The sequence below is a fragment of the Nocardia sp. NPDC051570 genome, from assembly GCF_044454005.1.
Lineage (GTDB): Bacteria > Actinomycetota > Actinomycetes > Mycobacteriales > Mycobacteriaceae > Nocardia.
Window position 1 is genome coordinate 1 of record NZ_JBITDI010000006.1, and the last position, 55,644, is coordinate 55,644.

64 protein-coding genes and 2 tRNA genes (1 of these 66 only partly in view) are annotated in these 55,644 nt (G+C 66.5%); 42 read left to right on the top strand and 24 right to left on the bottom strand.

Going from position 1 to position 55,644, the window contains the following annotated elements:
- Positions 1 to 99: 99 nt before the first annotated feature.
- From ACIA76_RS16185 to ACIA76_RS16205, 5 genes are read left to right on the top strand one after another with little or no spacing between them, the layout of a single operon-like run.
- Positions 100 to 1,146 (top strand): phosphoadenosine phosphosulfate reductase family protein, encoded by a 1,047-nt coding sequence (locus tag ACIA76_RS16185; RefSeq protein WP_397152594.1) that lies wholly within the window; start codon positions 100 to 102, stop codon positions 1,144 to 1,146.
- Positions 1,143 to 1,697, top strand: a complete 555-nt coding sequence (locus ACIA76_RS16190; RefSeq protein ID WP_397152595.1) for a ParB N-terminal domain-containing protein — start codon at positions 1,143 to 1,145, stop codon at positions 1,695 to 1,697. The genes ACIA76_RS16185 and ACIA76_RS16190 overlap by 4 nt, the downstream gene beginning before the upstream one ends.
- On the top strand, positions 1,694 to 2,263 hold the full coding sequence (locus ACIA76_RS16195; RefSeq protein WP_397152596.1) for a hypothetical protein: 570 nt from the start codon (positions 1,694 to 1,696) through the stop codon (positions 2,261 to 2,263). Before ACIA76_RS16190 ends, ACIA76_RS16195 begins: the two co-directional genes overlap by 4 nt.
- A gap of 7 nt (positions 2,264 to 2,270) precedes the next feature.
- Positions 2,271 to 2,723, top strand: coding sequence for a hypothetical protein (locus tag ACIA76_RS16200; protein ID WP_397152597.1), 453 nt, complete (start codon positions 2,271 to 2,273; stop codon positions 2,721 to 2,723).
- 3 nt (positions 2,724 to 2,726) lie between these two features.
- The gene (locus ACIA76_RS16205) at positions 2,727 to 3,467 is read left to right on the top strand and encodes a hypothetical protein (protein ID WP_397152598.1); all 741 of its coding nucleotides are present in this window, start codon (positions 2,727 to 2,729) and stop codon (positions 3,465 to 3,467) included.
- Positions 3,468 to 3,515: 48 nt separating this feature from the next.
- Here the strand turns inward: ACIA76_RS16205 and ACIA76_RS16210 are convergent, their stop codons facing one another.
- Positions 3,516 to 3,863, bottom strand: coding sequence for a hypothetical protein (locus ACIA76_RS16210; RefSeq protein WP_397152599.1), 348 nt, complete (start codon positions 3,861 to 3,863; stop codon positions 3,516 to 3,518).
- 203 nt (positions 3,864 to 4,066) lie between these two features.
- On the opposite strand from ACIA76_RS16210, the gene ACIA76_RS16215 reads away from it, so the two are divergent.
- Entirely contained in the window at positions 4,067 to 4,339 is a 273-nt protein-coding gene (locus ACIA76_RS16215) for a hypothetical protein (RefSeq protein ID WP_397152600.1), read from the top strand.
- Between the two features lie 216 nt (positions 4,340 to 4,555).
- Here the strand turns inward: ACIA76_RS16215 and ACIA76_RS16220 are convergent, their stop codons facing one another.
- Positions 4,556 to 4,678 carry a hypothetical protein gene (locus ACIA76_RS16220; RefSeq protein WP_397152601.1) on the bottom strand — a complete coding sequence of 41 codons (123 nt, stop codon included), beginning with the start codon at positions 4,676 to 4,678 and terminating at the stop codon, positions 4,556 to 4,558.
- A gap of 1 nt (position 4,679) precedes the next feature.
- Here ACIA76_RS16220 and ACIA76_RS16225 point away from each other — a divergent pair, with 1 nt between their 5' ends.
- The 17 genes from ACIA76_RS16225 (at position 4,680) to ACIA76_RS16305 (ending at position 21,356) form a co-directional block, all read left to right on the top strand.
- Positions 4,680 to 5,123 carry a helix-turn-helix domain-containing protein gene (locus ACIA76_RS16225; RefSeq protein ID WP_397152602.1) on the top strand — a complete coding sequence of 148 codons (444 nt, stop codon included), beginning with the start codon at positions 4,680 to 4,682 and terminating at the stop codon, positions 5,121 to 5,123.
- Positions 5,120 to 6,427, top strand: coding sequence for a PBSX family phage terminase large subunit (locus tag ACIA76_RS16230; RefSeq protein WP_397152603.1), 1,308 nt, complete (start codon positions 5,120 to 5,122; stop codon positions 6,425 to 6,427). The genes ACIA76_RS16225 and ACIA76_RS16230 overlap by 4 nt, the downstream gene beginning before the upstream one ends.
- Positions 6,428 to 6,489: 62 nt before the next feature.
- The gene (locus tag ACIA76_RS16235; RefSeq protein WP_397152604.1) at positions 6,490 to 8,106 is read left to right on the top strand and encodes a phage portal protein; all 1,617 of its coding nucleotides are present in this window, start codon (positions 6,490 to 6,492) and stop codon (positions 8,104 to 8,106) included.
- An 18-nt stretch (positions 8,107 to 8,124) separates the two neighbouring features.
- On the top strand, positions 8,125 to 9,915 hold the full coding sequence (locus tag ACIA76_RS16240; RefSeq protein WP_397152605.1) for a phage minor capsid protein: 1,791 nt from the start codon (positions 8,125 to 8,127) through the stop codon (positions 9,913 to 9,915).
- Positions 9,912 to 10,085 (top strand): hypothetical protein, encoded by a 174-nt coding sequence (locus ACIA76_RS16245; RefSeq protein ID WP_397152606.1) that lies wholly within the window; start codon positions 9,912 to 9,914, stop codon positions 10,083 to 10,085. The genes ACIA76_RS16240 and ACIA76_RS16245 overlap by 4 nt, the downstream gene beginning before the upstream one ends.
- 105 nt (positions 10,086 to 10,190) lie before the next feature.
- Entirely contained in the window at positions 10,191 to 10,910 is a 720-nt protein-coding gene (locus tag ACIA76_RS16250; RefSeq protein WP_397152607.1) for a hypothetical protein, read from the top strand.
- A 27-nt stretch (positions 10,911 to 10,937) separates the two neighbouring features.
- Positions 10,938 to 11,828: a phage capsid protein gene (locus ACIA76_RS16255; RefSeq protein WP_397152608.1), complete on the top strand. Its 891-nt coding sequence runs from the start codon at positions 10,938 to 10,940 to the stop codon at positions 11,826 to 11,828.
- Between the two features lie 85 nt (positions 11,829 to 11,913).
- The gene (locus ACIA76_RS16260) at positions 11,914 to 12,342 is read left to right on the top strand and encodes a hypothetical protein (protein WP_397152609.1); all 429 of its coding nucleotides are present in this window, start codon (positions 11,914 to 11,916) and stop codon (positions 12,340 to 12,342) included.
- Positions 12,339 to 12,665, top strand: coding sequence for a hypothetical protein (locus ACIA76_RS16265; RefSeq protein ID WP_397152610.1), 327 nt, complete (start codon positions 12,339 to 12,341; stop codon positions 12,663 to 12,665). The genes ACIA76_RS16260 and ACIA76_RS16265 overlap by 4 nt, the downstream gene beginning before the upstream one ends.
- A 14-nt stretch (positions 12,666 to 12,679) precedes the next feature.
- Positions 12,680 to 13,021: a hypothetical protein gene (locus tag ACIA76_RS16270; RefSeq protein ID WP_397152611.1), complete on the top strand. Its 342-nt coding sequence runs from the start codon at positions 12,680 to 12,682 to the stop codon at positions 13,019 to 13,021.
- Positions 13,018 to 13,458, top strand: a complete 441-nt coding sequence (locus ACIA76_RS16275; protein WP_397152612.1) for a minor capsid protein — start codon at positions 13,018 to 13,020, stop codon at positions 13,456 to 13,458. The genes ACIA76_RS16270 and ACIA76_RS16275 overlap by 4 nt, the downstream gene beginning before the upstream one ends.
- Positions 13,455 to 14,228: a phage tail tube protein gene (locus tag ACIA76_RS16280; RefSeq protein ID WP_397152613.1), complete on the top strand. Its 774-nt coding sequence runs from the start codon at positions 13,455 to 13,457 to the stop codon at positions 14,226 to 14,228. Before ACIA76_RS16275 ends, ACIA76_RS16280 begins: the two co-directional genes overlap by 4 nt.
- A gap of 20 nt (positions 14,229 to 14,248) precedes the next feature.
- Entirely contained in the window at positions 14,249 to 14,899 is a 651-nt protein-coding gene (locus tag ACIA76_RS16285; protein ID WP_397152614.1) for a hypothetical protein, read from the top strand.
- 11 nt (positions 14,900 to 14,910) lie between these two features.
- Positions 14,911 to 15,294, top strand: a complete 384-nt coding sequence (locus ACIA76_RS16290) for a hypothetical protein (protein WP_397152615.1) — start codon at positions 14,911 to 14,913, stop codon at positions 15,292 to 15,294.
- A gap of 18 nt (positions 15,295 to 15,312) precedes the next feature.
- Positions 15,313 to 18,927, top strand: coding sequence for a phage tail tape measure protein (locus ACIA76_RS16295; RefSeq protein WP_397152616.1), 3,615 nt, complete (start codon positions 15,313 to 15,315; stop codon positions 18,925 to 18,927).
- A gap of 33 nt (positions 18,928 to 18,960) precedes the next feature.
- Entirely contained in the window at positions 18,961 to 19,791 is an 831-nt protein-coding gene (locus ACIA76_RS16300; protein WP_397152617.1) for a hypothetical protein, read from the top strand.
- A 149-nt stretch (positions 19,792 to 19,940) separates the two neighbouring features.
- Positions 19,941 to 21,356, top strand: a complete 1,416-nt coding sequence (locus ACIA76_RS16305; RefSeq protein ID WP_397152618.1) for a hypothetical protein — start codon at positions 19,941 to 19,943, stop codon at positions 21,354 to 21,356.
- Between the two features lie 21 nt (positions 21,357 to 21,377).
- Here ACIA76_RS16305 and ACIA76_RS16310 read toward each other — a convergent pair whose 3' ends face one another.
- Positions 21,378 to 21,968 carry a hypothetical protein gene (locus ACIA76_RS16310; protein WP_397152619.1) on the bottom strand — a complete coding sequence of 197 codons (591 nt, stop codon included), beginning with the start codon at positions 21,966 to 21,968 and terminating at the stop codon, positions 21,378 to 21,380.
- 138 nt (positions 21,969 to 22,106) lie between these two features.
- Here ACIA76_RS16310 and ACIA76_RS16315 point away from each other — a divergent pair, with 138 nt between their 5' ends.
- The 7 genes from ACIA76_RS16315 (at position 22,107) to ACIA76_RS16345 (ending at position 27,755) form a co-directional block, all read left to right on the top strand.
- Positions 22,107 to 22,910 carry an N-acetylmuramoyl-L-alanine amidase gene (locus ACIA76_RS16315; protein WP_397152620.1) on the top strand — a complete coding sequence of 268 codons (804 nt, stop codon included), beginning with the start codon at positions 22,107 to 22,109 and terminating at the stop codon, positions 22,908 to 22,910.
- Positions 22,911 to 22,937: 27 nt separating this feature from the next.
- On the top strand, positions 22,938 to 23,201 hold the full coding sequence (locus ACIA76_RS16320) for a hypothetical protein (protein ID WP_397152621.1): 264 nt from the start codon (positions 22,938 to 22,940) through the stop codon (positions 23,199 to 23,201).
- 79 nt (positions 23,202 to 23,280) lie between these two features.
- On the top strand, positions 23,281 to 23,685 hold the full coding sequence (locus ACIA76_RS16325; RefSeq protein ID WP_397152622.1) for a hypothetical protein: 405 nt from the start codon (positions 23,281 to 23,283) through the stop codon (positions 23,683 to 23,685).
- On the top strand, positions 23,682 to 25,133 hold the full coding sequence (locus ACIA76_RS16330; protein WP_397152623.1) for a hypothetical protein: 1,452 nt from the start codon (positions 23,682 to 23,684) through the stop codon (positions 25,131 to 25,133). Before ACIA76_RS16325 ends, ACIA76_RS16330 begins: the two co-directional genes overlap by 4 nt.
- 28 nt (positions 25,134 to 25,161) lie before the next feature.
- A complete protein-coding gene (locus tag ACIA76_RS16335) occupies positions 25,162 to 25,548 on the top strand; it encodes a hypothetical protein (protein ID WP_397152624.1) in 387 nt (128 codons plus the stop codon).
- Positions 25,549 to 25,598: 50 nt separating this feature from the next.
- Positions 25,599 to 26,999, top strand: coding sequence for a hypothetical protein (locus ACIA76_RS16340; RefSeq protein WP_397152625.1), 1,401 nt, complete (start codon positions 25,599 to 25,601; stop codon positions 26,997 to 26,999).
- Between the two features lie 3 nt (positions 27,000 to 27,002).
- Complete coding sequence (locus ACIA76_RS16345; RefSeq protein WP_397152626.1) at positions 27,003 to 27,755, top strand: hypothetical protein; 753 nt, start codon at positions 27,003 to 27,005, stop codon at positions 27,753 to 27,755.
- Positions 27,756 to 27,822: 67 nt separating this feature from the next.
- Here the strand turns inward: ACIA76_RS16345 and ACIA76_RS16350 are convergent, their stop codons facing one another.
- From ACIA76_RS16350 to ACIA76_RS16375, 6 genes are all read right to left on the bottom strand, one after another.
- Entirely contained in the window at positions 27,823 to 28,626 is an 804-nt protein-coding gene (locus ACIA76_RS16350) for a helix-turn-helix domain-containing protein (RefSeq protein WP_397152627.1), read from the bottom strand.
- Positions 28,627 to 28,665: 39 nt separating this feature from the next.
- On the bottom strand, positions 28,666 to 28,881 hold the full coding sequence (locus ACIA76_RS16355; RefSeq protein WP_397152628.1) for a helix-turn-helix transcriptional regulator: 216 nt from the start codon (positions 28,879 to 28,881) through the stop codon (positions 28,666 to 28,668).
- Between the two features lie 62 nt (positions 28,882 to 28,943).
- Positions 28,944 to 30,596, bottom strand: a complete 1,653-nt coding sequence (locus ACIA76_RS16360; protein ID WP_397152629.1) for a UvrD-helicase domain-containing protein — start codon at positions 30,594 to 30,596, stop codon at positions 28,944 to 28,946.
- A gap of 91 nt (positions 30,597 to 30,687) precedes the next feature.
- The gene (locus tag ACIA76_RS16365) at positions 30,688 to 31,404 is read right to left on the bottom strand and encodes a DUF2786 domain-containing protein (RefSeq protein WP_397152630.1); all 717 of its coding nucleotides are present in this window, start codon (positions 31,402 to 31,404) and stop codon (positions 30,688 to 30,690) included.
- 143 nt (positions 31,405 to 31,547) lie between these two features.
- A complete protein-coding gene (locus ACIA76_RS16370) occupies positions 31,548 to 31,862 on the bottom strand; it encodes a hypothetical protein (protein ID WP_397152631.1) in 315 nt (104 codons plus the stop codon).
- Positions 31,863 to 31,969: 107 nt separating this feature from the next.
- Entirely contained in the window at positions 31,970 to 32,143 is a 174-nt protein-coding gene (locus ACIA76_RS16375; RefSeq protein ID WP_397152632.1) for a hypothetical protein, read from the bottom strand.
- 243 nt (positions 32,144 to 32,386) lie between these two features.
- Here ACIA76_RS16375 and ACIA76_RS16380 point away from each other — a divergent pair, with 243 nt between their 5' ends.
- Positions 32,387 to 32,668 carry a type II toxin-antitoxin system RelE/ParE family toxin gene (locus tag ACIA76_RS16380; protein ID WP_397152633.1) on the top strand — a complete coding sequence of 94 codons (282 nt, stop codon included), beginning with the start codon at positions 32,387 to 32,389 and terminating at the stop codon, positions 32,666 to 32,668.
- Positions 32,669 to 32,732: 64 nt separating this feature from the next.
- Positions 32,733 to 33,065: a type II toxin-antitoxin system Phd/YefM family antitoxin gene (locus ACIA76_RS16385; RefSeq protein ID WP_397152634.1), complete on the top strand. Its 333-nt coding sequence runs from the start codon at positions 32,733 to 32,735 to the stop codon at positions 33,063 to 33,065.
- Positions 33,066 to 33,330: 265 nt separating this feature from the next.
- Here ACIA76_RS16385 and ACIA76_RS16390 read toward each other — a convergent pair.
- Together ACIA76_RS16390 and ACIA76_RS16395 are read right to left on the bottom strand one after the other, a co-directional pair.
- A tRNA-Pro gene (locus ACIA76_RS16390) sits at positions 33,331 to 33,407 on the bottom strand.
- Positions 33,408 to 33,429: 22 nt separating this feature from the next.
- Positions 33,430 to 33,500, bottom strand: a tRNA-Gly gene (locus tag ACIA76_RS16395).
- Positions 33,501 to 33,906: 406 nt separating this feature from the next.
- Between ACIA76_RS16395 and ACIA76_RS16400 the strand changes: the two genes are divergently transcribed.
- Entirely contained in the window at positions 33,907 to 34,908 is a 1,002-nt protein-coding gene (locus ACIA76_RS16400) for a diguanylate cyclase domain-containing protein (protein ID WP_397152635.1), read from the top strand.
- A gap of 22 nt (positions 34,909 to 34,930) precedes the next feature.
- Positions 34,931 to 35,761, top strand: coding sequence for a DUF1542 domain-containing protein (locus tag ACIA76_RS16405; RefSeq protein ID WP_397152636.1), 831 nt, complete (start codon positions 34,931 to 34,933; stop codon positions 35,759 to 35,761).
- A 4-nt stretch (positions 35,762 to 35,765) separates the two neighbouring features.
- Here ACIA76_RS16405 and ACIA76_RS16410 read toward each other — a convergent pair whose 3' ends face one another.
- Positions 35,766 to 36,581, bottom strand: a complete 816-nt coding sequence (locus tag ACIA76_RS16410; RefSeq protein WP_397153055.1) for an Fpg/Nei family DNA glycosylase — start codon at positions 36,579 to 36,581, stop codon at positions 35,766 to 35,768.
- Between the two features lie 108 nt (positions 36,582 to 36,689).
- Positions 36,690 to 37,163 (bottom strand): ribose-5-phosphate isomerase, encoded by a 474-nt coding sequence (locus ACIA76_RS16415; protein WP_397152637.1) that lies wholly within the window; start codon positions 37,161 to 37,163, stop codon positions 36,690 to 36,692.
- Positions 37,164 to 37,240: 77 nt separating this feature from the next.
- Here ACIA76_RS16415 and ACIA76_RS16420 point away from each other — a divergent pair, with 77 nt between their 5' ends.
- The gene (locus tag ACIA76_RS16420) at positions 37,241 to 38,287 is read left to right on the top strand and encodes a M48 family metallopeptidase (protein WP_397152638.1); all 1,047 of its coding nucleotides are present in this window, start codon (positions 37,241 to 37,243) and stop codon (positions 38,285 to 38,287) included.
- 50 nt (positions 38,288 to 38,337) lie between these two features.
- Here ACIA76_RS16420 and ACIA76_RS16425 read toward each other — a convergent pair whose 3' ends face one another.
- On the bottom strand, positions 38,338 to 38,988 hold the full coding sequence (locus tag ACIA76_RS16425; protein ID WP_397152639.1) for a DsbA family protein: 651 nt from the start codon (positions 38,986 to 38,988) through the stop codon (positions 38,338 to 38,340).
- A gap of 151 nt (positions 38,989 to 39,139) precedes the next feature.
- Between ACIA76_RS16425 and ACIA76_RS16430 the strand changes: the two genes are divergently transcribed.
- A complete protein-coding gene (locus ACIA76_RS16430) occupies positions 39,140 to 40,360 on the top strand; it encodes an NAD(P)/FAD-dependent oxidoreductase (protein ID WP_397152640.1) in 1,221 nt (406 codons plus the stop codon).
- Here ACIA76_RS16430 and ACIA76_RS16435 read toward each other — a convergent pair.
- Entirely contained in the window at positions 40,346 to 41,191 is an 846-nt protein-coding gene (locus tag ACIA76_RS16435; RefSeq protein ID WP_397152641.1) for a phosphoribosylaminoimidazolesuccinocarboxamide synthase, read from the bottom strand. The two genes, ACIA76_RS16430 and ACIA76_RS16435, sit on opposite strands and share 15 nt — an antisense overlap.
- Positions 41,192 to 41,334: 143 nt before the next feature.
- Between ACIA76_RS16435 and pepN the strand changes: the two genes are divergently transcribed.
- The 3 genes from pepN (at position 41,335) to ACIA76_RS16450 (ending at position 45,226) form a co-directional block, all read left to right on the top strand.
- The gene (pepN, locus tag ACIA76_RS16440; RefSeq protein WP_397152642.1) at positions 41,335 to 43,899 is read left to right on the top strand and encodes an aminopeptidase N; all 2,565 of its coding nucleotides are present in this window, start codon (positions 41,335 to 41,337) and stop codon (positions 43,897 to 43,899) included.
- A gap of 137 nt (positions 43,900 to 44,036) precedes the next feature.
- Entirely contained in the window at positions 44,037 to 44,639 is a 603-nt protein-coding gene (locus ACIA76_RS16445; protein ID WP_397152643.1) for a ClpP family protease, read from the top strand.
- Positions 44,636 to 45,226: a ClpP family protease gene (locus tag ACIA76_RS16450; protein WP_397152644.1), complete on the top strand. Its 591-nt coding sequence runs from the start codon at positions 44,636 to 44,638 to the stop codon at positions 45,224 to 45,226. Before ACIA76_RS16445 ends, ACIA76_RS16450 begins: the two co-directional genes overlap by 4 nt.
- 1 nt (position 45,227) lies before the next feature.
- On the opposite strand, the gene ACIA76_RS16455 is transcribed toward ACIA76_RS16450, so the two are convergent.
- From ACIA76_RS16455 to ACIA76_RS16475, 5 genes are all read right to left on the bottom strand, one after another.
- Positions 45,228 to 45,593 (bottom strand): helix-turn-helix domain-containing protein, encoded by a 366-nt coding sequence (locus tag ACIA76_RS16455; RefSeq protein ID WP_397152645.1) that lies wholly within the window; start codon positions 45,591 to 45,593, stop codon positions 45,228 to 45,230.
- Positions 45,594 to 45,739: 146 nt separating this feature from the next.
- On the bottom strand, positions 45,740 to 46,210 hold the full coding sequence (locus tag ACIA76_RS16460) for a DUF5130 domain-containing protein (protein WP_397152646.1): 471 nt from the start codon (positions 46,208 to 46,210) through the stop codon (positions 45,740 to 45,742).
- A complete protein-coding gene (locus tag ACIA76_RS16465; RefSeq protein ID WP_397152647.1) occupies positions 46,197 to 46,472 on the bottom strand; it encodes a hypothetical protein in 276 nt (91 codons plus the stop codon). The genes ACIA76_RS16460 and ACIA76_RS16465 overlap by 14 nt, the downstream gene beginning before the upstream one ends.
- A gap of 74 nt (positions 46,473 to 46,546) precedes the next feature.
- Positions 46,547 to 48,139: a glycoside hydrolase family 13 protein gene (locus ACIA76_RS16470; protein WP_397152648.1), complete on the bottom strand. Its 1,593-nt coding sequence runs from the start codon at positions 48,137 to 48,139 to the stop codon at positions 46,547 to 46,549.
- A gap of 133 nt (positions 48,140 to 48,272) precedes the next feature.
- Positions 48,273 to 48,677, bottom strand: a complete 405-nt coding sequence (locus ACIA76_RS16475; RefSeq protein ID WP_397152649.1) for a globin — start codon at positions 48,675 to 48,677, stop codon at positions 48,273 to 48,275.
- 543 nt (positions 48,678 to 49,220) lie between these two features.
- On the opposite strand from ACIA76_RS16475, the gene ACIA76_RS16480 reads away from it, so the two are divergent.
- On the top strand, positions 49,221 to 49,913 hold the full coding sequence (locus tag ACIA76_RS16480; protein ID WP_397152650.1) for an HNH endonuclease: 693 nt from the start codon (positions 49,221 to 49,223) through the stop codon (positions 49,911 to 49,913).
- 188 nt (positions 49,914 to 50,101) lie between these two features.
- On the opposite strand, the gene ACIA76_RS16485 is transcribed toward ACIA76_RS16480, so the two are convergent.
- Positions 50,102 to 50,674, bottom strand: coding sequence for a helix-turn-helix domain-containing protein (locus ACIA76_RS16485; RefSeq protein ID WP_397152651.1), 573 nt, complete (start codon positions 50,672 to 50,674; stop codon positions 50,102 to 50,104).
- 114 nt (positions 50,675 to 50,788) lie between these two features.
- On the opposite strand from ACIA76_RS16485, the gene ACIA76_RS16490 reads away from it, so the two are divergent.
- Both ACIA76_RS16490 and ACIA76_RS16495 read left to right on the top strand, forming a co-directional pair.
- Positions 50,789 to 51,649, top strand: a complete 861-nt coding sequence (locus ACIA76_RS16490; protein WP_397152652.1) for an AzlC family ABC transporter permease — start codon at positions 50,789 to 50,791, stop codon at positions 51,647 to 51,649.
- A 43-nt stretch (positions 51,650 to 51,692) separates the two neighbouring features.
- Entirely contained in the window at positions 51,693 to 52,007 is a 315-nt protein-coding gene (locus tag ACIA76_RS16495) for an AzlD domain-containing protein (RefSeq protein ID WP_397152653.1), read from the top strand.
- A gap of 50 nt (positions 52,008 to 52,057) precedes the next feature.
- On the opposite strand, the gene ACIA76_RS16500 is transcribed toward ACIA76_RS16495, so the two are convergent.
- The 3 genes from ACIA76_RS16500 to ACIA76_RS16510 form a co-directional block, all read right to left on the bottom strand.
- Positions 52,058 to 52,744, bottom strand: a complete 687-nt coding sequence (locus tag ACIA76_RS16500) for a hypothetical protein (RefSeq protein WP_397152654.1) — start codon at positions 52,742 to 52,744, stop codon at positions 52,058 to 52,060.
- Between the two features lie 16 nt (positions 52,745 to 52,760).
- A complete protein-coding gene (locus ACIA76_RS16505) occupies positions 52,761 to 53,213 on the bottom strand; it encodes an acyl-CoA thioesterase (RefSeq protein WP_397153056.1) in 453 nt (150 codons plus the stop codon).
- 156 nt (positions 53,214 to 53,369) lie between these two features.
- Positions 53,370 to 55,644, bottom strand: the 3' end of a protein-coding gene (locus ACIA76_RS16510) for an NAD-glutamate dehydrogenase (RefSeq protein ID WP_397152655.1). 2,624 nt of this gene lie beyond the right edge of the window; the window shows 2,275 of its 4,899 coding nt (coding positions 2,625–4,899); its start codon lies off the right edge, out of view; it ends in the stop codon at positions 53,370 to 53,372.

Genomic DNA, 55,644 nt, shown 5'->3' on the forward strand with positions numbered 1-55,644 from the left:
CAGAGACACCGTCGCCGAGCGGCTGACCGAATACCTCGAAGCCACCGCCCAGGAGAGGGCCGCCTGATGGCGCGCGTCCGAGGCTTCATAGACACTGACGTGTACGAGGAGGCGAAGAAGCGGATGCACCGCGTCTACGACCTGTTCGACACGGTCATGGTCGCGTTCTCTGGCGGCAAGGACTCCCTTGCCGCTCTGCACCTGGTGCGCGAGGTCGCGCTGGAGCGTAGCGACACCCGGCCGATCACGGTCGTGTTCCGCGACGAGGAGCTGATCCCCGATCAGGTCATCGAGTTCGTCAACAAGTACCGGCAGCTCGACTGGATCGACCTACGCTGGTACTGCGTGCCGCTGGAGTCGACGAAGTACATCCTCGGCCAGTCCACCCGCTACATCCAGTGGGACCCGGCCCGCGAGCACATGCGGCCCGTGCCGGAGTGGGCGCTCACGCCCGAGAAGCTGAGCCTGCCCGCTGATTTGGTGCTGGACCAGTACACCGCCGACACCGTCGTCTCGCGCGGCGAAAAGGGCAAAGTCGCGATCGTGACCGGGGTGCGAGCCGCGGAGTCCATCATGCGATTCAACGCGCTCAAGGCGAAGCTGCACGACAACTACATCAACGCCACCAAAGACCCCCGCGTCATGACCATAAAGCCACTATTCGACTGGCAAGAGAACGACATCTTCCGGTACTTCTACGACAAAGCCATCCTGTACTGCCCGATCTACGACGCGCAGGTGCTTTCCGGTACACCGCTTCGGGTTTCGACTCCGCTGCACGCCGAGTCGGCGAAGACGTTCGGCCGCCTTCGCGCCTACGCACCCACCTTCTACGAGCAGGTGATCTCGCTCGTGCCGGAAATGGCTGTGCAGGAACGCTATTACACCGAGCTGGACCGGGGCGCGCTCACGCAGCGGTATGGGCAATCGCTCGACGGTGTGCAGGCGTATGTGAAGGAGACCATCACTGACGAGGCACAGCAGAAGAAAGCGCTCCAGGTACTCCGGCGGATCCGGATCACGGCCGCTCGCAACCCTGCCGCCTACCCGCCCGACCACGTCCTCAAGCAATTCATGGCCGGTGCCTACAAACGCACCATCACCCCCCTGACCAAGGCCGACCAGAAGAGAAGGGCCTCCAAGTGAGCAACACCGAAGGTCTTCCGCGCCTGGCGCCGACCCCGGCGGGCGCGAACCCGATCGACCACATTCAGTGGATCCCGGCTGACACCCTAGACCCGAACACCTACAACCCGAATCGCGTACACAAGGCTGAGCTGCGGTTGCTGGAGCGGTCGCTGCTGTCGACCGGCTGGATTCAGCCGCTCATGGTGAACCCGGACCGCATCATCATCGACGGCTTTCACCGTTGGCGGCTGTCTCAGGACTCCAAGTTGGTGCGGCAGCGGTGGAGGGGCCGCGTCCCGGTCGCCGTGCTCGATGTCGATAAGCCGACGGCCATGCTGATGACGATCCGCATTAACCGTGCGAAGGGCTCGCATGCCGCTGTCGAGATGTCGGCCATCGTGCGCGAGCTGCTCGACACCCATCACATGGATCCCGACCAGATCGCGGCCGAGATCGGTGGCACTCGAACGGAAGTCGACCTGCTGGCCCAGGATGGCGTGTTCACAGCAAGGAAGATCAATGAGTGGGCGTACTCGCCGGCTTGGTACCCGAAGGAGTCTGCCGCGTGAGCCGCTTCGACAGTGCCGAGCACCTGTACGACTGGCAACGGTCTGGCCGATTCCCGCGCATTCATGACGACATCTACAACCTGATCCGCTCCGAGGTGTCCCCCGCGGACGGTCCGGTGCTAGATCTCGGCTCCTCCACCGGCCTGCTGGCGCGGCGCCTGCACCGAGCCCAATTCGTGGTTCACGCCGTCGAAGCCGACGCCACCGCGATCGACGCCGGACGCACCGCGGGCACCTATGGGCCGAACATGCCGGTGCGGCATTGGATGCTTACGCCCGGTCAGATGCCGGAGTTCGGCGAATTCTTGCGCGAGAACGGCGTGACAGTCGTTGTGGCGCGGCGAGTGTTGCCAGAGTTGGACAATGCAGGAGTGACGCCCGAACTATTGGGTGCGACGCTGGCGAAAGCTGGTGTGCGACATACGTTTCTGGAAGGACGTGCCCCTCGGCAGGGTTCGAGACACAGGCTAAGCTCAGTTAACGACGAGATTGCTGGATTCGATGAGCGTTGGCAGGCAACGACTTTCGATGGAAAGCATCGCGTTTACCTGACATTGAAGGAGTAGCTCTGCCATGGGGATGTCCACGTACAACGGTTTCGACGGCGAATACCGGCAACGGGTCCAGGACGAACTCCACGCGATGTGGACATCCGGCCTGTGGGAACCTCCGTCGGAATGCGCCGTATGCGCGCAGAGCGACGGTGCGGTCCACGGCCACCTCGAGGACTATTCGCGGCCGGAAACATATGTACCGCTGTGCATCACCTGCCATCTCATTCTGCATATGCGGTTTCGTCAACCGGACCTGTGGGATGAGTACACCGCCTGGGTTCGCGCCGGGCACCGACCCGACCCCCAGACGCAACGCGGCGGCTTCTACGCCATCAAGAAGCGATACCTCGCCGGGCAATCCGAGCATTGGCCCGGCCGGAAGGTGAATCCGGTCCGCCGAGCAACATACCTGGATGCCCTCGCACCCGTGAGGTTCGTCCACCCGAATGCGCCAGCCGACCAACTGCTTTGAGAGGTGATCCCGCTGCCCGCCGTATCCGATGCCTTGTTGTCCGCCTTCGCGCGAGACCTGCGGCGCATTCCGGAGCTGTTCGACCAGCTGGACGTAACGATCACTAAAACCGATGTCACGATCCCTCGCCGCGAGGGATCGGCAGGCAGTGGGCATGACCGCCCACTGATCCTCAACGACCGCGCCAGTGAACAGCGCCGTGCGCTGTTACGTGCCCTCCGCTACGCCGCTACCCCGGTGCCGTACGCGCCACGCGCTCTAACACCGCGAAATGCTGCACTGGCCATCCTCGAGCAGCTCCCACACATCAACCGCGGAACAGGAGCGGAGTTCTGGGTCCGCTCGGTCATGCGCGAGATCACGAAGGCATGGGGAGCCGTGGACGCTCCTGCCGGCCTTCGGTTCTCGGGTTACTGCTTCGATTGCGGGGCTCCTGTCTCCGCGCCTGAGCACCTGCGTACGGTGCCGTGCCGGGTGTGTGGGCGGGAGCATGAGGCGGCCGAGTATCGCGCCTGGATGTGGCAGGAAGCGCAACAGGTTTCGGGCACAGCAGCCGAGGTGGCGCGGCTTTTACCGCATTTCGACAGTGCGCCGATCAAGGAGTCGACGATCTCGAAGTGGCACCAGAGCGGCAAGTTGGCGGGCCACACCGAAGCGGGTGTCACGGTGTTCCGTCTCGGTGACGTCTTGGCGCTACATCGCGCTCGAGGCGTGCGGTCGCGGCCAGTGCCGCTCTCGGCCTGATGACAGAATGCCCTGGACCTGAATCAGTCCGGGGCATTCTGGTTTCGGTCACCTATTGCGTATCCCGTCGATCCAGCGAGCCCAGCGTTGCCGCGATTTGGTTGCGACCGTGTGGTTCTCGGCGTGCGGTTCCGCTGGCTTCGGATCGAGCGTTTCTTCATTCTCGGTTAGGCAGTCGTTGCACGTGTGGTGCATGTCGCCGCAGTCGTCGTCGAGGGCGTGGTCCTCAATCCAGTAGTCGGCGGCGTTGGACCGGCCAGCCGCGCGCAGGAGTTCGGCCAGGGCCTCGACCTCGGTGCACTGCAAGGTTGTCGCGACCGCACGCGAAACGTCGCCCTTGGCAAACATTTCAGCGAATTCGTCTGCGACGTAATTCAGTCTGATATTTGATCGCATTGTTGGTCCCTTTCTCTTCGGGGTGGCGGCCCCTGCTGCTTAACTATCTGCCATAGTACATTAGATTGATGCACTACCCAAGCAGGGTGAACAGGTTGGTGATGTATGACTCGATCGCTTTTTCGGTTTAGCGGAAATCCGTGTATTCACTTAATGTGTAATCGCTCCGACGGCCGCCACCGTCCAACCGAAAGGAACCACAGATGCCCAACCTAAATCCCCGCCTACCCAGCCTTCCCAGCCTGTTCATTCCACGACCGACCAGCATCGCCGAATGGCACCAGCGGCTTGACGAGCGGTACACAGCGGCCCTGGAAGTAGCCGACAACACTGCCGCCATGGCGGAACACTTGGCCAGCCTCGGCGATTACGCTGCCGCGCAATCTCTCTTCGACGAGGCCACCACCTACTTCGAAGAAGCCAAGACCATCGCATCGATGCGCCTGCCCCGGACCGACACAACCGACAGCCCGTGACTCCAATTCCGCAGTATCGCAGCATCGCCGATAAACTCAAGCCGTCGGCGTCGTGCATCCACACCACGCACGCCGGATAGATCCGAGGGCAGCAGCAGGCGAGATAACGCCGCGCGCCCTCAGCAGACGCCCACGCTCCCAGCGCCCCTCGCTGGTCGCAGCGTGGGCGTCTCGCTTCCTCGCCCCTCCCCCGGCAGGCCGCCCCCGCACACATTCTCAACGCTGATTGGCGGATGAGGTCCGGCCGCCGCGGGGACGGGCGAGGGCGGCCAGCTCACTCGGCGCGGCCCCCGATCCGGCCGCCAGGGTGCGCCCGGCGTACGGCAAGGAGGCACCCAAGGTGCCAGGCAAGAGCAAGACCAGCCCCGTATCCATCGACAAACGCAAACGCATGGCGCAAGCGCTTCAGTTGCGCGAGACCGGAGCGAACTATCGGCAGATCGCGAAGGCCCTCGACATCTCGACGTCGACCGCGCACGCGTACGTCGATGAGGCGATGAAGGAACTGACCCGCGAGCCCGCGGAGTCGCTACTCCAGCTCGAACTATCTCGCCTGGACGCGATGCTGCTCGGCATCTGGCGACAGGCATCTCGCGGCGACTTACAGGCGATCGACCGTGCGCTGAAAATCATGGAGCGCCGCACGAAGTACACCGGTCTCGACCAGCTGGCCGTACTGAAGATGGCGCAGGACGGCAAGGACATGCCCGCCGTGGACGCGTGGCTGGACGCGATGCTCGGCAGCGGCGCCAGCGACCTCGACAACCTAGGTGAGGCGGCGTGACCGCGATCCGGCCGCTCGTCGGCAAACAGCGTCTCGCCGTGGCGAACTCGACCGCTCGCCTGAATGTGTACGAGGGAAGCGTCCGCTCATCGAAAACGATCTGCTCGCTGATCGACTGGATCCGCTACTGCCGCAAGGGGCCGCCCGGCACGCTGCTCATGACCGGCCGCACCGAGCGCACGATCATCAACAACCTGGTCCTGCCGATTCAGGACATGCTCGGACCGGGCCGTGTCTCGATCAACCGAGGCAACGGCACCGTCAACATCTGCGGTCGTACAGTGATTCTCGTCGGCGCGAACAACGAGGCCGCCCGCACGAAGATCCAGGGCCTCACCTTGGCCGGGGCGTACGTCGACGAAGCGCCGACCTTGCCCGAGAGCTACTGGAACATGTTGTTCTCCCGGCTCTCCGTACCGGGTGCGCAGATGTTTGCGACCGGCAACCCGGAGTCGCCCCGCCATTGGTTCAAGACGCAATGGCTCGACCGGGCGAAGTTCTGGATTCAGGACAACGGCAGCATCCTGGACCGCCGCGCCGACTACGCGCGGCTCCAGGCCGGCGATCCGGACCGGCCCTTGGACTTGCATCGGTTCACGTTCATCTTGGACGACAACCCGAACCTTGACCCCGACTTCGTCGCCTCGCTGAAGTCCAGCTACACCGGCGTTTGGTACCTGCGATTCGTGTTGGGCAAGTGGGTTGTTGCCGACGGCGCGATCTACTCCGCGTTCGATGAGGCGAAGCACCGTGTTCCGCACAAGGAGCTTCCGCCGATGTCGCGGGTGCTGGCGATGGGCATCGACTACGGCACGACGAACCCGACCGCCGGAATCCTGCTCGGGCTCGGCGTGGACGGTCGGCTCTATGCCATTGACGAATGGGTACCGCCGCGCGGCACCGACGCGGAACTGTCTGCGGCACTGTCGGAATGGCTGCGCGACACCAAGCATGACCCCGAATGGGTGTTCGTCGACCCGGCCGCCGCGAGCTTCAAACTCCAGCTGTACCGCGACGACACCGCCCGCGTCGCCGACGCCACCAACGAAGTGCTCGACGGCATCCGCACCGTCGCCGCCCTGTTCTCCACCGGACAGCTGCTCATCTCCGATCGCTGCGAACGGCTGCTGACCGAAATCCACGGCTACGTCTGGGATTCCAAGCAATCGGAGAAGGGCTTCGACAAGCCGGTCAAGCTCGACGACCACTTCTGCGACGCGCTGCGCTACTCGGTCGCGTCCTCGCAATTCGCCTGGTTCTCACAACTACGGACCCCGATCCCCGCAGCCAAGGAGGCAGCGTAGACATGCCGTTGCCTAACGCCAACACACCGTGGCCGCCCCGCCACCTCGCACCCGCATTCCAGATGTTCGCCACCTGTCAGGTGTGGTGGGAAGGCGACGCCGAGAAGCTGTCCGCCAGCCACGGCGAGCCCGCCCGCACAGGGTTGAGCAGCACGCTGCGCAATCGGATCAAGCGCCTGTTCTGGGGCACCAAACCCGATGTGTCGAACCAGATCCGGCAAATCCATATCCCTGTCGCCGCCGACATCGTGCAGACCGCCGCGTCGCTGCTGCTGCCCGACCCGGTTGCGTTCCGTATCGCCGCCGACGACGAGGACGCCAACGACGAGGCCCGCGAACGGGTCGACAAGATCCTCAACTCGCCGCAGATGCATTCGGCGATGCTCCAGGGAGCCGAGGCCGGCTCGGCACTCGGTGGCGTCTACGCGCGCATCGTCTGGAACGCGGCGGTCAAGGATCACGCCTGGCTCGACTTCGTCGACGCCGATCAGGCTGTGCCGGAGTTCATTTACGGCGAGCTATCCGCAGTGACCTTCTGGGAGGTCGTCGACCAGAACGAAGCCGAAGACCGCGTGCTGCGCCACCTGGAACGGCACGAGCCCGGCTACATCGAGTACTACTCCGACGGCACACAGTCGCAGGTCTACGGCCGCATCTATCACGGCCTCTACGAAGGCACGGCCGTGACACTCGGCCGCCAGATCGACTTGACCGAACACCCTGAGACCAAGGGCATTCCGGTCAACGAAGAGGGCTACGTCGACACCGGCAGCGCGAACCTGACCGCCTTCTATTTCCCGAATGCACTGCCCAACCCCATGTTTCGTGGGAAGGGCACACTTCAGCACTTCGGCCGCTCCGATATCGGAGACCCCGCCGTCATCGGCCTCATGGACCAGATCGACGAAACCTATTCGTCGCTGGCGCGGGACGTGCGCCTGGCCAAGGCCCGGCTCATGGTCTCCGAGCACCTGCTAGAGGTGAAGGGGCCGGGCAAGGGCTCGACGTTCAACGTCGAGCAGGAGGTGTACGAGAAGGTCGGCGGCGTCCCCAACGGCAACCCCGTGATCGAGGCGCACCAGTTCGCGATCCGAGTCGACGACCACCTCCGCACCGGCGAAGGGTTCCTGCGCGCGATCCTGCGTCGAGTCGGGTTCTCCCCGTACACGTTCGGTCTCGCTGACGATTCCGCTGCGGCGATGACAGCGACCGAGGTCGACGCGAAGAAGGACGCCAGCACCGCGACGTTCAAGGCGCGCTCTGGAATCTGGAAGTCCGTCCTCGCGCGGGCCGCCCGCACGCTGATCGAGGTGGACGCCGCTGTGTTCGAGACCGACGCGGTCCTGAGCCAGGAACTCGAAGTGCACTGGCCGCCCGCCGCCCGCGAATCGGTCCAGTCCAAGGGACAAACCCTCCAGTCGATCGAATCCGCGAAGGCGGCCTCGACCGAGTGGAAGGTCCGCTACCTGAATCCGGAATACGACGATGTCCAGGTAGCCGACGAGGTGGCTCGCATCCTCGACGAAGGCGCGGTCGCTGACCCGCTGATGCTGGGCGCGGACCAGCCATTCCCTGAGCCTGACCCCGACACCGAGGACCAGGCCGACGAGCCCGCCGACGAGGCAGAACCAGCAGACGACACCGGAGACGACGGCGACGGGTTGCCGTTCGCTGCATAACGGAAGGCAGGTGTGCTCATGGCATTCGAGCCCGCCGCCGTCGCAGGACTGCAAGACGGAGTCGCCCAGATCTACGCCGATGCCGAAGTGCAGCTGCTCGCCCGCGTCGCCAAGGCGATCGAGAAGGGCATCGACACCCCGCAGTGGGTGAGCGTGCAGCTCGGCGAGATGGCCCGCCTGTCGAAGGAGGCACGCGGGTTCCTGCTGTCCCTCGATCCGCTTGTCGCACAGCAGATCGAGGCCACGCTACTCGCCGCGCACGCAACCGGAGTCGCTGCCGCCGACAGCGACATTCCGGGGCCGCCGTCCAGCGCCCCCGCCCCGGTCATCTCCCAAGAAGCGGTCGCCGCCCTCGCAGCGGAAGCCACCGCGGCTGTCGTGTCGACGCATTCACAGATCCTGCGATCGACAGTGGACAGCTACCGGCAGGTCGTCGCGGATGTGGCGGGCCGCGTCGTGACCGGCGTCGGCACACGCCGTGAAGCGACCCAAGCCGCCCTCGACCAGTTCGCCGCGCGCGGGATCAGCAGCTTCCGTGACAAGGCCGGACGGAACTGGCGCATCGACACCTACGCCGAAATGGCCGTCCGCACAGCAGCTCTGCGCGCTCTGAAACAGGGCCATACGGACCGGTTGTTGGAGCGCGGATACGACCTGGTCGTCATCTCCTCGCATCCCCGCCCTGCCCCGCAGTGCAAGCGGTTCGAGGGCCGCATCGTCTCGCTGACCGGCCGCACCCCGAATGGCAAGGTCGAAGCCACGTCCCCGCTCACTGGCACCCCTGTCACAGAAACAGTGGTTGCGTCCATGCGGGAAGCGGAGAGCGCCGGCCTGCATCACCCGAACTGCAAACACACTCACACCCTGTGGGTTCCGGGCGCACCTCGCCCGAAGGTCGAACCGTACGACGAGCAGGGATACGCCGACGAGCAGCAGCTTCGCCGCATGGAACGGCAAGTGCGCGAGGCGAAACGGCAGCAAGCCGCCGCCATCACCCCGGACGCGAAGAAGGCCGCCACGGCGAAAGTCCGTGCACGCCAGGCCGCGATCCGCGACCACGTCGACCGGACCGGCGTCACTCGCCGCCCGAACCGCGAGCGGCTGCGCGACGGCGACGCCAGCAACGCGAACACGCTGACCACGCTGACCCGCAACCCGAACCCGCCCGGACTCCCGGCCAAGCCGCCGGTGACCCAGGCGCAGGCGAAGCTGACGCGCCGCAAACGCGAGCTCGAGCAACTGGACGACAAGGAACTCGCCGACCTCGCCGAGAAGGCCGTCAACGACCTCGACATGGATCTCCTCGACCGCATCGAGGCCGAGGACCAGCACCGCAGCAAGCTCGCCGCCAAACGGGCCGAACGGTGGGCCAGATATGAGCGCAAGTACGACGAGCTCATGGCCGACGGCTGGGACCACGAATCCGCCGTCGAGAAGGCTTACGGCATCTCGGTGAAAGCCCAACGCTCCCAAGCGGCTATCTCGATGCTGCGCGGGCAAGGGTACGAGGGGAAGTCGTTCAACGACCTGGCCCGCCACGCGTTCAAGGACAACGCCTACACGCACTGGCTCTCGGCCGAGGAAGCCACGAACGGCTACATGCTGTCCAAGGCCGGACAGGCCGCCGGGGTCGACCCACGCTCGCTGTGGTTCGGAAACGCCACGACCGCCGAGAAGTACGCTTCCGAGGAACTGCGCGCCTACTGGGACCAGCACAGCCGCCCGACACTCGACGAGTTCAAAGCCGACCTGCTCGACCCGCAAGAAGCCGACCGGATACGAAGCGCGAGAGGGGATTTCCTGCGATGAGCGGACGCGACCTCCACCGCGCCTATCAGGAAGGCCAGGCCGCCGCCGGACAGGCTGACGCCGTCAACCCATACACCCCGGCCCCGGCCGGAAGCCCGCGAGAACTACTCGCCCGAATGTGGCTGCGCGGCAGGCTGAAACACGCACTCGACGTGCCTGCCGCCGACTAACAGCCACCACCTCATACCGACGCCCCGCCCTCGCTGGCGGGGCGTCTTTCGTGCACCCGCCCGGAGCGGACGCACCAATCACCCAGCACCCCAGGAGGGTTCGCCATGTCCACTGCCCAGCCAGCCACCGACGTGACCACCGCACCCGAGGGCGACGACGTCGACACCGACACCGACGCCCCAGAAGCGCCGCAGGGCGACGAACAGGGCGCAGGCAAGGTCGATGCCCCGGAGGGCGATGAAGGCACGGCCGATGAGCCGACGGGCAGCAAGGCCGACGATCCGCGGCTGCGATCCGCGCGGAACGATGCCGCGAAGTACCGCACTCGCGCCAGCAAGGCCGAAACCGATCTCGACGCCTTCAAAGAGCAGGTCGGCAAGCTGTTCGGTTTCGTCTCCGACGACGACGCCAACGACCCGAAGAAGCTGACTGCCCAGCTTGAGGCAACGGTCAAGGACGCCAACGAAGCTCGCGTCGAGCTGGCCGTCTACCGCGCTGCCGGTAAGGACCTCGACGCCGAAGCGCTGCTCGATTCCCGCACATTCGCTTCGGTCGTGTCCAAGCTCGACCACGCCGCCGATGACTTCGCCGCCCAGGTGGCCGCCGAGATCACCAAGGTCGTCGAGAAGAACCCGACGAAGTTCCGTCTCGCCGCCGTCGCCGAGCCGCCCAAGCCGCCCAAGCGGTCCGGCTCCGACACCGGCAATGGCAAGGGCGAGAACTCCGGTCAGCTCACCTACGCGCAGTACCAGGCCCTTTCCCCGGCCGACCGCGTGAAGGCGGTCAAGGAAGGCCGAGCCAACCAGATTCTCGGCCGCAAGTAACCCGCACCCTCTTCAAGGAGTGGCCACATGGCTATCAACTTCATTCCCGAGTTCTGGTCCGATCAGGTCCTCGTCCCGTTCGAGGCTGACCTGGTCTTCGGTCAGCCCAAGGTGGCGAACCGCAAGTACGAGGGCACTATTCGCCAGAAGGGCGACACCGTCCACGTCTCGTCCATCGGCGACCCGACGGTCAAGAAGTACGACAAGAACACCAACCTCGACGTCGAGGATCTGTCGGACGCAGAGACCGCGATGATCATCGACCAGGGCGACTACTTCGCGTTCCGCGTCAACGACGTCGACGAGCTGCAGTCGGCTGTGAACTTCGAAGATCCGGCCACTGCCCGCGCCGGTTACAAGCTTCAGAACCAGGTCGACCTGTTCCTGTACAAGCAGCTCACCGCTGGTGTGCTGGCGGGCAACCAGCTGGGCCGCATCACTGTGACCGAAGGCGAGCCGGAGAAGGCGACCGCCGGTCAGCTCAGCGTGTACCGCGTCGCGGTGAAGCTGCGCGAGAAGCTCGACCGCGCCTCGGTCACCAAGAATGGCCGCTACCTGGCGATCCCGCCGGAGCTGCTGTCTCCGCTGCTGCTCGATGAGCGTTTCATCAGTGCCGACAAGCTGGGCAGCGTCGGCCCGCTGCTCAACGGCACCGTCGGCCGTATGGCCGGTTTCGACATCCTGGAGTCGAACAACATCAACAAGGTCGGTGGCGCGGGCGCGGCCAAGGACGACTACGTGATCGTCGCGGGTGTCTCCGAGGCCCTGTCGTTCGCCAACCAGCTGTCCAACGTCGAGACGATCCGCGACCCGAACCGGTTCGCCGACATCGTGCGTGGCGTGAACATCTACGGCGGCAAGGTCTTCCGCCCCGAGGGCCTTGCCTCCGCGTCGGTTCTCGTCGCTCCGCCGGCCTGATCCACCGTCATTGAGTAGCGCGCCCCCAGCCTGCGGATAACGGGCTGGGAGCGCGCTTTCACCTTATCCACGAAGGGGTTTCGACGTGCTGACATACGCCACGCTCAACCAGCTCGCCGAGCATGTCAGCGCGGCGCAGCTGGACCAGCTCGCCGACGGCGACGCCGCCCGCTATATCCAGGAAGCCACACAGATTGTGCGGGCTGCCACGAAGAACGACATGTACGACGCGACCCCGGCCGGTATCCCCACAGATCCCGTGCTGGCCGACGCTCTCACCGTCGCGACGTGCGTGCAGGTGCGCGAGTGGATCCGCAACGCCATCAACCCGCTCGCAGGTGCGGCCGGACTCGCCCCGACGGTCGCTTCCGCGTCCACAAACGGATCGTCGGTCAGCTATACCAACGCCGACCAGGCCGCCGCCCGCGCACGGCTGCTCACCGAGCTGGCCGACGCCGCCCGCACCGAGCTGCGCAATGCCGGGCTCGCTTCCTCAAAGGTGGCCCGGCGATGAATGACCCGCTCGCGATGTTCTGGCGCCACTGGGTTCTGGTGCGCCGCTACGTCGGCAACGGCGCGGCCGGACCGGAGTACGAAACGCCGACCGGCGAGCGCTGCAACGTCGCCTCCAAGCGGCAGGTTGTGCGCGATGGCAGCGGAGACGAGGTCACCTCGTCGACCTCGGTTGTGTTCCCTCCGACGGCCGCCCCGATACCGCCCGGCTCAGAGGTGACACTGCCCGCTGAATTCGGCGGAGGCACTGCGGATGTCGTGTCCGTCTCCGTGTCCCACGCTGGCCCGCCATTCCCGGACACCCAAGTCGTCTACCTCGAATAGAAGGAGGCCGCGCGATGGCGCTGTCGATGCGATGGGACGGCGAGCAGGTCTCGGCCGCCGCCCGCGAGGGTCTGGAAAAGGGACTGTTCGAGGCGGCGGAAGTGCTGCTCGCGCAAGCGAATGCGCTCGTGCCGATCGAAGAGGGCACCCTCCAGAACTCCGGCACCGCCGAGGTGCGCGACGGTAAGGCCCGCGTCGGATTCAACACGCCGTACGCGCTGCGCCAGCACGAGGACCTGACCCTTCATCACGCGAACGGCCGCACCGCGAAGTACCTGGAGAAGCCGCTCAACCAGTTCGGTACGGAGCTGGAAGCCATTGCAGGAGCGGCTATTACGAGACGGCTCGGATCATGAGTGCCGACACCGGCCAGTTCGTCGACGCGCTGGCCCGCTACCTCCACAGCGCAGGTATGGCCCGCTACCAGTCGGTCGGCGCATATCCCGACGGCGATACCCCGGCAGTGTTCTTCAACCTGCTGCCCGCGAAACCAGAAGCGGCACTGGCGGTCACCGTCTATGACGAGCTGTTCGACCGCGACGACCACAACCCGGACCTGTACGTACAGCTGCGCTGGCGCACCGCAGGCAAGGACCCGCGCGCCGTCGACTCCGCCGCAGACGCCGCCAGCCGCATCCTGCACGACCAAACACATCTGACCTTTCCCGGCGGAGTGCGAGTGCTGCTGTGCCTCAGGAAGGTTCGCGGCATCACCACCCCGGATTCCAACGGCCGCTATGAGCGCGCCGACTCCTACGTTTTCACCCTCAACCCAGGAGGCACGACACCGTGACCACTCTCCAGGCCCCCAACTCGGCCGGTATGGCGACCGCGCTCGCCCGCGACTACGCCGTCCAGGTAGACATCAACTACGGCACCGCCCAGTCCGGCACCCCCGAGTGGGTGTTCGTCATGGGCCTGAACAAGGTCTCGCCGTCCAACGACATCACCCTCCAGGACGACGGCGATATCCACTCCAACGGCCGCAAGTCGCAGATCGCGACCGCCATCGGCGAGAACCTGGAAATCGCCGGCCTGCGTAAGGGCAATCTCGCGGCGGGCTTCGTCGCTGACCCCGGTCAGGAGAAGCTGCGCAGCCACGGCGAGGACATCGGTGCCGCGAACACCGCACACGTCCGCTACTGGCGCACCGACGGCATCGACGAGGCCAAGGAAGGCTACTTCGCCGCGTCCTGGGTGTCGGCTGCCGACGACAAGGAGGGCCTGTACGGCTTCACGTGCACCCTGACCGGCAAGGGTCAGCACAAGAAGATCGCGAAGCCGACCGCCCCGACCGCGAAGACCATCACCCTGCCGAGCGGTTCGACCGGCGGCACCTTCACCGTCACCGTGGACGGCCAGAGCACTCCCGGCATCGCCTACAACGCGACCGCGGCTGCGGTGAAGACCGCACTGGAAGCTCTGTCGACCGTCGGCGCTGGCAAGGCCGAAGTGACCGGCAGTGCGGGCGGCCCCTACACCGTGAACCTGCCCGGCACCGTCTCGACCGTGACCGCATCGGGCACCAGCCTGACCCCGTCGGGCATCGTCACCGTCGCCTGACCCCCGGAAAGGCACGCATCGTGCAGGAATTCGACGAGTTCCTAGACCCGGACCTGTATCTGCCGGTGCGCGGCCATCAGGTGCGCATTGCATCCCCTTCCGCCTGGGACGGGCTGCGACTGCGCAGGCTCCTCGCCGATCTCGACGCGCTCACCCCCGAGGTGGAGCGCGTCGAGGTTCGGCGGCTGCTGGGCGCAGCATGGGACCAGCTCGACCGGCTAGGCGCGGACTCAACCATCATCGCCCTGGCCGGGCGTACGGCCCTGCTGCATTTCGGCAAGAGCCCCGACGCGGCGGCGGCGTTCTGGAACGGCGAGATCGACCCCGACGGCGACGGTGAACCTGGTGTCGCCGTGGACACTTCAGCACCCGGCTATCTCGGACCGGACGACCCGGGCGGCGGCCCCGTCGACCCGGCGAGCGGACTGCGCGCCTGGTTCAACCCGCCGGAGATGGCCCCGGTCAACGCCATCTCTCCCACCCTTTCGTGGCGAGAAGTGCTTGCGTGCTGGCGCGATATCGAACTCGACATGCACTCCGCATACGGAGTGGACGTCAATTCTGGTGTGCTGCATGACCGCCCGTGGCGCTGGCTCGAGGTGCGCATCCGCGACCTCGCCAGCTCGCCCGGCACGCGGCTACACCGCGCAATCCTTCCCCCAACCGTGTGAGGACTACACCTATGGCCGCGCTGCGCGACCTATCCGAGTTCTACGATCCGGACCTCTCGCTGCCCATCGGCGGCGTCATCTACAAGGTCAAGAGCCCCGGCATCACAGAAGCCGACCGGCTCCGACTGCTCATCATCGACGAAACCCTCTCCGCAGCAGACGAATACGACGAAATCATCAAGATTCTCGGCCCCGCCCGCGAACAGATGGCACGCAACGGCGTCGCGGACACCATGGCGATGCACGCGGGCCGCACCGCGCTACTGCACTTCGGCGGAAGCCCCAGCATGGGCCGCGCCAACTGGCAGTTCGCCCAGCTCGCCGACTTCGTCGACATCCAGGCACTTCTCGACTCCAAGGCCGACGACGAGGCGGAAGCCAGTCACGCCGACTAACTTTGAACGGAGCCGAACATGCCAACACGTGTCGGCGAAATCTACGCCGAACTCACCCTTGACGACACCCGCTTCCAACGCCGAATGGCCAGTGCTGAACTGAGCTTCACTGGCCTGCGCGGCGCTGCCGAACGGGCCGCCGGTCAGATCGACAACAGCTTCCGCAACACCGGCTCCAGCATCGAACGAGGCGGACTCGGCGCACGCAACGCCGCCCGCGATATCGGACGAGTCGGAGACGCCGCACAAGGCGCAGCGCGCGACGTCGACCGCATCGAACGGTCAGCAGGGCAGGCCGCCAGCGCAACTCGGCGAATCGACCTGCCCGCCGGCCTGGCGCAATCGGCGACGCGCGCCTCAGAAGCGCTCGGCCGACTTGGAGAACGCGCCACAGGCGCGGCCTCGACCGGCTCGTCCTTCGGGGACTCGTTCGTCGGTGGCTTCGCAGGAAAACTCCAGGGCCTCGGCGGCAAGGGCGGACCTATCGCGATGGCGCTGGTCGGCGTCGCCGGTATCGGCCTCGCGGCGGGTGCCGTGCTGGCTGGCGCGATTAGCGACGGAATGCAGATGGAGAAGGATCGCGACTTCATCCAAGCCCGCCTCGGCGTCAACGAGCAGACGATGCGTGTCATCGGAACCGCTGCGGGCGAGGCGTTCTCGAACGGCTGGGGCGAATCGGTCACGGCCAACATGGAGACCATCCAGGAGGCCATGCAAGGCGGGCTGCTCAACGGCGAGGAATCCGCCACCGAGATGCAACCGTTGGTGGAGAAGCTGACCGCCGTCAACGAACTCATCGGCGGCGACATGGAAGCCAGCGTCAAGGCTGTCCGTGGCCTCATCCGCAACGGTCTGGTCGCCGATACCGGCGAAGCGTTCGACCTGATCATCAAGGGCTACCAGCGCGGCGCTGACGCGGGCCACGACATGCTCGACACTATCGGCGAGTACTCCAACGGCTGGAAGAACACTGGATTCACCGGCCAATTCGCTATGGGCCTGATCTCGCAGGCCATGGAGAACGGTGTCGACGTCGCGGACCGCGCGGGCGACGCGATTCGCGAGTTCGGCCGACGAATGACCGAGGAGCCGGACAAGATCAAAGAGGCAATCACCAGCCTCGAACTGCCCGCTGAGGACCTGTTCGACCAGCTCAAGGAGGGCGGCAAGACCGGCGAGGCCGCCTTCGACCAGATCTTCGACGCGATCCGCCAGGTGAAAGACCCCCTGGAACGCAACCAGATCACGATGGCCCTGCTCGGCGACACCGCAGGCGATTTCATCGACTCGTTCGGCCAGTGGGACCCCTCCAAGGCGGTCGCCATGCTGGGCGATGTCGCTGGCGCCGCTGACAACGCGATGACGACGATGGGCGACAATGCGGCCTCCCGTTTCCAGGCGGCCAAGAACTCGATCACCATGTCTGCCGATGACATCAAGCTCGCCCTCGGCGAAGCGTTCGGCCCCACGCTCCAGCAGGTCGCCGACTGGGTCTCGACCCACAAGCCCGAGATCATCTCGTTTTTCACCAACCTCGCTGACGCCGGACTCGCCTGTCTCGACGGACTGATCACCTTCGCGTCGGGCGCACTGCGCGCGTTCGCGTCGATGCAAGAGGGGATCGGCAACGCCCTCGGTGGCGCGCTGAAGGGCCTCGGCGGCTTCTCGGAGAAGCTGGGCGGCATCATCAAGCACATCCCCGGTATGAAGGATGCGGGAAAGGCGATCGAGAGTGCTGGGTCTGCGACCCAGCTGTACGGCGAATTCGTCGACGGCGCAGCCGACAAGGCCCGCGCACTGGCTGACACGCTCGACAGCGCCAAGCCGAAGATCGACGGCATCCGGGACTCGGTTCGCAACGCTGGTGAACAGGCCGCCGGAGCGGCTGAGATGACGCGCCTGTTCGGCGGCACCGTCGAAGCGATTCCAGATGACAAGGAACTGGTCGTCAAGGCGCTTACCGACGAGGCCAAGGCGCGGCTGGAAGAGTTCGGTTTCAAGGTCGAGCACCTGCCCACCGGGGAATCGAAGATCACCGCGAATACCCAAGAGGCGCAAAAGACTCTGGACGCGTTCGTGGCCCAGAACAACGGCAAGAAGATCACCACCTACACGACGAACGAGATCCAGGACGTTCGAGTGCAGGCGACACGGGCAGCTGGTCTGGACCCGAATCAGGGTCTCGTACAAGGCCCTGTGGTCATGCCCGACGGCACGGCGCACGCGGGCGGCAGTGTCGACCTGGACCGGTACGCGGACGGCAAGCTGCCCGATACCGCTGAAATCAAGCCAGCCACAGGGCGTTTGGTGCAGTGGGCAGAGCCGGAGACCGGCGGCGAGGCGTTCATTCCACTCGCACAGTCGAAGCGCACTCGCTCGGTGTCGATCCTGTCCGACGTGGCCAATCGATTCGGTTACGACCTCTTTCGGTTCGCGGACGGCGGTATCACCGGCCAGGTCGGCAAGGCCGGTCTGGATGAGGCCACTGCGTTCGCCAAGCGAATGGCCGGAGTGCGTTACCAGATGGGCGGTTTCGGCCCGGACGGTTTCGACTGCTCGGGATTCGTATCCGCGGTGGTCAATGAGGCCATAGGCCTGGACGCATACAGCTCGCGGATGGCCACAGCGACCGAAGGGTCATGGCTGACCGGCCTCGGCGCGCAGCTGGGGCGCGGTGAGCTGGGCACCCTGCGGATTGGCTGGGTCAACGGTGGCCCCGGTGGCGGACATACCGCCGGAACCTTCCCCGACGGAACGAATTTCGAGTCCAACGGGTCTGACGGAGTGGTCATCGGCGGCAAGACCGGCGCGGACGACCCGATGTTCACCGACCACGCATTCTTCGTGCTGGGCGGCGACGCGGGAATGAGTAAGGGCCGCCCGTCAACGCTGGAAGGCAAGAACGGCAGCAAGTCCGATCCGTCCGCCAGCTCAAGCGACAGCGTGATCGGCGGCAGTGACGGCACCCGCGTCTACGTCACGAACTGGCCGGATTCGTTGGGCGGCAGGACAACCGAGCGGACACCTCTGGCCAGCTTCTCGGCACGGTTTTTCGCCGACGGTTCAGAGAATCACGTCGCGCAGATCGCCAAGGGCGGCGACATGCGGGTGTGGGCCGAGCCCGAAACCGGTGGCGAGGCATACATCCCTCTCTCTGCCGCTAAGCGCGCCCGCTCCACTGACATCCTGCGCAAGGTCGCCGACCGATTCGGATTCTCCCTCAGCCCGTACGCCAACGGCGGTTTCGGTGGTGTGGGCAGCTCCGGAGACGGCGGTGTGCACACCGGCTCGTGGAGCGTCATCACTCAAGGCGGCCAGGGCGATATCCCGTTGTCGACCCCCGGCAAGTCCGGCGGGCTCAATGGCAGCGCCCAGGACGCCTACCGGGCGATCAGCCTCCTGGTAGGCGGCGCGCTCGCGCTGCGGTCCGGCTGGGACGAAGACGGCAAGTTCGTCGGCTTCGACACCAGCAACACCGCCATCCCGGGACTGGACGGCCAGCTGGAGGAGCTGGGCTCGAAGCTCGACGAGATCGTCGCAGCGGCCCAAAAGCCCAACCCCGTAGAGGTTTCGGTCGACATCGACTCCGGGGCACGCACCGCGAACATCAACATCACCAAGCTGGGGCTCTAGGGCTCCGGTTTCTTCGTTAGACGGGAAGCTGCAATGGCAGTTCGCTACGAGCTGCGCGGCGTCGAGTATCCCGGACAGCCCCGAACCATCTGGCGTTTCGGCGACCCCGAATGCCCGCTCCGCCTCGCCCAGGCTCCCCTGGGCGTTGGCGGAGCGCCGATGGCTCATGTCCGGCAGGCCAACGCCCGCCAAGCCGGTGCCACCTACCGAGGCACCAACCGAGAAATCAACCCGATCAGCATCACCGTCCGCGTCGGCCCCGTGAAGCCAGGCGAAGAAGCGTTCGACCTGTGGAACGCCTGGCGCGAAAGCCTCGGCGACGGAACCAATCTCGCCGAATGGCACGTCATCTCCCCCGGCGGCGGCAACCGCTGGCAATACGTGCGGCTGGAGACGGCAATGTCCGACCCACCGTACGAGCTGCTGGACACAGTCGGCTGGTGCACCGAAGACGCAGTCCTGGTCTCCGACGAATCCTGGTGGAACGCAAGGCCGGTCAATCCGCCGGCCTTCGCTCCCAACCAGTTCGCAGGTCTGACCATCCGCAATGACGGCGACGTGGCTACGTGGCCGTTTTGGCGACTCACCGGCCCAGGCGCGTTCTCGATCGGCGTCGGCACCGAAAAGGTGCTACTGCCCAAGCTCCAGCCCAACGAAGTCTGGACGGTCGAGACCAATCCAGAGTTCCCGCACATCAAGGACTGGACCGACAAGGACGTGTGGAGCAAGGCAGGCAACGTCGCCTGGTACCAGAGCGTGCCCCCGAAAACGACTGTGCCGCTGAACATCGAGGGCATCGCCACCACGACCGATAGCCGCGTCGAAGTGTGGCTACCGCAGAAGTACAAGCGGGCCGCCACATGAGCACCCCGACGTATGCCCCTCCCAATCCGCGATGGCGACCGAATACCAAGACCCCGCCCGCGTTCGACATCACCGTCTTCAATCAGGACTACACCCAGTCCCGCCCGCTCGGCCCGTATATCAAGGCCCGGTTCGGCTGGTTCTGGAATGTGCCCGGCACCGCCACGATTCAGGTACGTGCCGATCACCCGCTCGCCGCCCGGCTTATGCAGTGCAAGCGCGACGTCGTGCCGATCCGCACCTACTACAACGGGATCGCTTGGGACGGCCGCGTCATGTCCGCGACCATCGCGGGCAAGCCCGGCGAAGAGATCCTCACAGCCACATGCGTTTCCAACCTGTACTGGCTGCTCACGATCCTCGCGTGGGTAAACCCGCTGTTCCCGCCGGAGGTCCAGATCGGTCTGACCGGCAAGCAGGACATCATGTTCGGCCCGGCCGACTTCGTGTTCAAGTACTTCCTCGCGAAGAATGTCATCCGGCTACAGAAGCCGGTCTACATGAAGTTGCCGATCCGCTACGAGATTCCCGAGCTGCCGCAGCTGAAGGACCTCAAATCGCTCGATGACATCCTCAAGGCCATCGACGACATGACCGCCGAACTGGTCATCATCTCGGCCCGGTTCACCCAGCTCGACGAGCTGTACAAGACCACAGTCGATTCCGCGGACCTCGGCCTGTCGTGCAGCCTGTGGACCCCGAAGGATGGCCCCTCGCCGTGGGTGTTCAACACCGACACACTCGCACGCCTGCAGAACGTCTTGGACCTGTCCGGCGATAACTTCTTCTGGTTCCTGAACCCCGGCAACATCCTCGGCCTGGCCGACCCGGACCAGTGGGGCAAGGCGCAGAAGGCCGGATACATCTTCGACACCCACAAGAAGCGCGACCGGCGCTGGATGCAGTGGCGCACCGACTCCGGCCACATCACCAGCTACACACGCGGTGTCAGCCACCCGAAAGCGCACTCCGCGATCGTGGGCGGCAAGGCACCTGAGTTCGTCAACCAGGTGGTCGAATGGGCTGCGAACGCTGCCATCAAGGCACTGCTGAACTGGCTGCTGCCCGGCGCGGCACTCGGCGATATCCTCGTCGGCGACCTGTTCGACGACATCTTCTTCGCCTACCAGAAGTTCGACGACCACAAGCTGAAAGCCGATCTCGGCCCGCACGCGTTCGGCGAGATCTTCGTGGACAACACCTCCGCCTACTCACTCGACGGGCTCGCTATCGGTATGGCCGGACTCAAAGCGGCAGGCGGCGGCGAATCGCTGAAGTTGGAGGTCCAGGCCGGCGGAATCGACGGGCGCGGCTTCTCATTCGGAGAGGACGACAGCTCCGGCCGCCGGTTCAAGGTCGGCGACATCATGACCTTCTACGACCGGGGCACGGTCATCGAGGACTACATCTCCGCCGTCGAGGTCGAAGACTCCCGAAACGAGAAGTGCACCGAGTTCATCACCATCGGCGACGACGGCGAAGTCAAAGACGCCTGGGAAAAGCTCATCGACCGCATGAAGGGCTTCGCCGGTCTCTCTCGCGCCATCGCCAACGGCACCGGCTGATCCCAACAGGAGGGGTAGAGCTCACGGTATGTGCCAACAATCCTTGTTGCTGGCGGAATTGAGCAGGAACGGGTAGTCGACAGTGCCGCCTGGGAATGGCGGAGTCATCGTCATCTCGGCCACATAGTTCGGATCTTGTTCGGCTGTAGCCACGTGACACTTCAGGCGGGGGTCGGCTGACATGCAGTCACCTCGCCCGTCCGTTCCGTGCGCTACGAACACGCCTCCGATATCACCGCATGAGAGGGCAGCGGGCGCCGCTTCAGGAGCGTCGCTCGTTGTCGGCGACGGTGCGATCGTCGTGGTTGTTGCTCCGACTGTGGTCGCTTGCGTAAGCGGCGTCGGCGGAGCCGTCGTGGTCGGCACGATGTTCCGGCTCGTCGAGGATGCTGCCGTAGCCGTAGCCGCGGCGGTCGGCGTGCTCGATTTGCTCGGCCCCAGCATCAACCCGGCAGCAATGAACACTGCGAACGATGCGACGAGTGCGACAACTCCTGCGAGGCGAGAGCCTATGTGCAACAGGCTGATTCGTCCGCGTATCAAGGCGATCAAGGCGACGAAGAACATCGCAATCGAAACGATCGCGAAAACCCCACCCAGTGCGTGCAGCACAGTAAGTCCCTTCGAAGGCCGTAGGCAAGGCCCCGACTCCTCATGGCTGGCCAATTAGAGCATGCCCAGGGTCTGGCGCGCGAGGGACTTGAGTCCCGAATTTGCACGTCCCATTACTCAACCAAAGGAGGTTCCACAGTGGGTTGGAACGGCGATCCTGTATGGCTCGCAGATGTTTTGCGCGCCGAAGGTTTGAATGTTGTTGAAGCGCCGGGGTGGCGAGACAGGGGACACGGCGACTTCCGGGAAATCTGGGGAATCGTCTGCCATCACACCGGCGGCTCCCGCACCCCAGCGAGCGAAATCATGTACGGCACAGCGGCTCTGGAAGGGCCGCTGTCGCAAGTCCATCTGTCGCAGAACGGCACGGCCACAGTGTGCGCGGTCGGCGTCGCCTGGCACGCCGGATACGGCTCGTATCCCGGCCTGCCCGAGGACGGCGCGAATCAGCACACCATCGGCATCGAGGCCGCCAACAACGGTGAAGAGGGCTGGAGCGACGCCCAGTACTGGGCCTACGTGAAGGTGTGCGCCGCGATCTGCCGAAAGCTCGGCTACGGCGCGGATCGCGTTATCGCGCACAAGGAATGGGCGGGGAGAAAGCAGGGCAAGTGGGACCCCGGCCTGCTCGACATGAACCGCTTCCGCGCCGACGTCCAGGCGCAAATCGAGAACCGAAATGGAGGCTTCCTCATGGCATTGTCCGAGGAGAAGCAGAACGAGCTGTACAACCTCGTCACCAAGGAACTGGGCTACCGCTTCCAGTCCCGATACAAGGACGAGCTGGGCCGCCAGTCCGACTACCGCGATTCGCTGGTCGGCTACGTCCTCGAAACCGATCGCAAGGTCGAGTCTTTCGACCGCTGGCGGCGCGCAAAGGACGAGCGAGATAAGGCCCTCGACGCCAAGCTCGACGCCATCCTCGCCAAGCTCGACGCCTGACGACCCCCTCTCTGAAGGAGCCCCCGTATGGGTGACCATTCCCTGCCTGCGCCCGCACCGTCGCAGACCGCATACCCGTGGCGCGCGACCGTACGCACCGTGTTCCAAGTTGTACTGGCCCTCGTGACCCTGATCCCCATCATCGTGGTCACCGGCGGCATCCCCGCCACAGGCGCGATAGCGGTCGTCCTGGCCGCGTGCGCGGGTATCACCCGCGTCATGGCCCTGCCTGCCGTCAACGAGCTGCTGGCCCGCTTCGCGCCGTGGCTGCTCGCAGAACCGCCGGCCTGACCTTCCATCGACCGCAGCCGCGGAGGCCGCCCCTGATTTTCGGGAGTCGGCCTCCGCCGTTCCCGCCCATGGAGGCCGGGTGAGTACCATCGCCCCCTACATCAACGACATCCTCACGCTGGTAGGCGTTCTCGCAGGCGCATTCGGCGTCTGGCACGCCGCCCGGCTCAAAACCAAGGTGGATGCCCGCAACGCCAGCGCCGACGACGACATCGAGCGCCAGCGCCTCGACGGCGAGCGGCTGAAGATCCTGCTCGACGCGCAGCGCGCGGACTTCGAGTCCATCGTCAAACCGCTCCGCGACGACGTCGACACCCTCCGCAAAGAGGTCCGCGAACTGCACAGCGTCATCGACGCACTCCGCGCCCGCTACCGCCTCGCCGTCGACTACATCCGCACTCTGCTCGCCTGGGTACGCACACAGCCCGGCAGCGAATCCGCGCCCCCGCCACCGCAACTCATCGCCGACGAGGTCCCCCTGTGAAGCGTCTCATCCCGCCGCCGGAAGTCATGCCGATCTTCGGCGGCTTCGTCGACACATTCCTCAAGAGCCTGTTCGGAATCACCTCCGCGCACGGCTCTGCCATCGCCCAGCTCGAATCTCGCCTCGCCACCGGCGCGTCCTACGTCGACAACTTCAACCGCAAAGAGTCGAACATGCTGGGAAACGGCTGGATTCAAGGCGGCACCGGGCAGGGCCTCGGCATCATCGACTTCGCCGCCCGCCTGGACAATCACGGCTTCTCGACCGGCATCCGCTACGCCATCTGCCCGCAGCTGATGAGCGACGACAATCACTCGGTCGCCTCGATCGTCAATCCCGCCGGAGTGATGGACGGCTGCCCCACAGCGCTTTTCATCCGCGCCAACGCCGACCTCACCGAGTTCGTCTACACCAACATCTGGAAGCGTTCGATCCAACTCGGGCGCGGCACCCGCAGCGGCAACACTTGGAAATTCACCGACTGGAAGACCTACGCCAAGGGCGTGCAGGAATCCGACACGGTCGAACTGGTCGCCGAAGGCACCACGTATCGAGTGATCGTCAACCGCACCAGCGTGATTGAGCACACCGACACTTCCGGCTACCCGGTCGACCCCGCGCACCGCACCGTCGGATTCTCCTCCGAAACCCGTTTCCAGGGCATCATCCCCAACTACTCGTGGGGCCTGGCCAGCTTCGTAGCCCGCTCGGGCATGGGCAATCTCGCCACTACCCAGGCCGACGCCAGCGAGGCGAAGGAAGCCGCCCGCAACGCCCAGGGCGTCGCGACCTACGCGCAGACGACCGCGAACGGTAAGCCCAACTTCAGCGACATTCCGACCAATATCCCGCTGTGGCAGAACATCAACCCAGTCGACGACCCGACGTTCCCGCTGTCGCAGCTAGTGATGTGGACCTCGGTATCCGGCGGATACAACGCACCCGCTGTCGGCTCCGAAGACAGATCGCCGGACTACCTGCCCGCGACCCGAGTCCTCGAGCTCGGATTCATCCGAGCGACACGCGACCGCACCTACAGCACGGTAGGCATGATCACCGGCCGAGGCGGCTGGGGCTTCGACCCGCAAGCATTCGCGGTCGCGGTATTCAAGATGGACCCCGGTAACGGCAACCTGTCGAAGATCTGGGACAGCGGCGACGTCAAGGGCCAAATCGCTACCGCCGGTACACAGTTCCGGCTCACACTCCCGACCATCACCGCCAAGCAAGGCGACATCTTCGCCGTCGGCGTTCTCCAAATCTCCCCGAGGCCAGGCACATCGAACCGGCCACTGGCGTGCGTGCGGCAGAGCCAGCCTGCACAGCCCAACGGGGTGTACCCACGCAACATCTACGGCTACGTCAAGGACTGCGACAGCATCCCGGACTTCATCACCGCCGCGAACATCAAGTCCGGCGACTGGATCCCCTGGTTCGTCCTCGGCTAGCCGCCCGCCCGCTTCACAGGAGTCAACGATGACCGACCAACTCGCCAACACCAAGGCGTTCCTGACCAGAGCAAACCAGTTCGCCACTGCGAAGGCGAAGTGGGACGCGTACGGCACCAGCGGATCCGGCTGCATCAATCAGGCCGTCGCCGCGCTGTACGCCGCGATCAAAGCCGACGACCCCAGCTACCAGCCCGGCGGCCCCGCCTCGGAGGCGCAGACCGCCACCAACACCAAGGCCCATGTCACCGGCCTGGTGAAAGCGCTCGCAGTCGTCGGTCTGCTGTTCACCCACAGCGGCGGGCCGACCTCCGATCAGGCCGTCGTCTTCGGCAGCAACTTCAACGGCACCGACTGCTACCTGTCGGATCTGATCGCCGCTGTGAAAGCCGACGACCCGACCTGGACGCCATAAGCACCCGAGTGCAATCCACGATCCATCACGACGTAGTAAGGAGGTCCCCGGTGACCGTCCTGTTCGACCATTTCAGTGACCTGGGAGACGGGCCAGTCGAAGGCATCTGCGAGATATGGCGGCCGACGCTGAGCCAGGACATCGACGGCGAAGGCGTGACCACGCCGAACCGCGTCGTGGTCGCCATCGTCGCCGGAAACCTCACTACCCCCGACCTCGATGCCGGACCGGCCAAGGTGATGCTGCGGGTCGGCGGCTGGACGCGCCCGCGCGACATCGTCATCCCGCAATCGGCTACTCCGGTCCGGCTCTCGCCACTGTTCGGCCAGTACGACGAGCAGCCCCCGGCAGTCGTCTCCGAAGCCTGGCAGGCCGCGAACGCTGCCCGCACTGCCCGCGACGAAGCGGTCCGCGCGGCCGACGGCGTCCGCGACATCTCCAAGGACGCAGCCCAAGTTGCCGCCGACAAGGCGACCACCGTCGCAGCACGCGACGTGACCGCCGCAGCACGCGACGACGCAGTTGCAGCCCGCGTCGCGGCTGACGCGTCACGCGACACCGCATCGCAGAAAGCAGGCGCGGCGGCCACAAATGCCGCTGGCGCCGCTGCCGATCGGGCAGCCGTAGAGACGGCGAAGACCGATGCCGTTGCCGCGCGTGACGTCGCAGTGGCGGCGCGCGACGTCGCGTCAGGCAAGGCGATCGACGCGGCCAAGTCTGCGGCCGACGCAGCGAAGTCGGCACAGGACGCGGCGAGCGCTGGCGGCGTATCCTCCAGCCGTACCGTGACCGCAGTCGGCGGTCTGACGGGCGGCGGCGACCTCAGCGCCGACCGCACGCTGTCAATCGCAGCGAACGGCGTCACCAACTCCCACATCGCCGATGGCGCACTGTCGCAGGCCAAGCTTGCGTTATCGGGTGCGATCAGCGACGCGATCAACGCCCGCGAGCTGGCAGCGAAGAAGGGTGCCGCGAACGGGTACGCCGCGCTCGACGCATCCGGCAAGGTACCCGCGACGCAGCTGCCGTCCTACGTCGATGACGTACTCGAATTCGCCAGCACCGCTGTGTTCCCCAGCACGGGCGAGCCCGGCAAGATCTACATCGCCATCGACTCGAACAAGGTCTACCGCTGGGGCGGAAGCTCCTACACCGAGATCTCCCCGTCGCCGGGATCCACTGACGCAGTGCCCGAGGGCTCGACGAACCGCTACCTCACTGACGCACGCGTCGCGACAGCGGTTGCGTCACTGTTCGGATCGACCGCTGGAACGGTGACGCAAGGCAACGATCCGCGGCTCTCCGACATCCGCGCGCCGAAGGCACACACGCACGCCATCGCCGATGTGACCGGACTTCAGGCCGCTCTCGACGGCAAGGCAGTCGTACAGGTTGTCGCATCGCTTCCAAGCTCCCCAATCGCCGGGGTCCTGTACTGCATCCCGGAGTAACCCATGCCCCTCTATGTCGGCTCGCAAAAGATCAAGGCGCTGAGCCCCAGCGGGCAGAAAGCGATGGAAGCTTGGGTGTGGAACGGCTCGGCCTGGAAGAAGGTCTTCAACAGCGTCCCACCGTTCAACTTCGTCGATGAGTTCAACACCGTGTATCCGGATTCGCTCGGTCCGGCCTGGACGTACATATCTGGTGTGAAGGCCCGAGTAGTCAACGGCCATGCGGTACTTGCCGCGACGGGAACGACGAGCAAGGTTGCTTACTGGTACCGCCCTACGGACGTCGTCGCTCCGCAGGACGACGCTGCAGTCCGGTTCCGACTCACCGCGCCCACTCCGTACGCATTGGCCAACAACAACGAAACGATCGTCGCGCTGCGCTGCACAGATGATGCCTCGACCAACGACGGTGTCTGGGCGGTCTTCACGGGAGGCAAGGTCCGGATCATGACCATGATCGACGGAACGCAGGCCGCACGCGGCCCGGAGGGGACCTACCCGATCGACGTCGACCTTGAGTTCCGGGCAGTGGGCCGCACATTCTCGGTGGTCCGCCTCGATACTCAGGCTGTGCTCACCTCATGGCCGGACTCGGCCAACGAATCGAAGATGGACACCGCGCACCGGGCGTTCAAGATCGCGCTCACTGGCAACTACCCGCTGTTCCAGCAGCAGTACAACTCCCCGGCGCTCGACCGGTTCGAAGCCAAGCTACCGGACTCGTTCTCCGGGAAGATCCAACAGAAGAAGTCCTGAAACGCGACACCCCAGCCTGATTCATCTCGGGCTGGGGGTGTTTCGTCGTTTCAGGGGCGGGTCATCCTCACTGACGCGATGCGACACCACCGATGAGCAGGGCTTTCCTCCAGCGACGCACGGTCGCCTCCGAGACTCCGACGCGCTCGGCAATGGCGTAGTTCGACAGGTCCGTGTCGCGCATCAAATCCTCTGCGACGTCACGCGGCTCGCGCGTCGGGTCGACCAGAGCCGGGATCTCGTCCGTATCGGGCTCGGCGCTGCGCGGCTCGACCGGCGGCGCGGGCGGCTCCGGCATCGGCGCAGGCGCTACGGCCTCCGCGTCATCGCTGTAGGTGCACGCGTCGCGTGGTGCGTCGTATCCGTACCAGGGAGCGACGCTCGACGCGCTGGCGTACCCAGCCGGCCACTGCTCCGCGGGCTCGTACTCCAGCGGCGCCAGCGGTTCGGCAGGCTCCCATTGGACGGCTTCGTCTGTCGGTGACGCGGCATGACGCGTCGCTGACGCATGACGTGCGAGATGGACGGTCAGGTGCGTCACGGCGACGAGGGCGACGGGCGGCACTGCTGCGACGACAGCGGCGATCTGGTGCGGCATCTGCCCTTCTGGCATGACCGCGTCGAGGATGTTCCCAGCGATCGACACGGCCGCGCCGGACCCGAGCATCGTCCACGCGTACCGCGATCCCTGGACGGCGACGACGGCGAACGTGGCGACAAGGATCAATCCGTCAACGATGAGGGGCCACAGGACTGGGATCGAGACGCCGGATCGGCGGGCGACATCGCTGAGCGCGGAGAACGACAACACCGACGACAGGGCGACGATGACGATGGTTCCTGCGACAGCTGTCCGGGCAGCGGAAAACATCTAGGGTGGTTCCTTTCGGGACGCTGGTGGCGGCCAGCTCTACGTGTTGATCGGATCTCCGGGCCGGGTGGCGTGCCACGCGATGACCTCTTCGCTGTCCCAGAGCGGAGTACTGCCAACCTTCCTGATCGGTTGCGGCGCTGGGTGACTCTTGGTCGGCCGCTTCGTGTACCCATGCCAGGTGCGCAGCTTCACGCCGATGTAGTCGGCGCACTGCTGCGCAGTCCACCAGGTATCAGGATCGGTCGCGCTCATCCATGAAGCCCTCTCGTCGGTACATACCGCGACTGTACGCGGCCGACTCGGACTGTAGATGATCACGCTGCGGCTCCATTCATCGCGCCGGTGGCAACGATCAGGCCGCCGGGGTTGAGGAGGTTCTGAGCGCGGGTCGCAGCGACGTACGACAGCATCAACTCGTCCTTGAGCCGCTTCTGACTACGCCGCAACGCCTCCTCTGGGGTCTGGCCGTCATTGGAGCGGCGCACCCGCCACTCGTGCACATGCTTGGCGACCTCGTTACCTTCGAGGTCGAGCCGCAGTCGCCCGTTGTCGGCGATCCACGCTTCGGACTGGCGGACCGCTTCGGCGGCCTGGTCGACGCCCGCCGCGAGGTCGTCGGCCAGATGGACGCTGGGCCACTCGCGGCCCTTGGACTTGTGAGCGGTCGCAACGACCAGGTCGGCTTCGCTCTCCGAGACCACGCCGCCGAGCGCCGTTCGGACCTTCAGTGTCCCGTGCTTCTCGATCAGCGCAACGAGCACTTTCCAGTCCGCCGAGTCGGCCGAGTCCTGGGCGTGCGCTACGACCTGCTCCCAGCTGCGGAACGCGGCGAGGTCTGCCAGCCGCGGCTTCTTCCACGTGGGACGGCGCTCGTCCATCAGAAGGTCGGCGTCCTCGCAGAACTGCACCGAGTACCGGTTCTCGCTCATCAGGTGCACACGCTTGCCTGCTGTCTGCGCGGCCATGACGTGCTCGATGGCGGTGGCATTGGTGCGGGCCAAGGTGACGCGCAGGCCGGTCGCGCCATGGTCGACGACGCTCGCGCGGCCGGGATTGCCGGTCAGCCGGAGATCGTCGCCGAGGCGGGCGAGCAGGCTATTGGCTGCGTCGGCGACGGCCTGGCCGAACCGCCACGACTGCGTGAGGCGTCCTTCAACAGCTTCGCTGACCTGCGTCATGTAGTCGGTTGCCCCACTGAATCCATAAATACTCTGGGCCTGGTCGCCGACCGCAACCAACTGCAGGTGCGTCTGATCGTCGATGATGCCCGCGAGCACCGGGCTCGTGTCCTGTGCCTCGTCGAGGAAGATCACACCGCCGTCCGACCCGACCTTCGGCCGTTCCAGGGCGAACAGCTTCAGGTAATGGGAGTGCCCGAACGCGACGGCTTTGCCGTATGGATTCTGGAGATCGGCCCAGATGGCTTGCGCGACTGGGTAGACGAACTCGACGAGCTGGCCGTGTGCGTCCCGGTCGTCCAGGCCGGGGATACGGGCGATGTGCCGCTTGGTCAGCTCTGGGTCCGCGCTCTTGCAGAACCGGTCGACGGCCGCCAGCGCGTGCCGGGTGACCTCGTACGCGGTCAGCGTGATGGTCTCGCCGCCGACGTACGCGAGGAACCGGTCGACCTTGAGCCGCTTGCCGGTCTCACCGATCGGAATCCGCGCGCCCCGCCGCATCCGGCCCAGCAGAGGAGCGTGACGGGTGTTCGCGATGTTCCGGTAGGCGAGGGAGTGAGCGGTCGACGCGGAGATGCAGTCGGGGAACTTGGCTTTCGCCTCCTCGGCGATGGACTTGTTGAACGCGACGTACAGGCCGGCACGCCCTTGCGTCCGGACGATCTCGGCGAGCTGGGTGAGCGTGGTGGTCTTGCCGGTGCCTGCTCCGGCGCGGACGCGGATCGGCTGGCCGGTCTGGAACAGGTGGTGGATGTGCAGTTGCTCGGGGGTGGGCGCGAACGCGTTCATGGTGTGGTTCCTCTCGGATTCGGGGTGGCGGCCCCGTGATGGGTGGCCGGGCCTGACGTGCAGGCCCGGCCTGGGTGGTGCTGGTGGTGGGTTATCGGCCGATCGCGCGGCGTCCACCGACGCCGGTCTGTCCGAGGTTCACGCGCTGTCCGGCAGCGGCGCCAGCGGCGGCGGCGCTGCTGTCGTGGCGTGAGCGTGACTTGACGTCGCGAATCTGGCCGCCGTGGTCGGCTTGCATCGCGGCCTCGGCACGCTTGGCATCGTCCATCAACACCAGGGCGGTACCGGGCTCGGATTCCGCTGCTGCGGTGCCCTCGGCGTCTGTCATGCGGGAACCGACTTCGGCGTAGAAGCCGCGCATCCAGGACATGCGGTATGCCTTGACGCCGGTCCGTGCTCCGTAGTGGGGGCGGACGCGGGAGGCTCCGGCGAGCATCTGCGGCATCAGTGTGGCGAACAGGACGCGTAGCCGCTCGATGTGCCCGGCGGTGCCGTACACGACATGGCTGTCGTTACCGTCCAGCATCAGCGGTTTGCAGTGCAACGCGCGGGACAGGATGTGGAGGAGGAACGACTGTTCGCGTTGGTACTGGCCGCTGATCGTGAACCGTGCGATCCCGATAGGAGCGGGGCCTTCGCCACTGCGCTCGCGGGCGGCGGTCTCGTCGATGCCGTATTTGGCGATCAGCTGGAATGCCTTGGCGTTGAGGACATCTGCCTCGGGGGTTCCTGCGACATTCTCGGCCTTGGTCAGGAGCTTGCGGACCTTGTCGAGCATGTCCTGCTTGGTGGCATGGGCCTGCGTCATGGTGGTTCCTTTCGCGGGGCGCGGCCGTGGCGGCGGTCGCGCTCGGGTGGATGGTTGGTACTTGGCTGGGGTGGCGGCCCCGGTGCGTCGTACATGATCAATGTACATACCGCGTATGCACGATGCAACCGGGGACTGTGCCGTCAGTCGGTGATGCTGGTCACGGCCGTCCGTCGGATGAAGCGCCACTCGGGGCTGCCATCTGTCGCGGGCATCAGGTCAAGGTCGTCCCAGTTGCGGTCGTCGGCGATGGCGTAATCGCCGTGGTGGGACGTGACCAGGGCCAGGTACACGCCCATCTCCCCCCACATGACTGCGACCATGTCTCCGATGCGGAGTTTGTCGAATGGGACCGCCTCGACGGTGTAGTCCGACGCTGTTCCGAGCTGGATTTCGCCGCTGTCGGCCGCGTAGGCCGTCCACACGCGCAGGGTCGGGTCGATGTTCACGGTGGCCACTTCGGGCTCCTGTCGGGTCGCTCGGGTGACCCCCGGCCGGTACGGGCCGGGGTCGGCCCCGCGCGCCGCACATACTGGGTATGTACAGCGCAACGGGGCGGGGGTCGTTACTTGACGGGGCGGATGGCGTACCCGATGTGCTCGGGGCGGCGGTTGAACATCGCCATATCCGCGCCGCGCAATCCGGCGACCATGTCTGCCGCCGCGCCGTACCCGTGCACGGTGTGGCGGATGTCCGCGACGCCGTTGGTGGTGCGGGTGATGGTGAAACGATCGGCCATTTGGCCCTCCTGGTGGATGGTTCGGGGGTGGCGGCCCCCGGTGTGAATGTCGCCGTTTTCGGCGACAACACAATCATTACATATCAGGTATGTACGGTGCAACCAGGGAGGATAGTATCCACATGTGTCCATCATCACGTATTGACGTACAAAATTTAATACCAAATTCGGTACACAACAGGGTACGGTCATGGGCGTACGGATCACACGGGGCCGCCACCCCGAAAACGAAAGGGACCATCCATGACCCAGTCCGCCCACCCGGACGAGTACGACGTCACGATCGAAAAGAAGGCACTGAAGGAGCTGGCCGAAATCCAGCCGCGCAACCAGCGCGCAGCCGTCGCCGCCGCGATCATGATGCTCGGATTCGACCCACGGCCGAGCGGCTGCACCAAACTCACCGACACCCCCGGCTACCGCCTCCGAGTCGGCGGCTACCGAGTGGTCTACCTGATCGACGACGGAATTCGCGTCGTGACCGTGACCAAGGTCGGCACCCGAGGCAGCGTCTACAAAAAGTAGCGGCCCAGGCCGCCCACAGAGCCCCCGTCGCACGAACGGCGGGGGGAAAGGGAACACAGTGACCATGAAGAACGAAGACGAGACCGCCTCGGCAGCTGAGGTACCTCGCCGGCCTGGCTCCGTCGCCCGCCCCCGCCGCGTGCGCGTGAAATCGCACATGGTCTCGGTCAGCGAGGCGCGCAAGTCGTTGTCGACTCACCTGGGCGTCGCGCAGGCCGGGCAAGACGTCATCATCCTCACCAACTCCAAGCCCGAAGGAGTGCTCATGTCGTTCGAGCGTTACGAAGCCCTACTCGACCGGATCGAGGATCTGGAGGACCGCCTCTCGATCGTCGACCGCGACGGTGACACCGTGCCGTTCGCGGAGGCGATCGGAGACCTCGACCTCGACCTCTGATCCTCGGGAGTGCCCGCTCCGCCCCTATGCCGTTCTCGGTACGTTGGGGGCGGGGCGAAAGGCGCTCCAACACCACAGAATCCGGAAGGAGTTCAACCCGCACCACAGCCCACACCACCGCCCCCGCGCAACCACGTTGGCGGACTGACGCGCGAAGGGCAGAAGGACCACCCATACACTCGGTGGTGCAGTGGAATACGGAGACGAGAAGCGAGAGCCGACGCCCAGCCCCTTGGGGCTGTCGTGGCTGGTAGAGAGTGAAAACTGGTCGGGGTGACAGGATTTGAACCTGCGACCTTCCGCTCCCAAAGCGGAAGCGCTACCAAGCTGCGCTACACCCCGAAGGTGCTCAAAAAACCACCAGAGCGGGCGACGGGAATCGAACCCGCACCATCAGCTTGGAAGGCTGAGGTTCTACCATTGAACTACGCCCGCAAGCATCCGCCACCGATGGGATCGCCCCGATGCCGTCTGCGTCTGAGACTGTACCGAACCTCGCTTCCCGAACGCTAATCGGGCTGGACACGGCCCTGTTATCGGCGCGTCGGTGGCGACACGCGAACACGCCAATGGTCGACACACCGCATGTGGTGTAACACCTCAGGTAGGCAATCGATCTCATTGCCGATCGCCATTCGCGAGACATCGGAACGCGTTGCAAAACATCGCGTTTCCGTGTCGGGTGGCTTGCTAGGATCCTTTTCGCCGGACGGGGGTATCTGGAAAGGGGGCGGTGAGCGTGCGCCGATGGTGTACAGGACCGCATAGCAGTGGGCACGACCCGGAGGGTGTGACCGGCAAAGGCGCCGGCTCAGACGACGTCTGCGCGGGGTGAGCGCCGATGCCCGCCGAACCGGATACACAGACCGTCGCGGCGATCGCCGCGACCACCCGGGACTGGGTGCGCGCCGTCTACACAGGCAGCGGCCTGACGGTCCCGCCCGAACATCTGGAGCAGGTGTTCGCCGCCATCATCGATGAGCTGCTGGATCTGGCCGGGTCCGAACCGTTCCCGGTCCCCGCGGCCCGCGCGATCGGCCGGCGCCTCGCGGAGACGCCGTTCGACCGGACCCGCATGCTCGCCCCGGCCACCCGGGCGCTGCTGGGATTCGCACCGGGCGAACCGGGTTCGCTGGTGGCGACCCGGTGGCCGTTCGTGGCCAGCCAGGCCATCGACAGCTATGCCGAGGCGCTGCAACAGCGGGCGCTGGCCCAGCAGGAACGCAGTCTGTCCGAGGCGGTTTCGGTGCGCGTGCAGGAGATCGCGGCCCTGCAGCATCAGCTGCGCCACGAGGCCACCCACGACGCGCTGACCGATCTCGCGAACCGCTCGCTGCTGCAGGAGCGGGTGCGGCTCATGGCCACCGACCGATCGCGGGGGGTCGGGCTGTTGCTGATCGACGTGGACGACTTCAAGCAGATCAACGACGGCTTCGGACATGCCGTGGGCGACGAGGTGCTGGTCGAGATCTCGCGGCGGCTGCGCTCGACCTGTCCGGACGAAACGGTCGTATGCCGTTACGGCGGTGACGAATTCGTGCTCGCCCTGCCCGCCCGGCGCAGTACGCTCGGCGAGGTGGCCGTGCGGGTGCTTGCGGCCCTGCAGGATCCGGTGCCCACCGCGGCCGGTCCGGTGCCGGTGTCGGCGAGTGTGGGCACGGCGTTCTGCCCGGCCGAGCGCACGTGCGACTTCTCCGATCTGCTGCGCAACGCCGACCGCGCGATGTATTCGGCGAAGACGGCCGGGAAGCGGAGATTCGCGCTGTCGGAGGTCGACGGTGAGGCCGAGGCGGACGGCTTCGCACCCACCCGGCCGATCTATCCCGCGGCCGTCGCCGGATAAGTCGCAATCGTCCGGTTATCCGATGACCGGTACGCTGATCAATGTGTCGCTCTTGCTGATTCTTCTGGTTGTCGTGCTGATCGTCTTCGCGGGGGTGATCGTCTCCGGCCGATCCACGCGTAATCGTGAGGCCGCGCAGCTCGCCGATGCCAAGGCCGACGCGCGCCGGCTCATCGAACGGCTCGGCGGTCAGGTCTACAACCTGACCGGTACCGAGGCCGCCTCCAAACAGGCCCTGGCCGATGCCGGTGAGCGGTTGAACGCGGCCGGTTCGCAGATCGAGCAGGCCACTACGGTCGCTCAGGCTCGCCTGGCCAAGGAGACCGCGCTCGAGGGGCTCTACTACATTCGCGCGGCCCGCGCGGCGATGGGTCTGGATCCGGGTCCGGCGGTGCCGGAGCTCGACGGCCAGCGCACGGCCGGTTCGGTGACCGAGGCGCGGACCATCGATTACGACGGGCGGTCCATCGAGGCCTCCCCCTCGCCCTCGTCGCAAACCCCCAACTACTATCCCGGCGGCCGCGTGGCGGGCCGTCCGGTCCCGGCCGGGTGGTACTCCGAGCCGTGGTGGAAGACGGCGCTCGTCGCGGGCGCGTGGGGTGTCGGTTCGGTGCTGCTGTTCGACGCACTGTTCAGCGGCATGTCGGGAGTCGCCTACGGCGCGACCGGATTCGAGGGCGGATACGGCGAGGGCTACGACGCCGGACAGGGCGGTTACGACGGCGGCGGGTTCGACCAGCAGGGCGCCTACGACAGCGGCGATTTCGGCGGCGGATACGACGGCGGCGGTTTCGATGGTGGTGGGTTCGACGGCGGCTTCGATGGGGGCGGCGGTTTCGACGGCGACTTCTGAGCCGTCAGCTCGGCTGACAGGCCGGGCACCAGAACAGGTTTCGCCCCTCGAGCACCGAACGCACGACGGTGCCGCCGCAGATGCGGCAGTCCTCACCGGCTCGCCGGTACACGTAGGTACGCGGTTTGCCCTCGGCATAGGACGGTGCGCCTCGATCATGTTCGGGGCGCATCACCACGATCTTGCCGCGCCGGACCCCCAGGCGCAGCAGCTCGACCAGATCGGCCCACAGTTCGTCCCATTCGGCGGTGCTCAGCGCGCGCCCCGACCGCTGCGGTGAGATGCCGTGCCGGAACAGCAGTTCCGCGCGATAGACGTTGCCCACCCCGGCGATCACCGACTGATCCATCAGCAGCGCGCCGATCGGACGGGCGGACCGGCTGATGCGCTGCCACGCCCGATCGGGTTCGGCGTCGCGGCGCAACGGATCCGGCCCCAGCCGCGCGGTGAGCGCCGCGACCTCGGGTTCGTGCAGTACCTCACAGGCGGTCGGCCCGCGCAGATCGGTCCCGTACAGCGCCCCGTCCGCGCGCCCCGCCCCGATCATCCGCATCCGCACCTGCCCCACCGGATCACCCAGCGGCGCGGGCGATTCGGTGAAGGTCCCATACAGCCCCAGATGCACATGCACGACCAGCCCGGAATCGTAATGATGCAGCAGATGCTTCCCCCAGGCCTCGGCCCGCACCAGCACCCGCCCATCCACCAGCGCCGCCCCCTCGGCAAACCGCCCCTGCGGACTGGTCACCCGCACGACTCCCCCGCCGAAGCGCTCCCCGTGCGCCTTCGCCAGCCGATGCAACGTATGCCCCTCAGGCACCAGCACCCCTCTCCCCCGAACGCCGCACCCCTTCCCGCACGTCGCACCCCTTGCGGGCGGCCACAAGGGGTGCGGAGGGTCGGAGAGGGTGCGGGGGTTCGGGATTCGTCAGTTGGCGGGGAGCGCGGGGGGTTCGCCGGTCGTTTCGTAGGCGGCGATGATATCGATGCGGCGCTGGTGGCGGGGCTCCTCCGACCACGGGGTGGCGATGAAGGCGTCGATGATGGCCAGGGCCTGCTCCAGCGGGTGCATGCGGCCGCCGATGCCCATCAACTGCGCGTTGTTGTGCTGGCGGGCCAGCTGGGCGGTCTCCACGCTCCAGGCCAGCGCGCAGCGGGCGCCGGGCACCTTGTTGGCCGCGATCTGCTCGCCGTTGCCGCTGCCGCCGAAGACGATGCCCAGGCTGCCCGGGTCGGCGACGACGCGGCGGGCGGCATCGATACAGAACGCCGGGTAGTCGTCGACGGCGTCGTATTCGTGGGCGCCACAGTCGATCACCTCGTGACCGGCCTGCTTCAGATGGTCTTTGACGTGGTTCTTCAGTTCGAAACCGGCATGATCGGCACCCAGGTATACGCGCATGGCTCCAGATTCTGTCAGGCGTCCGGGAGGCGGTTCGCTTCGGGATAACGGGCCGCGACATCATTAGAGTTCACCTCATGCAGTCCGACGATCCGTGGGCCCGAACCGCCGCACAACCGGGGCCGCCCGGCTGGAATCCCGTGACCGGAATGTCCGGCTGGGATCCGCGGGTCGGGCCGCCCGGCTGGGCCCCGCAGGGTTCCTATGCGCCGCCGCAGATTCCGCCGCATCAGCTCACCCGCGGCCTGTCGCCGTGGGGCATGCCCGCGCGGCACAGCTGGGAGATCCCGCTGCTGGTGGTCGTGGTCATCGCGACCGTGCTGGCCTATGCGTTCGGCATCGGCCTGCTGCTGATGGGCTACTTCGACCAGTACGTGATCCTGTTGATCACCGCGCCGTTGCTGCTGTGGTTCGGCCGCGGCGTGAACTACTCCACGCAGCGGGTCAACGGCGTGCGGATGTCACCCACCCAATTCCCCGAGGGCTATCGGATGGTGGTGGAGGCGGCGGGCCGATTCGGCATGGCCACGGTGCCCGACGCCTATGTGGTGACCGGCAACGGCCAGATCAACGCCTTCGCCTCCGGCCACGGCTTCCGGCGCTACGTCGTCATCTACAGCGATCTGTTCGAAATCGGCGGCGCCGCCCGCGATCCGGACGCGCTGGCCTTCATCATCGGTCACGAGGTCGGCCACATCGCCGCCGGACACGTCTCCTATTGGCGGCAGCTGGGCATGTTCCTGGTGCCGTTCCTGCCGGTACTCGGCGATGCGCTGATCCGCGCGCAGGAGTACACCGCCGACAATCACGGCTTCTGCAATCGACCCGTCGGCGCATCCGGCGCGATGCGGACACTCGCGGCGGGCAAGTACCTCAACTCGCTGGTCGGCTTCGACGAGATGGCCGACCGCGCGGCCCGGGAGCGCGGCTTCTTCGTCTGGGTGATCAACGCCATCTCCAGCCATCCGGTGCTGACCTGGCGGATGTGGGCGCTGCGCGACCGCAGCCGCCACGGCCGGCTGTTCCTGCGCCCGAATCCGCCCGCGCCGCAACAGTATCCGGGCTATCCGCCGCCGGGACAGTACGGGGAGATCCCCGGACTGCCCCCGAACCCGCCGCAGTAAACCGTCGGTATAACCGGCATCCTCGGTGCGGGTCTCCGGAGTTCGACAGCTCAGTCGAACTGCGGATCCTCGGTGCGGGTCCGCTTGAGTTCGAAGAAGTGCGGATAGGAGGCGAGGGCGACGGCGCCGTCCCACAGCTTGCCCGCCTCCTCCCCGCGCGGAATGCGCGAGAGCACCGGACCGAAGAAGGCGACATCGTTGATGTGGATGGTCGGGGTGCCGACATCCTTGCCCACCTTGTCCATCCCGGCATGATGGCTCGCGCGCAGCGCATCGTCGAAGTCGGTGCTCTCGGCCGCCTTCGCCAGTTCGGCGGGCAGGCCGACCTCGGCCAGTGATTCGGCGATGATCACGCGCAGCGATTCGGCACGGTCCTCGCGGTCGTAGTCGGCGCGGCGGTTGTGCAGGCGGGTGCCCATCGCGGTGTACAGCGCGGGCAGCACCTTATCGCCGTGCTCCTGCGCGGCGGCGATCGCCACCCGCACCGGCGCGAAGCCCGTCGCCAGCATTTCCCGATACTGCTCCGACAGATCCTCGCGATCCTCGTTGAGCACCGACAGGCTCATCACGTGGAATCTGGTCTCGATATCGCGCACCTTCTCGACCTCCAGGATCCAGCGGGAGGTGATCCAGCACCACGGACACAGCGGGTCGAACCAGAAGTCCACGCGATCCTTGGTGCCGGTGTTGTTGTCGCTCACGTCGACGTCCTCTCGGGCAGATAGGGGTGTGGTAGCACTCGCCACCGTCATCTGTGGTCAACGACGAAATCTTGCGGATGTTCCCGAGCGCGCCGGGCACCCGACGTAGGGTCGGAAGGGACCCGGTTGCCGTCGCACGGAGGTTCACATCATGACCACGGATACCCGATTCATCGTCGTCGGCGGCGGGCTCGCCGCGGCCAAGCTGACGCAGGCGTTGCGCGACAACGACTTCGACGGGTCGATCATCCTGATCACCGAGGAGGAGCACCTCCCCTACGAACGACCGCCGCTGTCGAAGGAACATCTGCTCGGTAAGAAGGCGCTGCCCGATTTCACCGTGCACGCCGCGCAGTGGTATCGCGACCATCATGTGGAGGTCCTGCTCGGCACCACCGTATCGGTGATCAACCGTGCCGCGAAAACCGTTGAGCTGCCCGATGGTTCGACGATGCGCTACGACAAGCTGGCGCTGGCGACCGGTTCCCGGCCGCGGCGGATCCCCCTGCCCGGCGCCGACGCCGAGGGCGTGCACGTGCTGCGCACCATCGAGCAGTCCGACGCGCTGATCGCACTGTTCGGCTCGATCCGGCGACTGGCGGTGGTCGGGGCCGGTTGGATCGGACTCGAGGTGACCGCCGCCGCCCGCGCCGCCGGTGTCGAGGTGACGGTGCTGGAGAGCGAACAGGTGCCGCTGCGGGCCGCGCTCGGCACGCGGATGGGCGAGGTGTTCGCCGACCTGCATCGCTCGCACGGTGTGGATCTGCGCTGCGGGGTCAAGGTCTCCGAGATCCTCACCGCCGACGGCCGGGCCACCGGCGTGCGGCTCGAGGACGACACCGAGATCGCGGCCGACGCGGTGCTACTGGCGATCGGCGCCCGCCCGAATGTGGAACCGGCCGCCGACGCCGGACTCGCGGTCGAGGGCGGCGTGCTGGTGGACGAGAGCCTCGCGACCGGCGACCCGGATATCGTGGCCGTCGGCGATATCGCCGAACAGCAGCATCCGGTGCTGGGCCGGCGAATCCGGGTGGAGCACTGGGCGAATGCGCTCAACCAGCCCGCGGTGGCCGCGCAGACCATGCTCGGCAAGCCCGCCACCTACGACCGGCTGCCCTACTTCTTCACCGATCAGTACGACCTGGGCATGGAATACACCGGATACGTCGCACCCGATCAGGACGCCTCGGTCGTCGTGCGCGGCGATCTGGACGCGCGCGAATTCGTGGCGTTCTGGCTGGATTCGGACAACCGGGTGCTGGCGGGCATGAATGTCAACGTCTGGGATGTGACCGATCGGATCAAGGAGCTGATCTCCGCCGGGGAGCCGGTTGATCCGGGGCGATTGGCGGACACCTCACACACGTTGTGACGCCGGCTGGTTCCAGCTCCGTCCGGTGACGAGTTCGTAGGCCTCCCTGTACTTCTGCCGGGTCGCGGCGACCACATCGGCGGGAATCTCCGGGCCCGGCGGCTCCTTGTCCCAGCCGGTGGAGGTGGACCAGTCGCGCACGAACTGCTTGTCGAACGAGTGCTGCGCGCGGCCGGGCTCCCAGTCGTCCGCGGGCCAGTAGCGCGAGGAGTCGCTGGTGAGCACCTCGTCGCCGAGGATGATCTCGCCTGCGTCCCAACCGAATTCGAGCTTGGTGTCGGCGATGATCACGCCGCGCTCGGCCGCGTAGGCCGCGCCGCGCGCGTAGATGTCGAGGGTCGATTCGCGCAGCCGCTCGGCGACCTCGCGGCCCTCCTGCCGGACCACATCGTCGAAGGTGATCGGCTCGTCGTGCCCCACCGACGCCTTGGTGGTCGGGGTGAAGATCGGCTCGGGCAGCTTATCGCCCTCGCGCAGGCCCGGCGGCAGCGCGATGCCCGATACCGAACCGGTCCGCTGATACTCCTTCAGACCCGAGCCGGACAGGTAGCCGCGAGCGATGCATTCGACCTGAATCATCTTCAGCGGCTTCACCCGCAGCGCACGCCCGGCGAATTCGGCGGGCACATCGGTGGTGGACAGCACGTGGTTGGGCACATCGGCGAAGTAGTCGAACCACCAGTTCGACAGCTGGGTGAGCAGCGCACCCTTATCGGGGATCGGCGTCGGCAGCACCACGTCGTAGACCGAGACCCGATCCGATGCCACCAGGATCAGCGAATCACCATCCTCGTACAGGTCACGAACCTTGCCCGCATGGATGTGCTTCAACTGTCCTCCTCGATCCGGCGTCGACGCCTCAGCCTACCGACGGGCCGGTCGCGGGCATTGCGCGGATATGCCCGCGCCCGAACGGTCCGCTACATGGCATTGTGGATTCGTTGCGCCCGTAACCGACCAGCGAAGGAGCTTCCTTGTCCGCACCGAATCTCACCCGAGAGCAGGCCGTCGCCCGGGCCGCGAGCATCCGTGTGGAGAACTACCGCGTCGAACTCGATCTCACCGCGAGCACGGAGACCTTCTTCTCGCGGTCGATCGCCACCTTCACCGCGACCTCGGGTTCGGAGACCTTCGTCGATATCGTCGCGGCCGGGGTGCGTTCGGCGGTACTCAACGGTGTGGCGCTGGATGTGAGCGGCTACGACGAATCCCGCGGGCTGCGCCTGAGCGGTCTGGGCGAGCGCAACGAGCTCGTGGTCGAGGCCGACTGCGTCTACTCGCACACCGGCGAGGGCCTGCACCGGTTCGTCGATCCGACCGACGACAAGGTCTACCTGTACTCGCAGTTCGAGACGGCCGATGCCAAGCGGATGTTCGCCTGCTTCGATCAGCCCGACCTCAAGGCCACCTACGATGTGATCGTCACCGCGCCGCAGGACTGGGCGGTCATCTCCAACGGGGCCTGCATCCAGACCCGGCCGCTGGGCGAGGTCGTCGAGCACACCTTCGCGACCACGCCGCGCATGAGCACCTATCTGGTGGCGCTGATCGCCGGACCCTATGCGAAGTGGACCGACACCTATTCCGATGAGCACGGCGAGATTCCGCTGGGCATCTACTGCCGCGCCTCACTGGGCGAGCATATGGATGCCGAGCGGTTGTTCACCGAGACCAAGCAGGGCTTCGGGTTCTATCACCGCAACTTCGGCGTGCCCTATGCCTTCGGCAAGTACGACCAGCTGTTCGTGCCCGAGTTCAACGCGGGCGCCATGGAGAACGCCGGCGCGGTCACCTTCCTCGAGGATTACGTGTTCCGCTCCAAGGTGACTCGTGCCTCCTACGAGCGTCGGTGCGAGACCGTCCTGCACGAGATGGCGCATATGTGGTTCGGCGATCTGGTGACCATGACGTGGTGGGACGATCTGTGGCTGAACGAGTCGTTCGCGACCTTCGCCTCGGTGCTGTGTCAATCGCAGGCCACCGAATACACCAGCGCCTGGACGACTTTCGCCAATCTCGAGAAGTCGTGGGCCTACCGGCAGGATCAGCTGCCCTCCACCCATCCGATCGCGGCCGATATCCCGGATATGGCGGCGGTGGAGGTGAACTTCGACGGAATCACCTATGCCAAGGGCGCTTCGGTGCTCAAGCAGCTGGTCGCCTATGTCGGGCTGGAGCCGTTCCTGGCGGGCCTGCGCGCCTACTTCGCCGAACACGCCTACGGCAACGCCACCTTCGACGATCTGGTGGGCGCGCTCGAAAAGGCTTCCGGCCGTGACCTTTCCACCTGGGGCGCGCAATGGCTGAAGACGACCGGCCTGAACACCCTGCGCCCGGATTTCGAGGTGGCCGACGGGAAGTTCACCCGCTTCGCGGTGGTGCAGGAGGGCGCCGTGCCCGGCGCGGGTGAGCGCCGCGTGCACCGGCTCGCGATCGGCGTCTACGACGAGCGGGACGGAAAGCTGGTGCGCACCAAGCGCGTCGAGCTCGATCTCGACGCCGCCGAGCGTACCGAGGTGGCCGAGCTGGTCGGTGTCGAACGCGGCAGGCTGGTGCTGATCAACGACGACGATCTCACCTACTGCTCGGTCCGGCTGGATCCCGAATCGCTGGACACCGTGGTGTCGCGCGTCGCCGATATCGCCGAATCGCTGCCGCGCACGCTGTGCTGGTCGGCGGCGTGGGAGATGACCCGCCAGGCCGAGATGCGGGCCCGCGATTTCGTCGCGCTGGTACAGCGGGGCGTGGGCGCCGAATCGGAAATCGGTGTGGTGCAACGACTTCTGCTGCAGGCGCAGACGGCGCTGGCCAGTTACGCCGACCCCGCGTGGGCGGCCGCGACCGGCTGGCCGCGGTTCGCCGACCGGCTGCTGGAACTGGCCCGCGCGGCCGAGCCCGGCTCCGATCAGCAGCTCGCGTTCGTCAACTCGCTCACCGGCGCGAAGCTGTCGCCCGGCCACGTCGACGCGCTGCGCGCACTGCTCGACGCCGATCCGGCGACGGTCGGCCTGCCCGGGCTGGTCGTCGACACCGATCTGCGCTGGCGCATCGTCGCGGCGCTGGCCGTCGCGGGAGCGATCGACGCCGCGGGCATCGAAACCCCCTTCATCGACGCCGAATTGGAGCGCGACCCCACCGCCGCGGGCCATCGCCAGGCCGCCGCGGCCGGTGCGGCCCGCCCGCTCGCCGAGGTGAAGGCCCAGGCCTGGAACGCGGTCATGAACGACGATTCGATCCCCAACATCACCACCCGGGCGATCGTCGGCGCATTCGCACCGGTCGGTCAGGCGCAGTTGCTGGCACCGTATGTGGACCGCTACTTCGCCGAGGTCGGCTCGGTGTGGGAGCGGCGCTCGAGCGAGGTCGCCCAGACCGTGGTCGTCGGTCTCTACCCGCACTGGTCCATCACCGAGGAGGCCGTCGCGAAGGCCGATAAGTTCCTGTCCCAGGACCATCCCCCGGCCCTGCACCGTTTGGTGATCGAGGGCAAGGCGGGAGTCGAACGCTCCTTGCGCGCAAGGGCTTTCGACGCGAAGTAACCCGATTCCGAACGCACCCCGCGGCTTTCGCCCGGGGTGCGTCCGGCCCTCCGGGCGCGGCAGCGTCGCTGCTGTGAGCAGATCTGCTGTGGGCAGCGTGGGCGGATTTCGCGGCGGCCGTCGGGCACGCTCGAGTCATGGCTCAGGACAACAACAATCCGATGTTCGGATGGCGGGCGCGGGAGCAGTTGCTGGCTCGGCGCATTGTGGTGCTCGATGGGGCGCTCGACGACGACAACGGGACTCTGCTGATGACGCAGATCCTCACACTCGCCGCCGAGGATCCGCGGGCGGCGATCTCGCTGTGGATTCACTCGCCGGGCGGGTCGGTTCCGGCGATGCTGGCGATTCGGGACACGATGCGGCTGGTGCCGTGTGAGGTCTCCACGCTGGTGCTCGGAATCGCTTACAGCGCGGGGCAATTCCTGCTCTCATCGGGCACGAGGGGGCGGCGGTTCGCGCTGCCGCACGCGCGGGTGCTCATGCACCAGGGTTCGGCCGGAATCGGCGGCAGCGCGGGTGAGGTCGAGATCCAGGCCCACGATCTGCGCCACACCGTCGAGACGGTGCTCGCCTGCATCGCCGAGGACACCGGCCAGTCGCCCGAGCGGGTCTACGAGGATTCGTTGCACGACCGCTACTTCACCGCGCGGCAGGCGCTCGACTACGGATTCGTCGATCACATCGTCGACTCGTTCGATCAGGTCATTCCACAGAAGCAGAAGGTGGGTATCTCATGACCAGCTACACCATTCCCAATGTGATCGCCCAGCATCCGCGCGGTGAGCGGATCATGGACGTCTACTCGCATCTGCTCGCGGGACGGATCGTCTACCTCGGCACACCGATCGACTCCGGCGTGGCCAACGCCCTCATCGCCCAGCTGCTGCATCTGGACGCCGACAGTCAGGGGCAGGAGATCGACCTGTACATCAACTGCGAGGGCGGTAACGACCTGTCGGCGATGCTCGCGATCTACGACACCATCGGACATCTGCGTTCACCGGTCGCGACCACCTGCGTGGGCCAGGCCATCGGCGTCGGCGGCGTACTGCTCGCCGCCGGAGCCCCGGGCCACCGCGGCGTCCTGCCGCACGCCCGCGTGGTCCTGCATCAACCTGCCGCGCGCGGTCAGGGAACCATCCCCGATCTCATCCTGCAGGCCGACGAATTGGTCCGCATGCGCGCCGAGATCGAGACCATTCTGTCGAAACACACCGGCCAGACCGTGGAGACCCTGCGTCACGACACCGATCGCGACCGCGTCTTCACCGCCCGGTCCGCGATCGACTACGGACTGGTCGACAGGGTCCTGGGACCGCGCTGACTCAGGCGGCCAGGGCCATGAGCGTCGGTGCCGCGGTCCGTCGCGGCACCGCGGGGTGCGGCATCGCGGCGCGACGCCGGCGGCGCAGATCGTCGGCGACCTGTTCGGTCAGGCCGCCGAGCGTCGTGCCCAGCGCCCCGGCCAGCGCGGCGATCATCTCGCTCGACGGCTCCTTGCGGCCGCGCTCGACCTCGGACAGGTATTGGGGCGAAACCCCCGCGCGCCCAGCGGTTTCCGCCAGGGTCTCGCACTGCTCCCGACGCAGCGTGCGCAGGCGGCTACCGAGCACCTCGCGCCAGAGCGGTTCGTAGTCCGGCTCGTCCTCGCGTCCGCCCGGGATGGAATGCAGTCTCGGATGCTCGGCCATGATCCGAGCCTAAGGTCCGCACCCACCGATGCGCCCCCTGATTACGCTCAGAGCGTAGGAAACGCCGCACCCCTTCCGTTGCGCCACACTCGCTGCGAATCCTCGAAGCGGGTGCGTGGGAACGGAAGGGGTGCGGACGTTCGGAACTAGCTGGGCCGCCCGATGGCCGCGGCCATCACCCGCACCGCGGACACCAGTCCGTCGACGAGTTCGCCCTGGCGCAGCGACGCGAGGGCGGCGGTGACGCCGAGCTGGCAGACCCGATCGTTGACCCGATCGGCGACGTCACGTCCGGAGCGGACCTCCACGACGTGTTCGTTCGGGGAGACGGCGATGAGCACCGACCGCGCGGCCTCGGGGGTCGACGGGAACAGCGCGTCGACACCGGCCGCCGCATCCGCGCCCAGATCGCCGATGTAGACGTTGAATCGGACCTTGGTGCCGCGGGTGGCGTCGGTGAGCGTGTTGTCCATCAACAGCCGTTCGCGATCGTTGAACGGCGCCTCCTTGAATACGTCACCGGCCTCGTGCACGCCGGATACGCGACCACTCGTGGTCACGGCCCAGCCGTGCGGAAGGTCGGCCTCGACCACCGCGGGCCACTTAGAACTTGCCACTTGCCCGGCCTCCGATCAGGTCCGCCTGTGCGGATTCGATTGCGGCATGGTCGCCATGCGAGGACTCTGCGTGGTGACCCGAACCGGTCACCTCGTCGGTCGCACTCCACAGCACCGGATCCGCGGTCCACTTGTCGCCGAGGTTGTAGTGGACCGGCTTCTCGCCGGGCAGTGGCTTGCCGAGAAACGACAATCCGGCGATCACCGCGTAGATCACCAGCGGGATGCCGACGAAGATCAGCACTGTCTCGAGAATGCTCACGATCCAACGGTAGACGATGGGCCCGATGGCGCAATCGACCGGTGAGCCCACCGCGATCGCGTGTCGGTTTCTTTTCACACCAACCAGGCCGCGGCGTTCGCCGGCAACTGACGCCCGTCGATCGGCGCACTCGCGAGCAGCACCTCGCCCGGGGGCAGCGGGATCGGCGCATCGCTCCCGTTGAGCGCGCAGATCAGCCCGCCGCCGCGCCGGAAGGCCAGACAGCCCGGCGGGCTGCCGTACCAGTCCAGGCTGGTTCCGTCGAATTCCGGTCGCACCGAACGCAATTCGATCGCCATCCGGTACAGCGACAGCGTCGAGTTCAGCCGTTCCAACTGGGTCTCGACGGTCAGTTCGGCCCATTGCGGCGGAATCGGGAGCCAGGACTGTGGGGCGGTGGTGAATCCGAACGGCGGCCGGAAGCCCTCCCAGGGAATCGGCACCCGGCAGCCGTCGCGGCCGCGTTCGGTATGCCCGGATCGTTCCCACACCGGATCCCGCAGCACCTCTTCCGGCAGATCGTCGACATTGGGCAGGCCCAGTTCGGATCCGTTGTAGATGAACACCGCGCCCGGCAGCGCCAACTCCAGCAGGATCATCGCGCGGGCCCGATCCACCCCGGCCGCGCCGCCGCCGTAGCGGGTGACCTCGCGTTCGATATCGTGATTGGACAGCGTCCAGGTCGCGCTGGCGCCGACCCAGGTCACGGCCTGCATCGAATTATCAATGGCCGCACGGATTTTCGCGGCCTCGAAGGGCGTCTCGGCGAGTTTGAAGTTGAAGGCCAGATGCAGTTCGTCCGGGCGTAGGTACTCACCGAAGCGGACGTTGTCGTTGACCCAGACCTCCCCGATCGACACCACCTCCGGATACTCATCGATCACCGCGCGGATGCGGCGATGGATATCGTGCACGCCCGGATTGTTGAATCGGTAGTCGTCGTCCTCGAGATGGAACATGCCGGTGGGGACGGGATCCATATCCGGCAGGCCGGGCGGTTTGGCCATACCGTGGGCGACGTCGATGCGGAAACCGTCGATGCCCCGGTCGAGCCAGAACCGCAGGGTCTTCTCGAAATCCGCGATCACCTCCGGGTTTTCCCAGTTCAGATCCGGTTGTTCGGGGGCGAAGATATGCATGTACCACTGGCCGGGGCGGCCGTCGGATTCGGTGACGCGCGTCCAGGCCGGGCCGCCGAAGATGCTGGGCCAGTTGTTGGGCGGCAGTTCACCGTCGGGTCCGGTGCCGTCGCGGAACAGGTAGCGCGACCGCTCGGGACTGCCCGGCCCGGCCGCGAGCGCCGCCACGAACCAGGGATGGCGTTCGCTGGTGTGATTGGGCACCAGGTCCATGGTGACCCGGATGCGCCGGTCGTGTGCCTCGGCGATCAGGTCGTCGAGCACGGCGAGATCGCCGAAGAGCGGATCGATATCGCGGGGATCGCTGACGTCGTAGCCGCCGTCGGCCATCGGCGAGCGCATCACCGGACAGATCCACAGGGCGTCGATACCGAGCAGCTCGAGATATCCGAGCCGGTCGCGCAGGCCCCCCAGGTCACCCACACCGTCGCCGGTGGAGTCGGCGAAGGAGCGGGGATAGACCTGATAGAACACCGCCGACCGCCACCACGGGTCGACGGGAGAGTCCCCGGCTGTTGAAGGTGTCACAAAAGCTAATAGTGCCAAAGATTTCCGCTAAAAGCCCCCCGGGCGGGTGACTCGAGCGATATGGAGCAAATGCTCAGCAGTCTCGGCACTTCACAGGAAATCTGTGGACCGCACCCAGATTTGCACAATCCCGTCAGAAGGGCGCGTTCACGAGCGAATTCGCCGCCATCTCCAGGTAGTCGACCAGTGCGCGGCGATGCTCGTCGTCGAGCACCTCCGGTTCGAGCTCGGCGACCGCGATCCGCATACAGCGCAGCCAGGCGTCGCGCTCGATCGGACCGATGCGGAAGGGCATGTGCCGCATCCGCAGTCGCGGATGCCCACGCTCGTCGGAGTACGTCCGCGGCCCACCCCAGTACTGCTCGAGAAACATCCGCAGCCGCCGCTCGGCCGGCCCGAGATCCTCCTCGGGATACAGCGGCCGCAACACATCATCACCGGCCACCTCCCGATAGAAGGCCGCCACCAGCCGCCGAAACGTCTCGGCCCCACCAACCGCCTCATAGAAGGATGTAGCAGTCTGCTCGCCCGAACTCATCAACCCTCTTATCCGTCGCCCGATCCCCCGCCCCCTCATTCTGCCTGTCCTCCCGATCCCGGCCTTCGGCCGGGAACAAGAAGGGGGCCCGGAAACAAGAGGAGAGGCTCCGCCGGGGAACAAGAGTGGACCCGCTCGGGGAACGAGAGGGCCCGGCCAGGGGACGGAGGACTCCAGACCCTACTTCCCGTCTGTGCCCACGGGCCACGTTTGTTCACGCCCGTCCGCACCCACGGGGCCGCGTTTGTTCCCCGCCTGTCCGCCCAGCGGGCGGGCGGGGATCTCTCGGCAACAAGTTGGCACGCAATCGGGATCGGATCGTGCTCGGCGTAGGGGCCGGTTCGCCCGCATCCTGAGATCACCAGTTGGCGACGTGGAATCAGGCACCGAGTACATACCGGTCCCGGGTTTCACCCCCCGTTCACGAACAGCACAGACGGAATGTGTCAAATCAGCTGGCAAAGGTGGCGGTTCCATGGTCAACTGGGTGGCAGTGTCTGCCCAGATACCACACGAACCGGACAATACGAATTCGGGGTTCCCATGAATCAGCGGCACGGCGCCCGGTCACACGAGGCGAGAACTCACCGACAACTCCAGCCCGCCGACGTCCACAATCGTGGGTCGGGGGCTACTCCGCTGCATGTCGTATCCGAGAAACATGGTTATCCCGGTGCTCACCAGCACCGATCCAACGAATCCCCCCCGACCGTCGCGCCGTGGGTCAAGCGCCGGGTGTTGCTTCTGAATGCCACCTTCGAGCCGCTGACCGCCCTGTCCGCGCGCCGCGCCGTCGTCCTGCTCATCTGCGATAAAGCAGATGCCGTACATCACAATCCCGAGGGTCCGGTGGTGCACTCCGCCGGTGAGTCCGTCGCCCTGCCCTCGGTGATCCGCCTGCGCAACTTCGTCCGCGTGCCCTATCGCGCGCGGGTGCCGATGACCCGCGCGGCACTCATGCATCGCGACCGATATCGCTGCGGCTACTGCGGCGGCAAGGCCGAGACCATCGATCACGTTATTCCGCGCAGCCGCGGCGGCGACCACGCGTGGGAGAACTGCGTGGCCTCCTGTGCGCCGTGTAACCATCGCAAGGCCGATAAGTTGCTCAGCGAGCTCGGCTGGACCCTGCGCCAACCGCTGGTCTCGCCCAAGGGACCGCATTGGCGACTGCTGTCGACCACCGCCGATCTGGATCCGGTGTGGTTGCAGTATCTCGGCGAGGGCGCCGCGTAGCCCGGCTGCCGACGCACCGAGTACCCGGTGCGGGACTGCGCGATCCTCGCCGCTCGATCGCGCCGTGAGTTCCTCGTCGATCGCGCGCGTCGCACTCACGGCAGTCCACCTGTTGCCGACCTGATGGCTCGCGATCCAGTGAGTTCCACTGCCCGCGGAAACCGTTGTCGCCCAGTCGAACCGGGCGCTCAGCCGTATTCGCTGGCCTGAATACCCCACGTACCCGATTCGAGCGCGGAGAAGATGTGCGGCTGGTCGCCCGGATAGCGGATGTAGTCGCCGGGATGGAGTTCGACCGGGGCTTCGTCCGGGCCCACGAGGGCGCGGCCCGCGGCGAGGATCACGTGCTCGATCTCGCCGTGCAGATGCGGTTCGGATTGGCGGGGGTGCCCGGGTTCGGCCGATACCAGGTAGATGTCGCGGCGCGCGCTGGGCGGGCAGGCCGCCAGTAGCGTCGCGTGATAGTTGGCATGCGCCGAGGCCAGTACCGGCCCCTCCCCCGCGCGGATCACCTGCACTTGCGGACGCGGCGGATCCAGCAGCCGGGAGAAGGGAATCCCCAGCGCCACGCACAGCGCCCACAGGGTTTCGATGCTCGGATTTCCGGTACCCGATTCCAGTTGCGAGAGTGTGGATTTCGCCACACCCGCGCGGCGGGCGACCTCGGTCAGCGACATCCCCGAACGCGCGCGCTCGCGACGCAGCGCGGCGGCGATGGCCTCCTGCGGTGGCGCGGATCGCGCGCCGTCGTGCTCGGTCATAGTGGGTTCAGACAGTACCTCGGTGCGGCGGACCCCTCGTTGACGAACCCCGCCCCAGTGTTCAATATAGTAGCCGTGCGTTCGATATGGCGAACACTGCATCGCAGTGACCTGATGGCAATCGCGGCCGCCTGCCTGGCGGTCGGGGTCACCGGCGTCTCGTACGGTGCGACCACGGTGACCGCGGGACTTCCGGCCTGGCTTCCGATTCTGCTCAGCGTATCGGTGCTCGCGGGCGGCGCGGAGTTCCTGTTCGTCGGCATCGTAGCGGCCGGTGGCAGCCTGGTGGCCGCCGTACTGGTCGGCCTGCTGGTCAATCTCCGCCATCTGCCCTACGGCCTGGCGCTGCCCGAGGTGGTCGGCACCGGCTGGCGGCGCCTGATCGGCACGCATGTGATGAACGACGAGGCGGTCGCACTCGCCCTCGCCGAACCCGACCGCGACCGCCGCCACGCCCGATTCTGGGTCTGCGGACTCGGGGTGCTGCTGGCATGGCCCCTCGGCGCGCTGCTCGGCGTGGCGATCGGCTCCGCGGTGCCCGACCCGTCCCGCTTCGGCCTGGACGCCGTCTTCCCGGCGCTACTGCTGGCCCTGGCAGTACCCGCCCTGCGCGACAAGAGAACTCGGCGAGCCGTGCTGCTGGGTTCCGCGATCGCCGCCATCACGACCCCATTCCTGGCCGGGGGCCTCCCGGTCCTGCTGGCCCTCCCGGCGGCGCTACTGGCCTTCGACCGCAGGAAGGCCGACGCCACCGATCAGGACGAGGCCACGGCATCCCCCAGCGCCGACGCGCCGGATCGCGGGCGAGCGCCGAGCCGGGAAGGCGAAGCGGGACAGGGGAACGGGGACGCGACGGACCGATCGGACCGAAACGCTCCGGCCGAACAGAACGTGGGCTCGGCCGATGCGGAGGGCCGGGAACTCGTTCGGTCGGCCGGTGCGAAGGCACGGCGGTTTGATGATGGGCACGAATAATGGTGGCGAGTAACGGATTTCGAGTGATGCGAGGCGGGCGAGCGTGAGTACCGGTCTGATTGTCGGGGCGATCGCGCTCGCGGTGGGGACCTATGCGATTCGGTTCGCGGGGCCGCTGCTGCGGCGGCGGATCAATGTCCCGCCGCATATCACCGAACTCCTGGAGACCGGATCAGTGGTGCTGTTGACGGCCCTGGCCGTGACCGAGCTGATCCCGTCGGGCCATAAGGCCGGATTCGCGCTCCCCGCAGGCGTTCTGGTGGCCCTGGTGCTGGCCTGGCGTCGGGTACCGCTGATCGTCGTGGCCCTGACCGCGGCCGCGACCACCGCCCTGCTCCGCCTGATCGGCATCGCCTGACCCACGACGGCAAGCCCGGCTTTCGCGGCTCGCGTCTGCCGCCGAGCCGATCAGACGGGCAGGAGCGGAAGGCCCGGCCCCCTGCGGCGGGCCACCGAACCGTAGCGGGCATCGAGGCGTAACCAGGTGCGGGTGGCCCGCACTCGGACGATCTCGGTGGGGGCGATGCGGCGGGAATCGGCCTTATCGCCGGAATGGGGTATGAAATCCATGGCGGTCAGGGCGAATACGACGCGCATCGGCACCTCGACCTGTTCGTTGCCGCCGGTCACGGTGAGGACGGTCTGGTCCAGCAGCGACGCGGGCGGGCCGTGGCTGCTGCCGTGCTCGGCCGCCAATTCCACACCCCGCTCGGCCAATTCGACCAGCGCGCGGGCGGGCACATCGTCCACATGCGCGAATCCGGTGAGAGGCGGGAGTGCGCCGCGCCACGCCGAATCCATCGAGTAGCCGAGATCGATCGGCCCGGCCGCACCGGATCCGGTCAGGCCCGCCAGGATCGTCTCGCCGCCGACGGTGACATCGTCGACGGCCAGCTCCGCGACCACCGTCCGGACGGCCAACGCCTCGAAACCGGTTGCCGCCCAGGCGGACACATAGTTGACACCGCGCCGCCGCAGCCGGATCACCGCGGCCGGATCCAGGCGGATCGCGCGCGCGAGGAAGGTCGCGAGGTTCTCCCGCTCAGCGGGGTCACGAACCCGCAGCACCCGCTGATCGCTGTACTCGATGGTCATCTCGTCGAAGGCGGGATCAGGCGGCCTTCCACTGACCGAGGTATTCGCGTTCGGTCGCGGTCAGGCGGCGCAGCCGCTGGGTCTCGATATCGAAGGCGGCCAGCTGTGTGCTGGCGATGATGGCGGGGGCGGTATCGGGAGAGACGCCGTTGGCGCGCACCTCGTATCCGATGGTGAAGTCGACCGCGCGCAGCTGCTCGATCCACATCGCGACATCCAGCGGTGTGTCCTCGTGCCGCAGCTGACCGCGATAGCGCACATGCAGATCGACCATCACACACCCCGCGCGCAGGCCCGAGGTCGGGCGATCGTCGAACAGCCACGGAATCCGGGCCTCTTCCAGCAGTGTGACCATGCGCGCATGGTTGATGTGCTGGAACGCGTCCATATCGGACCAGCGCACCTCGACCTTGGTATGAAAACGCTTGGGCAGCACGACGGCACCGTGCGCCGATCCGTTTCCGGCCAGCGAATCACCACTCGTCAACGCATTCCTCCGATCGGTCGGGCCGCTCCCAGTATGCAGCCTCACCGCCGCGCCGGCCCGCTCAGGGCCATCGCAATCACGGCATTTCGGACCGGCCGCCGAACCTGTCGCCAGATTCGGCGGCCGCCGTCGCGCTGATTACCTCGGGACCTCCGACTGGGCTCCGACGCCGCTGACCATGCTGCGGACCTGCCGGGCCGCCACCGAGAGGGTCGCCAGATCGTGGGTGCCGGATTCGAACAGTTCCGACAGGGCGGCGCGGGCGCGGCCCAAGCGGGACTGGTTCTTCGACTCCCAGTAGGCGATCTTCTCCTCCGCGGTCTCCTCCGGATCACCGGCCGAGAGCACGTCCAGGGTGAGCGAGCGCAGCGAACTGTACATATCGTCGCGCAGCGCCAACCTGGCCAGGGCGTGCCACCGATCACCGCGTTCGAGATGACTGACCGCCTGCAGCAGCCAGTCGATCTTGAGGTGCTCGTTGAGCGCGTAGTACAGCGCGCCCACCTCGTCACCGCCGCGTTCGGTGATATCGGCGATATCGATCACATCCAGCAGCGGGAACAGGTTGAGCAGCCCGAACACCTCGGACGCCAGATCCTGCGGCGCGCCCTGGCCGATCAACTTCGTCGACTGCACCTCGAGGGTGTCGATATGGTGGCCGCGCAGCCAGCCCGGCACCTTCGGCGCGAGTTCGCGAACCCCCACGGCATAGCGATGGATCTCCGCGCCGACCGCGATCGGCTGCGGCCGGTTGCTCAACAACCATCGCGAGGCGCGATCGAGGGTGCGCTTGGTCTCCAGCTCCAGCTCGTCCTTCACCGCGGTCGTGGTGGCCGCGGCCCGGATGCGGTCCCAGATCGAATGCAGGTCGAAGATCTGACTGGCCGCGGCGAAGGCGCGCATGGAATCTCCGGCGGTGGCGCCGATCTCCTCCGACAGGCGGAACGCGTAGGTGATGCCACCGAGGTCGACCATCTCGTTGACCATCATGGTGGTGACGATCTCGCGGCGCAGCCGGTGCTTCTTGATGGCCGCGCCGAAGCGCTCCCGCAGCGGGGTCGGGAAGTACTCGGACAACCGGGTCGAGAAGTACGCGCTATCGGGCAGATCGCCCTCGAGCAGATCGGCCTTCAGCGACAGCTTCACATGCGCGAGCAGATTCGCCAGCTCCGGTGAGGTGAGTCCGCCCTCGCCGTCGAGCCGCTGCTTCATATCGACATCCGACGGCAGCGCCTCCAGGGCGCGATCGAGGCCGCGCCGCTGTTCCAGATCCTCGATCACGCGCATGTGCACGTTCAGCATCCGCGGCGCCTCGGTCCGCGACACGCCCATGAGGAAGTTCTGGGACACGTTGTCGCGCAACACCATATCGGCGACCTCATCGGTCATCGACGCCAGCAGCGGATTGCGGTCCGGTGCGGACAGGTCCCCGCTCGAGACCACGCCGTCCAGCAGGACCTTGATGTTGACCTCGTGATCGGAGCAGTCCACGCCCGCCGAGTTGTCCAGCGCGTCGGTGTTGCACTTACCGCCGAAGCGGCAGAACTCGATCCGGCCCAGCGCGGTCACGCCCAGATTGCCGCCCTCGCCGATCACCTTGACCCGCAAATCGTTCGCGTTCACCCGCACGACGTCGTTGGACTTGTCCCCGACCTCGGCATGCGATTCGCTCGACGCCTTGATATAGGTGCCGATGCCGCCGTTCCACAGCAACTGCACCGGCGCCAACAGGATCGCCCGGATCAGCTCCGGCGGCGACAGCACCGTCACGTCCCCGGCCAGACCCAGCGCCGTGCGTGCCCGCGCGCTGATCGGAATCGCCTTCACCGTGCGGTCCCACACCCCGCCGCCCTCGCTGATCAGCGAGGTGTCGTAATCGGCCCACGACGACCGCGGCAGCGCGAACATCCGCTCCCGCTCCGCGAACGACCGCGCCGCATCGGGATTCGGGTCCAGGAAGATATGCCGGTGGTCGAATGCGGCCACCAACCGGATGTGCTCGGAGAGCAGCATCCCGTTGCCGAACACGTCGCCGGACATGTCACCGACGCCGACCACCGTGAAATCCTGGGTCTGGGTATCGATGTCCATCTCGGCGAAATGCCGCTTCACGCTCTCCCACGCACCCTTGGCCGTGATGCCCATCGCCTTGTGGTCGTAACCGGCCGAACCGCCGGAGGCGAACGCGTCACCGAGCCAGAAGCCATAGGACTGCGCGACCTCGTTGGCGATATCGGAGAACGTCGCGGTCCCCTTGTCGGCGGCCACCACCAGATAGGTGTCGTCACCGTCGCGGCGCATCACCCGCGCGGGCGGAATCACCTTCCCCGTCCCATGATCGACGTTATCGGTCACATCCAGCAGGCCCGAGATGAACGTCCGATAGCACGCCACCCCCTCGGCCTGCAGCGCC

Bases quoted from the DNA above. Each gene is read 5' to 3' on its own strand.
- ACIA76_RS16200 (WP_397152597.1), top strand. From the start codon at position 2,271: ATGGGGATGTCCACGTACAACGGTTTCGACGGCGAATACCGGCAACGG.
- ACIA76_RS16210 (WP_397152599.1), bottom strand. From the start codon at position 3,863: ATGCGATCAAATATCAGACTGAATTACGTCGCAGACGAATTCGCTGAA.
- ACIA76_RS16215 (WP_397152600.1), top strand. From the start codon at position 4,067: ATGCCCAACCTAAATCCCCGCCTACCCAGCCTTCCCAGCCTGTTCATT.
- ACIA76_RS16235 (WP_397152604.1), top strand. From the start codon at position 6,490: ATGTTCGCCACCTGTCAGGTGTGGTGGGAAGGCGACGCCGAGAAGCTG.
- ACIA76_RS16240 (WP_397152605.1), top strand. From the start codon at position 8,125: ATGGCATTCGAGCCCGCCGCCGTCGCAGGACTGCAAGACGGAGTCGCC.
- ACIA76_RS16245 (WP_397152606.1), top strand. From the start codon at position 9,912: ATGAGCGGACGCGACCTCCACCGCGCCTATCAGGAAGGCCAGGCCGCC.
- ACIA76_RS16250 (WP_397152607.1), top strand. From the start codon at position 10,191: ATGTCCACTGCCCAGCCAGCCACCGACGTGACCACCGCACCCGAGGGC.
- ACIA76_RS16255 (WP_397152608.1), top strand. From the start codon at position 10,938: ATGGCTATCAACTTCATTCCCGAGTTCTGGTCCGATCAGGTCCTCGTC.
- ACIA76_RS16265 (WP_397152610.1), top strand. From the start codon at position 12,339: ATGAATGACCCGCTCGCGATGTTCTGGCGCCACTGGGTTCTGGTGCGC.
- ACIA76_RS16270 (WP_397152611.1), top strand. From the start codon at position 12,680: ATGGCGCTGTCGATGCGATGGGACGGCGAGCAGGTCTCGGCCGCCGCC.
- ACIA76_RS16275 (WP_397152612.1), top strand. From the start codon at position 13,018: ATGAGTGCCGACACCGGCCAGTTCGTCGACGCGCTGGCCCGCTACCTC.
- ACIA76_RS16290 (WP_397152615.1), top strand. From the start codon at position 14,911: ATGGCCGCGCTGCGCGACCTATCCGAGTTCTACGATCCGGACCTCTCG.
- ACIA76_RS16295 (WP_397152616.1), top strand. From the start codon at position 15,313: ATGCCAACACGTGTCGGCGAAATCTACGCCGAACTCACCCTTGACGAC.
- ACIA76_RS16300 (WP_397152617.1), top strand. From the start codon at position 18,961: ATGGCAGTTCGCTACGAGCTGCGCGGCGTCGAGTATCCCGGACAGCCC.
- ACIA76_RS16320 (WP_397152621.1), top strand. From the start codon at position 22,938: ATGGGTGACCATTCCCTGCCTGCGCCCGCACCGTCGCAGACCGCATAC.
- ACIA76_RS16335 (WP_397152624.1), top strand. From the start codon at position 25,162: ATGACCGACCAACTCGCCAACACCAAGGCGTTCCTGACCAGAGCAAAC.
- ACIA76_RS16345 (WP_397152626.1), top strand. From the start codon at position 27,003: ATGCCCCTCTATGTCGGCTCGCAAAAGATCAAGGCGCTGAGCCCCAGC.
- ACIA76_RS16350 (WP_397152627.1), bottom strand. From the start codon at position 28,626: ATGTTTTCCGCTGCCCGGACAGCTGTCGCAGGAACCATCGTCATCGTC.
- ACIA76_RS16355 (WP_397152628.1), bottom strand. From the start codon at position 28,881: ATGAGCGCGACCGATCCTGATACCTGGTGGACTGCGCAGCAGTGCGCC.
- ACIA76_RS16360 (WP_397152629.1), bottom strand. From the start codon at position 30,596: ATGAACGCGTTCGCGCCCACCCCCGAGCAACTGCACATCCACCACCTG.
- ACIA76_RS16365 (WP_397152630.1), bottom strand. From the start codon at position 31,404: ATGACGCAGGCCCATGCCACCAAGCAGGACATGCTCGACAAGGTCCGC.
- ACIA76_RS16375 (WP_397152632.1), bottom strand. From the start codon at position 32,143: ATGGCCGATCGTTTCACCATCACCCGCACCACCAACGGCGTCGCGGAC.
- ACIA76_RS16380 (WP_397152633.1), top strand. From the start codon at position 32,387: ATGACCCAGTCCGCCCACCCGGACGAGTACGACGTCACGATCGAAAAG.
- ACIA76_RS16385 (WP_397152634.1), top strand. From the start codon at position 32,733: ATGAAGAACGAAGACGAGACCGCCTCGGCAGCTGAGGTACCTCGCCGG.
- ACIA76_RS16400 (WP_397152635.1), top strand. From the start codon at position 33,907: ATGCCCGCCGAACCGGATACACAGACCGTCGCGGCGATCGCCGCGACC.
- ACIA76_RS16405 (WP_397152636.1), top strand. From the start codon at position 34,931: ATGACCGGTACGCTGATCAATGTGTCGCTCTTGCTGATTCTTCTGGTT.
- ACIA76_RS16415 (WP_397152637.1), bottom strand. From the start codon at position 37,163: ATGCGCGTATACCTGGGTGCCGATCATGCCGGTTTCGAACTGAAGAAC.
- ACIA76_RS16420 (WP_397152638.1), top strand. From the start codon at position 37,241: ATGCAGTCCGACGATCCGTGGGCCCGAACCGCCGCACAACCGGGGCCG.
- ACIA76_RS16430 (WP_397152640.1), top strand. From the start codon at position 39,140: ATGACCACGGATACCCGATTCATCGTCGTCGGCGGCGGGCTCGCCGCG.
- ACIA76_RS16445 (WP_397152643.1), top strand. From the start codon at position 44,037: ATGGCTCAGGACAACAACAATCCGATGTTCGGATGGCGGGCGCGGGAG.
- ACIA76_RS16450 (WP_397152644.1), top strand. From the start codon at position 44,636: ATGACCAGCTACACCATTCCCAATGTGATCGCCCAGCATCCGCGCGGT.
- ACIA76_RS16455 (WP_397152645.1), bottom strand. From the start codon at position 45,593: ATGGCCGAGCATCCGAGACTGCATTCCATCCCGGGCGGACGCGAGGAC.
- ACIA76_RS16475 (WP_397152649.1), bottom strand. From the start codon at position 48,677: ATGAGTTCGGGCGAGCAGACTGCTACATCCTTCTATGAGGCGGTTGGT.
- ACIA76_RS16480 (WP_397152650.1), top strand. From the start codon at position 49,221: ATGAATCAGCGGCACGGCGCCCGGTCACACGAGGCGAGAACTCACCGA.
- ACIA76_RS16485 (WP_397152651.1), bottom strand. From the start codon at position 50,674: ATGACCGAGCACGACGGCGCGCGATCCGCGCCACCGCAGGAGGCCATC.
- ACIA76_RS16490 (WP_397152652.1), top strand. From the start codon at position 50,789: ATGGCAATCGCGGCCGCCTGCCTGGCGGTCGGGGTCACCGGCGTCTCG.
- ACIA76_RS16500 (WP_397152654.1), bottom strand. From the start codon at position 52,744: ATGACCATCGAGTACAGCGATCAGCGGGTGCTGCGGGTTCGTGACCCC.